Source organism: Verrucomicrobiia bacterium (genome assembly GCA_035946615.1).
In the GTDB taxonomy this organism is placed as follows: Bacteria; Verrucomicrobiota; Verrucomicrobiia; order Limisphaerales; family UBA8199; genus DASYZB01.
The window spans coordinates 1-51,698 of sequence record DASYZB010000058.1 but is presented as its reverse complement, the minus strand read 5'-3'; the positions used below and the strand labels follow the sequence as shown (position 1 = coordinate 51,698).

38 protein-coding genes and 1 pseudogene are annotated in these 51,698 nt (G+C 58.3%); 19 read left to right on the top strand and 20 right to left on the bottom strand.

Annotated features, from left to right (window positions below):
* Positions 1-120 precede the first annotated feature (120 nt).
* From VG146_09580 to VG146_09570, 3 genes are all read right to left on the bottom strand, one after another.
* Complete coding sequence (locus VG146_09580) at positions 121-1,260, bottom strand: NPCBM/NEW2 domain-containing protein (protein HEV2392599.1); 1,140 nt, start codon at positions 1,258-1,260, stop codon at positions 121-123.
* A 250-nt stretch (positions 1,261-1,510) separates the two neighbouring features.
* Positions 1,511-1,744, bottom strand: a complete 234-nt coding sequence (locus tag VG146_09575) for an FmdB family zinc ribbon protein (GenBank protein HEV2392598.1) — start codon at positions 1,742-1,744, stop codon at positions 1,511-1,513.
* Between the two features lie 114 nt (positions 1,745-1,858).
* Entirely contained in the window at positions 1,859-2,488 is a 630-nt protein-coding gene (locus VG146_09570; protein ID HEV2392597.1) for a phosphoribosylanthranilate isomerase, read from the bottom strand.
* Positions 2,489-2,574: 86 nt separating this feature from the next.
* On the opposite strand from VG146_09570, the gene VG146_09565 reads away from it, so the two are divergent.
* From VG146_09565 to VG146_09555, 3 genes are all read left to right on the top strand, one after another.
* On the top strand, positions 2,575-3,597 hold the full coding sequence (locus VG146_09565; GenBank protein ID HEV2392596.1) for an L-threonylcarbamoyladenylate synthase: 1,023 nt from the start codon (positions 2,575-2,577) through the stop codon (positions 3,595-3,597).
* A 232-nt stretch (positions 3,598-3,829) separates the two neighbouring features.
* Positions 3,830-5,320, top strand: coding sequence for a TolC family protein (locus VG146_09560; protein ID HEV2392595.1), 1,491 nt, complete (start codon positions 3,830-3,832; stop codon positions 5,318-5,320).
* A 3-nt stretch (positions 5,321-5,323) separates the two neighbouring features.
* Positions 5,324-7,987 (top strand): glycosyltransferase, encoded by a 2,664-nt coding sequence (locus VG146_09555; protein HEV2392594.1) that lies wholly within the window; start codon positions 5,324-5,326, stop codon positions 7,985-7,987.
* On the opposite strand, the gene VG146_09550 is transcribed toward VG146_09555, so the two are convergent.
* Positions 7,976-8,899: a ThuA domain-containing protein gene (locus tag VG146_09550; GenBank protein ID HEV2392593.1), complete on the bottom strand. Its 924-nt coding sequence runs from the start codon at positions 8,897-8,899 to the stop codon at positions 7,976-7,978. The two genes, VG146_09555 and VG146_09550, sit on opposite strands and share 12 nt — an antisense overlap.
* Before the next feature lie 50 nt (positions 8,900-8,949).
* Positions 8,950-9,699, bottom strand: coding sequence for a zinc ribbon domain-containing protein (locus VG146_09545; GenBank protein HEV2392592.1), 750 nt, complete (start codon positions 9,697-9,699; stop codon positions 8,950-8,952).
* A 121-nt stretch (positions 9,700-9,820) separates the two neighbouring features.
* Here VG146_09545 and VG146_09540 point away from each other — a divergent pair, with 121 nt between their 5' ends.
* Together VG146_09540 and VG146_09535 are read left to right on the top strand one after the other, a co-directional pair.
* Positions 9,821-10,189 carry a response regulator gene (locus VG146_09540; protein HEV2392591.1) on the top strand — a complete coding sequence of 123 codons (369 nt, stop codon included), beginning with the start codon at positions 9,821-9,823 and terminating at the stop codon, positions 10,187-10,189.
* 28 nt (positions 10,190-10,217) lie between these two features.
* Positions 10,218-10,940, top strand: coding sequence for a PEP-CTERM sorting domain-containing protein (locus VG146_09535; protein ID HEV2392590.1), 723 nt, complete (start codon positions 10,218-10,220; stop codon positions 10,938-10,940).
* A gap of 61 nt (positions 10,941-11,001) precedes the next feature.
* On the opposite strand, the gene VG146_09530 is transcribed toward VG146_09535, so the two are convergent.
* The 7 genes and pseudogenes from VG146_09530 to VG146_09500 form a co-directional block, all read right to left on the bottom strand.
* A complete protein-coding gene (locus VG146_09530) occupies positions 11,002-13,680 on the bottom strand; it encodes a tetratricopeptide repeat protein (GenBank protein HEV2392589.1) in 2,679 nt (892 codons plus the stop codon).
* Between the two features lie 59 nt (positions 13,681-13,739).
* Positions 13,740-13,991: pseudogene (locus VG146_09525) on the bottom strand (DUF933 domain-containing protein).
* Between the two features lie 528 nt (positions 13,992-14,519).
* On the bottom strand, positions 14,520-17,570 hold the full coding sequence (gene uvrA, locus VG146_09520; GenBank protein HEV2392588.1) for an excinuclease ABC subunit UvrA: 3,051 nt from the start codon (positions 17,568-17,570) through the stop codon (positions 14,520-14,522).
* A gap of 433 nt (positions 17,571-18,003) precedes the next feature.
* Entirely contained in the window at positions 18,004-19,833 is a 1,830-nt protein-coding gene (locus VG146_09515) for a M56 family metallopeptidase (protein ID HEV2392587.1), read from the bottom strand.
* On the bottom strand, positions 19,833-20,237 hold the full coding sequence (locus tag VG146_09510) for a BlaI/MecI/CopY family transcriptional regulator (protein ID HEV2392586.1): 405 nt from the start codon (positions 20,235-20,237) through the stop codon (positions 19,833-19,835). The genes VG146_09515 and VG146_09510 overlap by 1 nt, the downstream gene beginning before the upstream one ends.
* A gap of 263 nt (positions 20,238-20,500) precedes the next feature.
* Positions 20,501-21,202, bottom strand: coding sequence for a response regulator transcription factor (locus tag VG146_09505; GenBank protein ID HEV2392585.1), 702 nt, complete (start codon positions 21,200-21,202; stop codon positions 20,501-20,503).
* A gap of 6 nt (positions 21,203-21,208) precedes the next feature.
* The gene (locus VG146_09500; GenBank protein HEV2392584.1) at positions 21,209-23,866 is read right to left on the bottom strand and encodes a GAF domain-containing protein; all 2,658 of its coding nucleotides are present in this window, start codon (positions 23,864-23,866) and stop codon (positions 21,209-21,211) included.
* Between the two features lie 376 nt (positions 23,867-24,242).
* Between VG146_09500 and VG146_09495 the strand changes: the two genes are divergently transcribed.
* The 6 genes from VG146_09495 to VG146_09470 all read left to right on the top strand — a co-directional run bounded on the left by VG146_09495 (position 24,243) and on the right by VG146_09470 (position 33,753).
* Positions 24,243-27,038 carry a glycoside hydrolase family 2 TIM barrel-domain containing protein gene (locus tag VG146_09495; GenBank protein ID HEV2392583.1) on the top strand — a complete coding sequence of 932 codons (2,796 nt, stop codon included), beginning with the start codon at positions 24,243-24,245 and terminating at the stop codon, positions 27,036-27,038.
* On the top strand, positions 27,035-28,267 hold the full coding sequence (locus VG146_09490) for a uroporphyrinogen decarboxylase family protein (GenBank protein HEV2392582.1): 1,233 nt from the start codon (positions 27,035-27,037) through the stop codon (positions 28,265-28,267). The genes VG146_09495 and VG146_09490 overlap by 4 nt, the downstream gene beginning before the upstream one ends.
* A 27-nt stretch (positions 28,268-28,294) precedes the next feature.
* The gene (locus tag VG146_09485) at positions 28,295-29,560 is read left to right on the top strand and encodes an L-rhamnose isomerase (protein HEV2392581.1); all 1,266 of its coding nucleotides are present in this window, start codon (positions 28,295-28,297) and stop codon (positions 29,558-29,560) included.
* Between the two features lie 121 nt (positions 29,561-29,681).
* On the top strand, positions 29,682-31,160 hold the full coding sequence (locus VG146_09480; GenBank protein HEV2392580.1) for a rhamnulokinase family protein: 1,479 nt from the start codon (positions 29,682-29,684) through the stop codon (positions 31,158-31,160).
* Positions 31,161-31,504: 344 nt separating this feature from the next.
* Positions 31,505-33,013 carry a histidine kinase dimerization/phospho-acceptor domain-containing protein gene (locus VG146_09475; GenBank protein HEV2392579.1) on the top strand — a complete coding sequence of 503 codons (1,509 nt, stop codon included), beginning with the start codon at positions 31,505-31,507 and terminating at the stop codon, positions 33,011-33,013.
* Complete coding sequence (locus VG146_09470; protein ID HEV2392578.1) at positions 32,995-33,753, top strand: ATP-binding protein; 759 nt, start codon at positions 32,995-32,997, stop codon at positions 33,751-33,753. Before VG146_09475 ends, VG146_09470 begins: the two co-directional genes overlap by 19 nt.
* 13 nt (positions 33,754-33,766) lie before the next feature.
* Here the strand turns inward: VG146_09470 and VG146_09465 are convergent, their stop codons facing one another.
* The 5 genes from VG146_09465 to VG146_09445 all read right to left on the bottom strand — a co-directional run bounded on the left by VG146_09465 (position 33,767) and on the right by VG146_09445 (position 39,783).
* Positions 33,767-35,536 (bottom strand): hypothetical protein, encoded by a 1,770-nt coding sequence (locus VG146_09465; GenBank protein HEV2392577.1) that lies wholly within the window; start codon positions 35,534-35,536, stop codon positions 33,767-33,769.
* 18 nt (positions 35,537-35,554) lie between these two features.
* Positions 35,555-36,163: a prepilin-type N-terminal cleavage/methylation domain-containing protein gene (locus VG146_09460; GenBank protein HEV2392576.1), complete on the bottom strand. Its 609-nt coding sequence runs from the start codon at positions 36,161-36,163 to the stop codon at positions 35,555-35,557.
* A complete protein-coding gene (locus tag VG146_09455) occupies positions 36,160-36,564 on the bottom strand; it encodes a hypothetical protein (protein HEV2392575.1) in 405 nt (134 codons plus the stop codon). Before VG146_09455 ends, VG146_09460 begins: the two co-directional genes overlap by 4 nt.
* 312 nt (positions 36,565-36,876) lie before the next feature.
* Complete coding sequence (locus VG146_09450) at positions 36,877-37,800, bottom strand: serine O-acetyltransferase (protein HEV2392574.1); 924 nt, start codon at positions 37,798-37,800, stop codon at positions 36,877-36,879.
* 321 nt (positions 37,801-38,121) lie between these two features.
* Positions 38,122-39,783 (bottom strand): glycosyl hydrolase family 28 protein, encoded by a 1,662-nt coding sequence (locus VG146_09445; protein ID HEV2392573.1) that lies wholly within the window; start codon positions 39,781-39,783, stop codon positions 38,122-38,124.
* A gap of 130 nt (positions 39,784-39,913) precedes the next feature.
* Between VG146_09445 and VG146_09440 the strand changes: the two genes are divergently transcribed.
* Entirely contained in the window at positions 39,914-40,732 is an 819-nt protein-coding gene (locus tag VG146_09440; protein HEV2392572.1) for an NIPSNAP family protein, read from the top strand.
* Between the two features lie 255 nt (positions 40,733-40,987).
* Here VG146_09440 and VG146_09435 read toward each other — a convergent pair whose 3' ends face one another.
* Positions 40,988-42,070, bottom strand: a complete 1,083-nt coding sequence (locus tag VG146_09435) for a PfkB family carbohydrate kinase (GenBank protein ID HEV2392571.1) — start codon at positions 42,068-42,070, stop codon at positions 40,988-40,990.
* Positions 42,071-42,136: 66 nt separating this feature from the next.
* The gene (gene trpS / locus VG146_09430; GenBank protein ID HEV2392570.1) at positions 42,137-43,102 is read right to left on the bottom strand and encodes a tryptophan--tRNA ligase; all 966 of its coding nucleotides are present in this window, start codon (positions 43,100-43,102) and stop codon (positions 42,137-42,139) included.
* A gap of 279 nt (positions 43,103-43,381) precedes the next feature.
* On the opposite strand from trpS, the gene coxB reads away from it, so the two are divergent.
* The 7 genes from coxB to VG146_09395 all read left to right on the top strand — a co-directional run bounded on the left by coxB (position 43,382) and on the right by VG146_09395 (position 50,892).
* On the top strand, positions 43,382-44,317 hold the full coding sequence (coxB, locus tag VG146_09425) for a cytochrome c oxidase subunit II (GenBank protein HEV2392569.1): 936 nt from the start codon (positions 43,382-43,384) through the stop codon (positions 44,315-44,317).
* Positions 44,314-46,554, top strand: a complete 2,241-nt coding sequence (gene ctaD, locus VG146_09420; GenBank protein HEV2392568.1) for a cytochrome c oxidase subunit I — start codon at positions 44,314-44,316, stop codon at positions 46,552-46,554. The genes coxB and ctaD overlap by 4 nt, the downstream gene beginning before the upstream one ends.
* Positions 46,551-47,414, top strand: a complete 864-nt coding sequence (locus VG146_09415; GenBank protein ID HEV2392567.1) for a cytochrome c oxidase assembly protein — start codon at positions 46,551-46,553, stop codon at positions 47,412-47,414. Before ctaD ends, VG146_09415 begins: the two co-directional genes overlap by 4 nt.
* A 19-nt stretch (positions 47,415-47,433) precedes the next feature.
* On the top strand, positions 47,434-47,670 hold the full coding sequence (locus tag VG146_09410) for a hypothetical protein (GenBank protein HEV2392566.1): 237 nt from the start codon (positions 47,434-47,436) through the stop codon (positions 47,668-47,670).
* Positions 47,651-48,178: a ubiquinol-cytochrome c reductase iron-sulfur subunit gene (locus VG146_09405; GenBank protein HEV2392565.1), complete on the top strand. Its 528-nt coding sequence runs from the start codon at positions 47,651-47,653 to the stop codon at positions 48,176-48,178. The genes VG146_09410 and VG146_09405 overlap by 20 nt, the downstream gene beginning before the upstream one ends.
* Before the next feature lie 7 nt (positions 48,179-48,185).
* Positions 48,186-49,613: a cytochrome b N-terminal domain-containing protein gene (locus tag VG146_09400; protein ID HEV2392564.1), complete on the top strand. Its 1,428-nt coding sequence runs from the start codon at positions 48,186-48,188 to the stop codon at positions 49,611-49,613.
* A gap of 94 nt (positions 49,614-49,707) precedes the next feature.
* A complete protein-coding gene (locus tag VG146_09395; GenBank protein HEV2392563.1) occupies positions 49,708-50,892 on the top strand; it encodes a serpin family protein in 1,185 nt (394 codons plus the stop codon).
* A 119-nt stretch (positions 50,893-51,011) separates the two neighbouring features.
* On the opposite strand, the gene VG146_09390 is transcribed toward VG146_09395, so the two are convergent.
* Positions 51,012-51,527, bottom strand: coding sequence for an inorganic diphosphatase (locus VG146_09390; GenBank protein ID HEV2392562.1), 516 nt, complete (start codon positions 51,525-51,527; stop codon positions 51,012-51,014).
* Positions 51,528-51,698 lie beyond the last annotated feature (171 nt).

Below are 51,698 nucleotides of genomic sequence, written 5' to 3'. Positions count from 1 at the left end.
CGAAGGTATTTTAAAGTCACCCAGAGGACCGCTCCTGTGAGTTGGAAAGCTCTTGAAAGCAGCAAAACCGCGCAACACTGCGGAAAACTAAGGTCTGAACCTCCAATAACCTCCCATAAATTAGCGCCAAAATGTCAGCTCGTGTTTATAGCTGCCTTCATGGCCGGCGCATGTCTTTGGTCCTGGGGATGAATAAAGCCCCATCTTCAAACCCTTGCTGTGGACGTAATCGGTTAGGGCCTTCATATCGGGGAATTTCTTGTTGGACATCACGTTGCCGCCGGCGTCGCGTCCCGCTTCCCAGCAATCATCGATATTGATGAAAGTCCAGCCGTGATTGATCAAACCGCTGCTGACCATCGCGTCGGCCGCCGCCCGCACTTTGTCTTCGCTCACATCGCATCCGAAACAGTTCCAACTATTCCATCCCAGCGGCGGGGTCAGGGCGATCGTGTCGCCGCAAACGATTTTCAGCGGGCGAGCGGCTGTCCCGAGCGCATTGGCGGCCTTGAGATTAACGGTGTAAATGCCCTTTTCTTTCAGTCCACCCGTGATTCGACCGGTTTGCGGGTCAAGTTCGAGCCCTGATGGGAGGTTTTCGGCGCTGAAGGTCATGGGCCTCTGGCCAGTAGCCGCTATCGTAAACAGAAACGGCGCTCCGGGACGCACCCCGAACACCCGGGCGCCATTGATGCGGGGGTTGGGGCCGGATTTGGGCGTCAAAACCACCGCTGGTTGGCGCGCCGGGGCAACGGCTTGAGGTTTGCCCGAGGCCATGACGATGCTGGCGTCAGCCCAATCCGCGTGGTCGTAATTAATGTCTGCTCCGCCATCCACAAAGAGCACCAGCGTTTTCATCCCGCGCAGAGGCACCGAAACTTTTTTGGCACGATCTCCGCCATGCAATTCGCCGCTTTGCCAGAGCAGCTTCCTGTCTCCAATCACTTTGAACGTCACGCTGCCTTTCTCACCCACTTCATCGTCCACACCTACAACGGCCATGAAAGTTTCGGCAGTCCCGCCCAGGGCGATACGAAAGGTGCTGTTGGCGTGCGTGCCCACGCCGTGGTCGTAGCGCTTGCCATCCAGAAAGAGGGGATGGCCATCGACGGATTTGTTTGCGCGCGGTTCACCCCAGCCTTGCTCGATGTACTGCAGGTCCAGGGTTTCCAAGCCGAATGTTTGCGCCCGGACCGGCAGCGCCAGCCCGGTGAAAAGAGCCGTCAGTGCAAGGATTCTCTTCGCCTTCATCGCCTTCATTGTATTCCTTTTCTTGCTCGATACCCCGGCATACTGGGAGGACCGTGGGATGGACTACACACAGAGGGACCCCTCTCCCCTCCCGAAGGGGAGAGGGAGAAGCATCGGGGGATTAAGGATGTAGTTCATGTTAGGGACTACTCAATAACGACCCGCACACTCCATCGGAGTGGTCGAATCGGATGGGGAATATTCAGCACACGCTCGTTCGATACCGTTGACGACCATGGGGCCGGGACGAAGGAGGGCATCAGTGGTTATGCCGTCCTCCGCTGCAATGGCAACCGCACGAGCCGGGGCTGGCGGCGTTGCATGCAGATGCTTCGCCAGGGTTGGCTGCGGCCGCAGAAGCAAATACTGAAAGCTTCTTCGAGAGCTTGGTCGAGCCGCAATGAGGACACTGTGCGCCCTTCCATTTGCTGGACCGCACCAGGAGTTCGCTGTCCCGTTTGCACTTGTCGCAATGAAATTCGTAAATCGGCATGAGTCGCAAGGTAGCGAGCGGGGCAAAAAGCTCAAGCGCGAAGACTGGCCCCCTTTGGTTCACCGGGAAGTTGCTGATCAGAGACTCCTTACGTCGTCTCCTACAAGTCGTCTCCTACAAACTTTTGGCGGCCACTCTGGCGGCTTGGATGAACGCTCTGACTTTGGCCGCGTCTTTTCTTCCGGGCTCCCTTTCAACTCCGGTTGATACATCCACTCCGTAAGGCCGCATGCGACGCACGGCTTCGGCAACGTTTTCAGGAGTCAACCCGCCGGCCAGAAAGATTGGCTTGCCCCATCGCATTGCCGGCAGGGCCAGCTCCCAATTAAAGGTTGCCCCTGTGCCGCCCGGTTTGCCGGCAACACAAGTGTCCAGGAGCCAGGCCTCAGTCGGATAGCTGCGGAGCGGTTCCAGCGACGAGGCGTCCCGTATGCGGAATGCCTTCATGCTCATCAATCCGAACTGATTGCAGTAATCGGGCGGCTCATCGCCATGGAACTGCAACAGGCTCAGCCCGCATACATTAACGGCCCGGAACACCTGCTCGACAGGGGCATCGACGAAAACTCCCACCTTCATAATGAAAGGGGGCAATTGGCGGATGATCGCGGAGGCGGCTTCAAGCGAGACACGACGCGGGCTCGATTCACAAAAGACAAAGCCCAGCGCATCAGCTCCCGCCTCCGCTGCCGCTAAACCATCCTCGACATTAGTGATGCCGCATATTTTGACTTTAACTTCCATTCGCTCTCTCAGCATCCCATTCACAGGCCGGAACCACAAATCTTTTGAGTATCCTTCGGGACAGTTCACGGGCAAATTCCCGCTCCATGCGAAAAGGGCAGCGCTACGCCAGCACAATGATGCGTACCGATGCGCCCGAGTTGTTTCGGGCGGCACTCAAGCGGGCGGCGCAGTTGCTGCAGGCGGGTGAGGTGGTCGCGGTGCCGACCGAGACGGTCTATGGACTGGCGGCCAACGCGCTCGATGCCCAGGCGGTTTCACGGATTTTTAATGTAAAGAACCGTCCCGCGCACAACCCTTTAATTGTCCACGTCGCCAGTCTTTCAATGGCCAAGAGCTGTGTCGCGCAGTGGCCGCCCCTCGCTGCAAAATTGGCCCGCGCCTTTTGGCCCGGGCCTCTGACCCTGGTGCTGCCACGGGCCAGGAGCATTCCAGACGAGGTCACGGCCGGCGGGCCCACCGTTGGGATTCGCTGGCCGCGCCACTCTTTTATCCAGGCCCTTATCCGATACTGCGGTTTCCCATTGGCAGCGCCCAGCGCAAACCCTTCCAATCAGATTTCCCCGACGCGGGCGGAGCATGTGCTCAGAGCGCTGGGTGGAAAGGTTCCGCTGATTGTAGATGGCGGACCGGCTCAAGTGGGCATTGAATCGACGGTGCTGGACATCACCGCCTCTCCGCCTCGCCTGTTGCGTCCCGGGATTATCCATGAAGAAGCCCTGCTGGCGGTCACAGGCCGGCTCGCGCGAGGCCCCAGCCGGGCCGCTCTTACGCGCAGCCCCGGCCTGCTTCGCAAGCACTATGCGCCCCGCGCCCGACTGGTCATTTGGCGGTGGCAGGATGAAGGGGAATTGCGAACTCGAAGCATTGAGTCCGGCATCAGGCCGCATAAAATCCATGTCCTCGCCCATACGCGCATCCCTTCAGGAAAGGACTTCGCGCGTCTTTCCGTCATGCCTCGCGATGTTCAGGCCTTTGCGCGGGCGCTCTACTCCGAATTACACCGGTGCGACGACGCCGGGGCGGAGTTGATTATTGTCGAGGCCTTGCCGTATAAAAGTGAATGGCAGGCGATTGCGGATCGTCTGAAAAGGGCGGCGGCCCCTTGACTATTTATTTGGCCGCGGTTCGACGTGGCAGTGTGAAACAATTGGACTCGTTGCAGTGTCTGGATCGGTGAGCGGCTGGCCGTTCGCTCGCTTTTATTCGGTGCGGCACTGTGGGCGACTGCGCTCGTCTAAGCCCAATGGACGGGCTGGCAGGTTGCGTTTCGGCTTGTCGCGCCGTGGGCAATAAGGTTTGTTTGACGAAATGGATTGAATTCTTCAATCTTTGCACAAAATGAGACTGCTTAGAATCTGGTTGGCTTTGGCTCTGTTCGGCACTCTGGCGCCTGCGCAGACGAACGCTCCAATTGAAACCCGGCGCTTATCGTTGCAAGATTGCATCGAGCTGGCGTTGAAACACAACCTCGACCTGCAGATCGACCGCTACAATCCACAAATCGCCCTGTTCACTTTGAACCAGGCCTACGGCGGTTTTGACCCGACTCTCTCGATATCGGGCCAGCACGATCACAGCGAAAGCGGACGCCAACTGCTGGCCGGCGGCTTTATCATCCCTTCGGCCTCAAGCGATGATAACCGGTTCAGTTCGGGCCTCACCGGCGCCTCCCCCATTGGCACGACATACAGCTTTACGGGCAGCGCCATTGACACCTACGGCGCCAGCGGCGGCTCCGACTTCCGCAACAGCGTGGGGTCCGCCTCCTTCAGCCTCACCCAACCTTTACTGAAGAATTTTTGGATTGACAGCAACCGACTGACGATTCGTGTGGCCAAGAACCGCCTGAAGTACTCCGAGCTATTACTCAAGTTGCAGATCATGCAAACGGTGACGGCGCTCGAGCAGGGCTATTACGACCTCATCTATTCCCGCCAAAACGTGGTGGTGCAGCAGAAAGCGGTTGAATTGGCCGAGCGCCTGGTGCAGGAGAACAGGAAACGACTCGAGGTCGGCGCGCTGGCTCCGCTGGATTTGCAATCCGCCGAGGCCCAGGCTGCCTCGAGCCGGGCTGCGGTTATTGCCGCACAAATCCAGGCCGACACCCAGGCGCGCGTGCTGAAACAGCTCATCACCGACCAGTACCGCGAGTGGGCTTATATTGCCCTGGAGCCCTCCGGTACGCTCACTGCCCCGCCGCCGGTGGTGAATTTGCAAGACAGTTGGAACAAAGGGCTGAGCGAGCGGCCAGACCTGCTGCAGGCCCGCCTCGATGTCGAGCGCCAGGGTATCCAACTCAAATACGACCGCAACCAGCTTTACCCCGAGCTCGATGCCTTCGGCACCTACGGTTACAATGGTACCGGCCCACAGTTCAGCGACGCCTTTTACGATATGCAGTTGTTCGATCGGCGCTTTTACACTTACGGTGGCAGGATCAGTGTGCCACTGACCAACATCCGGGCCCGCAATGCTTACCGTTCGGACAAGGCCAACCTGCAACAGCTTGTCCTAACGCTCAAAAAACAGGAACAAGCTATCATGATCCAGATTGATAACGACGTGGGAACCATCCGCGCCAATTTTGACCAGGTCCAGGCTACGCGCACGGCCCGCGAGTACGAGGAAGCAGCCCTGGATGCTGAGCAGAAAAAACTCCAGAGTGGCAAGAGCACCACTTATACCGTGCTCCAGGTCCAGCGCGACCTCACGTCGGCGCGCGGCAGCGAAATCCAAGCCCTGGATACCTATAATAAGAGCCTCTCGCAGCTCAGCATAGATGAAGGCTCGACACTCGACCGGCTTGGCATCGATCTGGAAGTAAAATAATCCATGGCGCTTGCCTCCCCCCTTCGATCGCGCGTGAGCGTGGCAGGCAAGTTCTTCCGGTTGGACGACCAGAAGTTCTACGTCAAAGGGTTGACCTATGGACCCTTCCAGCCCGACCCAACCGGCCAACTGTTCGCCTCACCGGAGCAAACCGCAAAGGATTTCGAGCGCATCCGGCTCATGGGCGCCAATGTGGTGCGCCTTTATCAGCCTCCACCCCGCTGGCTCCTCGATCTGGCCATCGAGCACAAACTGAAGCTGTTCGTCGATATCCCCTGGAATTCCCACTTGTGCTTTCTGGATTCAGCCAGCCAGCGCGAGGCCGCCTGCCATGCCATTCGCCGCGCCGTCTTCGCCTGCGCGCGGCACCCGGCCATCTTCGCATACAGCGTCGCCAACGAGCTTTCGCCCGATATCCTGCGCTGGAGCGGCGCCAGAGCCGTGGCCGATTTCATCGACAGTCTCATCCAGGAAGGACGCCGGGTCGATCCCGATGCCCTGTTTACCTTCGCTAATTTCCCGCCTACCGAGTTCCTGCGGCCCCAAGGCCCCGACTTCCTCTGTTTCAATCTCTACCTCCATCAGCGACCCGCCTTCAGCGGCTATCTGGCGCGGCTGCAAATGCTTGCCGAATCCAAGCCGCTGCTGCTAGGAGAACTTGGGGTGGACTCCCTGCGCGAAGGCGAGCCGCGCAAAGCCGAGATGCTCTCGTGGCAAATCGAAGGAACCTTTCGCGCCGGGCTCGCGGGGGCTGTCGTTTTCAGTTACACCGATGATTGGTGGCGCGAGGGCGAGCACGTCGAAGGCTGGCAGATGGGGCTGACAACGCCGCAACGCGAGCCCAAGGAATCTGCCCGGAGGGTCGAGCGCGCCTTTGGGGCCGCTCCTTATTTCCCCCTGCCCCGCTATCCCAAGGTCTCGGTAATCGTGGCCAGTTACAATGCCGAGCGCACTCTGCAAACGTGCCTCGAATCCCTTGAACGTCTCAATTATCCTGATTATGAGGTCATTCTTGTCGATGACGGCTCGCGCGATACTACCCGGCAGATTGCCTTCCTCCATCCGGCCGTCCGCTATATTGAGCACGAGAAGAATCTTGGGCTGTCGGTGGCGCGCAATTCGGGCCTGGGGATTGCCACCGGGGAAATCGTCGCATTCACCGACGCCGATTGCCGTGCGGATGAGGACTGGCTCTACTACCTGGTTGGTGGATTACTTGACGGCGGTTTTGAAGGCATCGGCGGACCTAACCTGATGCCGCCGGAAGACTCATCGCTGGCCGCTGCGGTCCTGGTCTCTCCAGGAGGCCCGGCTCACGTCATGCTGACGGACCGCCAGGCCGAGCACATCCCGGGCTGCAATATGGCCTTCTTTAAAGACGCCATTGATGAGGTGGGCGGCTTCGACCCCATTTTTCACCAGGCAGGCGACGACGTGGACCTGTGCTGGCGCCTGCAGCAAGCTGGTTTTAAGCTCGGGTTCAGTTCCGGCGCGTTTGTCTGGCATTACCGCCGCTCGACGTTGCGGGAATACCTGAAGCAACAGCACGGCTATGGGGAGGCAGAAGCGCTCCTGGTCCGCAAGCATCCCGGGTACTTCAATTGGTTTGGCGGCAGCCTGTGGCGTGGCCGGATTTACGCCACCTCAAACTCCGGCCTGCTCCTGCGCGCGCCGATGGTTTACCGCGGCCTGTTCGGAAGCGCTGGATTCCAATCCCTTTACGCCTCTCAACCGGCGCTCAGCCTGATGCTGTGCACCACGCTGGAGTATTACCTGCTGGTGGTTGTGCCGCTGTGGATTCTATCGGCCGTTCTTCATCATCTGCTCCCGCTAGCCATCACCGCGTTGCTCCTGCCGCTGGGTGTCTGCGCGGCGGCGGGGGCCCAGGCCTCGCTGCCCAAGGCAAAAAAACGGCCTTGGTCGCGGCCCCTGGTGGCGCTGCTGTTTTTCCTCCAGCCCATCGCGCGCGGCTGGGCTCGGTATCAGGGCCAGTTGCTGGTGCGGCCCGCTCCCCTGGCAGCCCGCCAGACCCTCGATTCGATTGCGTTACGCGACAGCCATCAGCCACTGAACGAAACGGATTACTGGAGCCCCGCGCCGGTCCATCGGCTTGCATTCATCGCTGAGGTCCTTGGGCGCCTCGAACAGCAAGGTTGGCCGCATAAAGCCGACATCGGCTGGTGTGATTACGATGTCGAGATTTATGGCGGGCGTTGGACCAGCCTCCAGCTCGTCACCGTTGTCGAAGACCACTCACGCGATTACCATCTGCTGCGCTGCCGGCTCCGAGGCCGCTGGTCGCTCCCCGCCCGTGCCGCCTTTGCCCTTCTGGCCGGCGTCGAGTTGCTCGCGCTCGGATTTTTCGGTCGGGGCCTGACTTGGCTGTGGCTCATCCTCCTGGCCCTTCCCCTGCTGGCATGGTTGTTCAGGCGCCAGCAGCGCAGCCTTCAAAGCCTCCTGATTGTGTTTCTGGACGAGTTGGCAAAGCAATGGAAGCTGGCTAAGCCCGCGCCCCCCGCATCCCCTCCGCGCCCCGAGACTATCCCAGCCGGTCCTTCCCCTTTTGCGCCCGAAACCAGGCAGCGCGATAGTGGTGGGTTCCCTGCTCCGCAAGAAAAGCCCCCATCGCCTGCACAAGAAGACACCCGAAATGGTTCAGGCGGGTGACGGATTCTGCGACGCCCCAGGCGCGGCCTTGCGGATATTGGGCCGAATACGCGCGGACTCATTGCCCGTAGCCCACTGAATACCGCCCAGGAGAAGCTTTTTGAAGACGGGGTTGGTCCAGACGTCTTCACGATGCCCCATGCTGGTGTAGAAGACGCGCCCGCGCCCGTGATGGCGCGCCCAGGTCTCCGGATAAGGCGGCCGTTGGTACATCGCCCCTTTCATCCCGTGGGTATCCTGGACCAGGATGACATGAAGGTCAGGCGCGAAATTCTTCAGTGAGTACCACTCCTCGAGCGGGCCGAAGTCCTCCGAAAAACCCTCCATGCCGGGGAAATGCATGTCGATAGGAATGATCCGTGACTTTTGCTGAGCGCCATGGATGATGAACTCCCCCCCCAGCATGGCGATATACGGGTCCATCTGGCCGGGCAAGTCGTCCTTATAGCGGGTGTCGGCGTGCTCATAGTTCGGACTATGGAAGGTGTCGGAAGCGCAGTGGGAGCCGATAAAACCTTTGCCATTGTGAATAGCATCCAGAAAGGCTTGCTTGCCTTCGGGGCTCATCGGCGGGTTCTTATCATTGCCATCCTTGGTCAAATCTCCGGTGGTGACAAAGAAATAGGCGTCGAATTGCTCCAAGTACTGCGGATTGAACAAACTGCCGTCCTTGGAGAATGTGAATTCAACGTTTTGCTCCGGCCCCCATTCCTGCAGCAATTTTTCCGCGAAGCTCAACTCGCCACCGTGCCGGTGAATGACGCTGTGTTCGAACCCGGAGGATTTGGAGAAGAAGAGGACCTTTCGTTTCTTGGGGCTGGCTGCCGCATTGAGCGCAGAGGGGAAGAGACTAAAGGAAGCCGCTGCCAAGCTGGCGCGGACGAGCATTTCACGTCGATTGAATTGTTTCATACGCCAACAATGGGCCGCTGGCTTTCGGAGATCAAGCGCCAATCTGTGCTCTACCTGAAGATGGACCGGAGCAGGTCCGCCACGGCAGAAATGCCCAGGCGCATGTCGTCGCACCTCGTGGCGCCGAACAAGCCGCGGGGATTCGAAGGGTCCATGGCACCGTCCCAGGCCCCGGCAGCCCGGGTGGCGCTTAGCTCGCGCTTGCGCTGCTCCAAATCCTCGATCTCGCGCTGGCGCGAAGCTTCGAGCCCGCCGCCACGAATGAATTCCACAATGCGCCGCAACTCATCTTTATCGAACCACGTGCCGTGGGCTTTGCATACCTCCACCACCACATTGGAGTAATGCGCGAAGTTGATCCGGTTCATCAATTGGTGGCAAACTGGGCATGGGAGGTACCGCACGGCCTGGTCCATAGCAATGGACTGGATGGGCTGAACCGAGCCGGGCATGCCGAGCACGGCCGCCTGCTGCTCGCGATCGGCGCAGATTTGGTCTAATGAGGCCGCATCGACCCAGAACCCTTCGCATTTCTCGCATTCGAGCAGCTTGGCTCGGCCAACCGTCACCGCTTTCAACTCGAGCCGGCAACGCGGGCAACGCTCGGAGACCGCTGCCTCCCCCTCCGTCCGGTCCACCCGCGCCCCGCAATGGGAGCAGAATTTTGCCCCTTGAAAGATCATGGCAAAACAGGAGGGGCAGGCGACAGTAGCCAGGCGCGCCCCGCAGTGTTCGCAATGGGTTGCATCGCTTGAGGCTGGCGCACCGCACATTGGGCAATTCAGCGTTTCAGCAGGCATAGCGAATTTAGAGCAAATTGCGCTCCAAGGCACAGCCTCGACCATTGGGGCTCCGAGATAAAGCCAATTCTCAATTCTGAGTTGGTTCCGGACTTGCTCTTTATGAATTTTTTACAGTGCTATGCAGCCAGGTCCAATTTTAGGGAAGCGCATCCTCCTTGCGGACGACCAACCGGGGGTACGCGAGGCCGTGAGGATGCTCTTGTGCGTCGATGAGCACCTGGTTACCGAGGCGAGAGACGGGAAGGAAGCGTTGGACTTGTTTTCGCCGGGGCGCTTTGATCTGGTGATTACCGATTACTCGATGCCCCGGATGGCCGGCAATGAGCTGGCCACAAGGATCAAGGCGATAGCGCCCGAGCAGCCCATCATCATGATCACGGCCTTTTCCGAAGAACTCAACGGTTTTGGCAATCCGGTGGATGCGATTCTCAACAAACCGTTCTCATTCTCGGACCTGCGCGAAGCAATAGCAGAGTTGGTGCGGTAACCCCAGAGAGAATACGGGGGAACCTTTGATGAGTTGGCGCATCATAGGAACGATGCCCAATTACTACTACATTCACTGCCTGAAAAGGAAAGGACACCACATGATGACCATGCTGCCACTCAACTTTGCGCGTGTTTGCTGCTGGAAAGCTTCCATAACAACCGCCCTGAAAAGGAGACGGACCCTGCCGATTTATCTCCTGTTGCTGGCGGCCAGCAGCGCCGCCCTCCATGCCCAGGGCTTTTTTGCCAATGCTCAGTTGAGCAGCCAGTCCGCTGGGGGCGGCTTGTTTGATTACACCCTCTCCCTGGATAACGCTGCGAACTCTCCCAATCAAATCGAGACGTTTTGGTATGCGTGGGTTCCCGGCCAGAATTATCTGCCCACCAGCCCCGCAAGCGTACAGCCACCGACCGGGTGGACAGATAATATCATTCACATCGGGGCTGGCGACGGCTACAGCATTCGGTTTACCACATCCACGACGCCGGTAACTCCAGGTTCTTCGCTCGATTTTAAGTTCACCAGCACGGACACACCAGCAGCGTTGGCGGGAGACTCGCCTTATTATCCCACCACACCTGTCGGCACTTCCTTTCTCTACAGCGGGGCGCCGTTTAGCGGCGTGAGCCAGCAGTTCCTCGTGCAGCCGGTGCCGGAACCTGGCTCCGCGAGCTTGCTCCTGGGAGGGGGCCTCATCGCGGTGGCCTTCACTCGAAAAAACCTTCTGTGTCTGGAAAGGGCCAGTTGAAACGGCCCGCCTCGGGCGCTGTCCGGCGCGCGCCACGCCGGACAGCGCAGCCGAAAGGGCGTCAGTCTTTGCGGGTGGCCTCAGTTTCCTGGGCTTGAAGGGCGTTGATCTTATCCTCGAACCTTGGATCGCGCAGGTCCTGGTAAATGCGCCGGGCTGCGCCCGGGTGTTTCATTTCGGCTTGAAGCCGGGCAGCCTCAATCCCGGCCTTGCGCTTCCAATAAGGGTCCGCCTTCTCACCGTCCCGAAGAATTTTGCCGTCATACACGTCGAGGTAAGAATTGCTGGCGAGCAGCAACAGTTGGCCGCGTTCCGGGCCGGATTTTTGCTCGGCCAATTTTTCCAGGATGACCCCCTGGCCGACCTTGGCCATGCTGCGGGCGGCGGGCGCGGCTAAGGGTGAATCCAGCACCATTTGGAAGGCATTGGAAGCAGCCCCATAATCCTGCGAGGTAAGAAAACAGTTGGCCTTCTCGCCCCAGGCCAGGACAGCCAGTTGGTTGCTGGGGCACAAATAGAATATCTGGTTAAAGGCGCTGATGGCGTCCTGGGCATCAGCGAGGCGGTTGGTTGAATCCTGGGCGAGCAAGGTATCACCCAGGGCGAAAAAGGCCTGAGCCCGCAGCATGTTAAAAGTTTCTGGCGGCACGCCGGCAGGGCAGTTGGTGTTGAGGGCCAGGGTGGTGAAATAATCGCGCGCATCTTTCCAGCCCTGCCGTCCGAAGGCCGAGCGCCCCGCCATCATTTGGGCCTGGTAGCTCAGTTCGGATGGAGGCCAGTTGGTGTTCTGATAACAGAGCTGATAATTTTTCTCCGCCTCCCAAAAGTTTCCGGCGCTGTAATAGTAATCGGCTACCCACCATTGGGCCATCGGCGCCAGTTCATTGGTGGGGTAGTCGGCCACAAAAGCGGTGAATGCGCGCAAGGCATTGGTTTCACGGCCCGCTTCGAAATCTGCCCGGGCGCGGAAGTACTCGGCGCGTGGTCGCGCGGGATTGTTAGTAAACTGGGCCAGCCACTGATCGTACTGGGGAATGGCATTAGTCCACTGGTTTTGCAGTTCGTACGTGCGGGCGATGGCCAATTGGAGTTCGGGCAGCAACGGGTCGGCGGGATAGCCCTGTGCAAAATCAAGGAATAGCCGCCGCGCCCCGGCCGGATTTTGCGGTCCAATGGCCTGGCCGGTCAGCAGCACGGCGCGGTCGGAATAAAAGCCATCGGGAAATGAATGCAAAAGATGCGCCAGAGCGTTGGTGGCGGCAGGCAGATTGCCAGAGGCTAAACCGGCGCGAATGATCTGGTAAAAGGCTGGCTCCAGGAGGTTGGTTCGAGCTTGTGGCAGCACGGCGAACTTGTCGATGACGGCCTGGTAATTAGAAATAGCCGCAGGGAAGTTGGTTTGGAGGTACTCGACATCAGCCAGTTTGAAATAAGCGATGGCCTGATCGAGCCCCACCGGCAGGCGTTCAACGGCAAGCCGGAAAGCGGCCTGGCTTGCGGGCAAGTTGGTGCTGCGCAGAAAGCACCAGCCCAGATCGAGCTCTACCTTGCCGAACCGGGAGCTTTTGGGAAAATTCGTGGTAAACCGCTCGAAGGCGGAGATAGCTTCCTGGAGGTAATTTGTCGCGATGAGCGCATTGGTTGCGGCGCCGGTCAGCCCGTTGGCAAGCTGTCCGGCTTCATATTGGCGCAAGCGCAACTCGCCCAGGGTGAGGAGCGCCAAGTCCGCAGAATCCGGGAGCGGCGCGCGGGCGAGGAACTTTTCCAAGGTTTGGGCTGCTTCGGCAATTTTTACCGCGAACACTTTTGGGCTTTCGTTTGTTTGAGCCAGGGAGAGTTGGGTGATTTTGAGCAAAGCCTGGCGCTGGCGTCCGGCTGGCACACCTTCGCCAAGATTTCGTTGGTACGCCGCGATGGCCTCCTGGGTTCGGCCAAGTTGTTCGAGGATGTCTGCTTGAAAGGCAGCCGTTTCGGCCTCCAAATAGCTCTTTTTCGAGGCCGCAGCCAGTGCCGGGAGATTTGTGCTTTGTTGGAATGCTTCCTCCAGCCGGCCTCGAGCCAGGGAAACGCGGCAGAAGAGCTGTTGTCGTTGCCAGGCGAGTTCCGGGTCTAGAGCAGCGGCGCCAATGGCTTTGAGAGCGCTCTGTGCGGCGTCGATATTGCCCTCAGCTATCTGGGCTTCGCCCAGCAGGAGGAAGCCGCGCGAGACCAGCTCCGATGCGAGATTAGTGCGGGCAGCCGTTTGAAATACCCCGTTGGTCTGCTCAAGCAACTGCGCCACGCGCCCCCAATCTGACCGCAGCGCGTAAGAGTTGGCCTGGCGCAGCGCGGCCTCAAGCCGGCGAGGGGAAGCGGGGAACACATGAACCAGCCGGGCAAACAGGTCTGCAGCGGCTTTAAAATCCCTTTTTTCAAAGGCGGCCTGTCCTTGCCAGAACAGATATTCGTCACCCAGATTGCCTGCGAAATCCTGGTAGGCTGAGAGCAACTGCATCGCGCCGTCATAGTTGGTGCGCTGGAAGCGCGCCTCGGCCTGGAACAGAACCGCCTCGGGCAGGCGGCTGGAGTTGGTAAAGGTTTGGCGAAAAGCGCCGAACTCGCTCTCCGCCCGGTCCCAAATGCCATTGGAGAAATCCTTGGACGCTGAGTCGAAGGCGCGATTTTCGCCTGCGCTGGCCGCCCGGACTTGCGGCCCGGCGGCCAGCAGCGCAAACAGAACGAGGCTCCATCGGCTCAGCATGGCCACACGTCCAGTTTAACTCGAACCGGCCACGGGCGGAAAGGGTGAAATGAGGCCGCTTATTTGGAAAACCGAAAATTGACCACGTCGTAATCCTGCATTTTGTACTGTTTAGTTTCGAGCCGTTGCTTTCCGGCGCGTTTGGCCTGAGTTTCGCCGCCAGCCTGAATGAAATCGGCGAAGCTGATGATCTCGGCGCGGATAAAACCCTTCTGTAGGTCCGTGTGAATCGTGCCTGCAGCTTCCCACGCCGAGACGCCATCGCGGATTGGCCACGCCCGGTTTTCTTTCCCGCCCACAGTCAGAAAGCTGATGTAGCCCGCTTCCTGAAATACCCGCAGGAGCAGGGTATCAGGGTTCTGCAGCTCGGCGGCATCGGCAACCGTGATGGGCTTATTGGTGAAAAAATTGTGCGCCGCGACGGCCTGAAGGTCAGCGGGACTCAAATTCGAGTTAAAGAGAAACCTCTCATTTTCGAGCAGCCCTTTGATTTTTTCGAGAGCCAGCCGCTCATCGGCTTGCGGGTCGCGGCCCAGGCGGGTCTCGACGAATTCCAGGTCCTTGAGAATAAGATCGGCCTGGTTGTCCTTTGGAGCCAGAATGGCATCGGCGTCGAGCAACTGTTCCTCGCCAATCACATCCACCTGCGCGTAGGCCTTCTTATCGGCCTCGACCAGTTCATGGGCTTGGTCCAGGCGCGGGTCTTTTAAATTGTGTTTGCCGAGCTTGAGTTCGGCGAGGCCAAAGAGGGCTATTTTCATAAAGCAACCATGGGCGGAATCCTCCGCGGGGACAGATTAGGGAAATGGCGAAGGCTGGGAAACAGGTTTTTGGGGCTTTCAACTAACATCGGCGAGGGAGGCGGCAAGATACTGGCCGGTATAGCTGGCCTGGGACTGGGCGACTGTCTCCGGCGTGCCCTGGGCGACAATGTGGCCCCCCGCCTCGCCTCCTTCCGGCCCGAGATCGATGATCCAATCGGCGGTCTTGATGACATCAAGATTGTGCTCGATGATCAGCAGGGTGTTGCCTGAGGCGCGCAGCTTAAAGAGCACTTCGAGCAATTTGGCCACATCATGAAAGTGCAATCCCGTGGTCGGCTCATCCAGAATATAAAGGGTACGTCCGGTAGCTTTGCGACTGAGTTCGGCAGCGAGTTTGACGCGCTGGGCCTCGCCGCCGCTGAGGGTCGTGCCGGACTGTCCCAGGCCAATGTAGCCGAGGCCGACCTCAGCCAGGGTGAGCAGCGGCTCATCAATTTGGGGCACGGCGCGGAAAAAGGTAACCGCCTCATCGACTGTCATATCGAGGACATCGGCGATGTTTTTGCCTTTGTAGGTTATCTCGAGGGTCTCCCGGTTGTAACGCCGGCCATTGCAGGCCTCGCACATGACATAGACCGGAGGCAGAAAATGCATTTCGATCTTTATCAACCCATCCCCCTGGCACTTTTCGCAGCGCCCACCTTTGACGTTGAAACTGAAACGGCCAGATTCGTAGCCCCGAATGCGGGCGGCAGGGAGGCGGGCGAATAGATCGCGGATATGATTGAACATGCCGGTATAAGTGGCGGGATTGCTGCGGGGCGTGCGGCCAATCGGGGTCTGGTCGATGACAATGACCTTGTCGAGCTGCTCAAAACCCTTGAGGGCACGGTGGGCCCCGGGCCGTTCTTTCGACCCGAAGAACTTGCGGAACAAGGCGCGCCGCAGGATATCATCGACGAGCGTGCTTTTGCCCGAACCGCTCACGCCAGTAACGCACGTCAATGTGCCCAGGGGTATTCTGACATGCAGGTTCTTCAGATTATTCTCCCGGGCGCCGAGCACTTCGAGCCAGCCGCGGGCTGGAGAAGGTTTTACCCTCTGCCGCGGAATGGGAATTGACAATTCGCCCCTAAGGTACTTGGCAGTGAGGGAGTGCGGGTTGGACAACACTTCCGGCAAGGAGCCGGCGGCCACCAGTTCACCGCCACGCACTCCGGCGCCCGGGCCGAGATCGAGAATGTAATCGGCGTGTCGAATCGTATCGGCGTCGTGCTCGACAACCAGGACTGAATTGCCCAAGTCTCGCAGGCCCAAAAGGGCGCGCAACAGTCGATCATTATCGCGTTGGTGCAGGCCGATGCTGGGTTCGTCAAGAATGTATAACACACCAACCAGGCCGGCGCCAATCTGGGTGGCGAGCCGGATGCGTTGCGCCTCGCCGCCACTCAAGGTGCCGCTCTCCCGGTCGAGGGTCAGATAACCCAAACCGACATTCTTCAGGAATCCGAACCGAGTCCGTATTTCTTTGATCAGCTCGCGGGCGATTTTCTCCTGGAATTCTGTCAGCCTGAGTTGGGCAAAGAACTCATCGGCCTTTTCAATCGAGAGAGCGCATAGGTCCATAATGGACAGGCCGGGAATCGGCGCAGGGAAAGAGCCCTTAGCGCCATAGCCCTCTTTAGGTTTGGCCTCGGGAGTTTCCGTGCCGGGGTCTGTGCCAGAAGAGCCGGCTCTGTCAGCCAGCTTGAACTTCGCCTTGTCCTCTGCAGTTCCGAGGGTGACGGCCAGTATTTCCGGCTTGAGTCTCTGTCCATTGCAAGCGTCGCAAAATCGCGGGCTCATGAACCCTTTAAGCCGGTTCCTGGTGAATTCGCTTTCGCTTTCGTGGTAAAGTCGTTCGAGATTCGGGATGACGCCCTCAAATGAACGGGCTATCTTGCTCACCTTGCCCGCCCGCCAAAAGGAGAACTCAATTTCAGTTTGGCCTGAGCCATGCAGGAGAATCCGTTTGAAATCGTCCGAAAGGTTTTTGTAAGGCGTTTCCATGCTCTGGTGGAAATGACCGGCGACACTGCGGAGCATTGCCTTGTAATAGACCACCATGCGTTTGCCACCGCGGCGCCAGGGCAAAACGGCGCCCTGTTCGAGTGACTTTTCGGGATCGGGCGCGATGAGTTCCTCGTCAAAGACCATTTTTTGGCCCAGGCCATGGCAGACCGGGCAGGCGCCAACCGGGGCGTTAAAAGAGAAGTGCTTTGGGGTGAGCACCTCATAAGTTTTGCCAGTTGCCAGGCTCAGATTACGATTGGAGTGCAGAGTTTCGATCCAGGCCGGCGGCGGTTGGGGCGCAGGGCCCTGGGGTCTGGGGTCGCTGCCTGAGCTGCGATCCCCATCGGGCAACTGGTGCAGGGTCAGCAACGTGCCCTGGCCCCAGCGCAGGGCCGTCTCGACCGAATCGCTCAAGCGAATGCGGACCTTCTCATCAATAACCAACCGGTCCACCACCGCCTCGATGGTGTGCTTGCTCTTGGCCTCGAGCTTGACCCGGGTTCCGTTTCCCAGATCGAACAACTCGCCGTCGATTCGCGCGCGCACAAAACCCTCGCGCGATAAACGCTCCACCACATCCCGGAACTCGCCCTTTTGCTCGCGCACCACCGGGGCGAGGAGCATCACCCGCGTTCTTTGGGGCAATGCGAGGATTTTATCGACAATGTCGCTGGTGGTCTGGCGAACGATGGCTGCTCCGGAGTCCGGGCAATAGGGCTGGCCGATATGAGCGTAGAGCAAGCGCAGATAATCGTAAATCTCGGTAGTCGTGGCGATAATCGAGCGCGGGCTATAACCGGCGCTGCGCTGCTCGATGGCGATGGCCGGCGAAAGCCCCTCGATAAAATCGACGTCGGGCTTCTGCATCTGGTCCAGGAACTGCCGCGCGTAAGCCGAGAGCGACTCGACGTACTTGCGCTGGCCCTCGGCATAAATGGTGTCAAAAGCCAGCGAGGATTTGCCCGACCCGCTCAACCCGGTGACCACCACCAGCTTATCACGGGGGATATTCAGCGTGAGGTCTTTGAGATTATGCTCACGCGCCCCGCCGATCCTGATAAATTCTTTGCTCACAAACCCGAATTTCTTCTACAAACCAATCGGGAAGTGTAGCGGAAAGGTTCACAATCCGCAAACCAGAATGCGCGGGAAGCGCGGGAAAGGGACTGGATGACAGAACTCTGGTGAGAGCCCGGCCAGGTTGTTCGCGCGGGCTACCTCGAATCTCTCCAGGTGCGACGGCGCGACGAGTCGGAGGGGGAGAAGGAGGAGCGGTTATCACCGTTTCTTTACCGATTTGACCGGTTCTCTCCAGTCATCGCTGGGTCTCGCCAAAGAAGTCCTTGTCAGGCATTTGGGAAATTCTTTGCGATTCTTATTGACGCCACGGTTGCATCCATATTTACGGCGCGTCGTGGAGGAGCGGCCAGCACGAGATCGCAAAAATTCATTGATTTCCGAGCAGGGCCATCAGTGGAGAACCGCGGGCAGGCTGCCTGGGCACGGCTTACTTCGCACGGTTCCAGGTTTGAGTCCAGGGATTGCCGACGCCAACGATCTTCAAAGTGTCCCCGTCAACGCTGACGTCGAACTTGGAAGAATGGCCGATCAGATTCATTGAGCTTGGGTTGGCGTATTCGACGCTCTGCACATACCGATTTCCCTTTAAAGTGCAGGTGCCACCATGATGAAAGACCACGATGCCGTTCTTGGAGTCTGCAGTGGTATCGCACCAACTGGAATCGGTAATGAATTTGAAAGCGTTCGGCTCGTTACCAAGCGTCCATGCGCCGATCATACCCTTGCCAAGGGGTGATGCCGAAACCGAGCTGGATTTGCTGCCGACCCGTTTCCAGACCTCACGCCAGGGATTGCCAATGCCAATGTCGGTCAGCGTGTCCCCTTCAATTTGGATTTGAAAATGATTGGTCCGCCCGATCCGGTCCATGGTGGTCGGGTTGGCGTAGTGGAGGGTTTCGACGTATTCATTCCCATTGAACCAATAGGAGCCGCCGTGGTGAAAGATGACCACGTGATTGTCCGGGTCGGCTTGCGTGATGCACCAATGCGAGCCGGTAAAGAACTTGTAGCGCCCACCGGCACGTGGCGCTTTGCCGATCTTGCCCGGTTCGCCAACCAGGACCCAGGTGCCCATCAAGTCCCGCGCCAGTTGCGGTGTTTGTCCGGGGAGGCCGGCGTTCGCATCCGGCGAAGGACCGGCGTTTGGGGATTCGGTTCCTTGCGCAGATTCGACCTTTTGGACGCTCTGAGCGCGCGTAAAGGTGGCGCCAACCAGCGCCGCCACCGCCAGGGCCGCCACTAGGTTCGCCCTGAAACCGCCAACTCCACGATGCTTGATCATAAACAACCTCCGTCTAATTTCTTGTTTGCTGCCAACCACCGGAATCGCTCCGGAAAAAACCGAGGTTTGGAATTCGCCAACCAGTTTGAGCAGCAGATGTCCGTAATGAGACCGTTCCGCCGCCAATAGCCGGTTCATGACCATACGGTCACAGACCAATTCGCCATCGGCGCGAAGCCGATGACTGGCCAGCCAAATAAACGGATTAAACCAGTGCAGGAATTGGAGGCCAATCAACACCACATTCAGCCCGAGGTCGTGGCGGCGGACGTGGGCCATTTCGTGCAGAAAAACCATCTGGAGTTCCTGGTCGCTCAGTTGAGTCGCGGCACTTCGCGGCAGAAGCAGCCAGATTTGTCTCAAACCGAAAACCGCCGGGCTGTTCAGACCATGCACGCTGACCAGGGTGACGGGACGCCTCACGCCCATGGTGCGACGGGCGCTGTCCAGGAGTTGGAGCACATTGGGGTCGGTCATCGGTGGCGAGCGAGCGATCAGGCGATTCCAGCGCACGTAGCGCCAACACGCGAATGCCACCAGAAACAGACATCCGCCTGCCCAAACCAGGCTTATCGCTTCGCGCGTCGAAAGCGTAGATACTGGGGCCACGGCGCCATAACCGGAATCGCGGGGCGCGGACTGCGTTGGTTGCCGGGTCGCGACAGGAAGCGAAGGGCCAAACATCCGAACCGGGCGAACATACTCGTCCCTTGGGACCGGCGCGACAACGGACCATGCCTGATGCTTTGGCAAGGGCCACACAAGGTTTTCCAAACTCATGCGGCTGGAAGGCACTACCGGGAGCATCAATCGCAGGCAAATGATGGCGCTTAATGCATAGCGCGAATACGGCGTTAACCATCGGCCCAGCAGCTTTTGGATCGCGAAAACTAGCACTGACAGAATCGACACGATTAAGGAGGTCCTCCAAACCCATTCGAATGCATCGGTGCTCAGAGCCAAGAGCGCGTTCATCAGCTCTTCTCCTCCAGGATTTTTTTTAGCTCTTCAATCTCCTTCCGTGTGAGCTTTTTGCGCTCCAGGAAGCAAGCCAGAAACGGAGCGATTTCACCGTCAAATACTCTCGCCAGGAACGAGCGGCTGGCTGAGAGACGGCATTCCTGCTCACTGGCCAGGGCCGTGAAAACATACTCGCGTCCTGTTCTTTCGTTGGCCACCGCGCCTTTCTGCACCAGCCTCGCCAGAAACGTGTGGATAGTTTTGGGTTTCCAATCCACCTCGCCTTCGAGTTTCTCGACCACTTGCTTGGCGGTGGCGGTGCGGAGCGACCAGAGTGCTTTCATGATCGTCCATTCGGCCTCGGAAATACGTTGCGAAACGGCCGTGGCACCGGACCTGGGTTTAGATTCAAAGCTCATGGCTTTCCTACATTCGTAAGACGACTTTATCTTACAGTTGAAGGACGGCAAGCGAAAAATGGGTCTTTAGCAAAATTTGAAGGCAAGGGCTGAGCAAGGTCTGTTCAAGACCGACCGGCGCGGTTTGGGGGCGAGAGGGGGTCAGAACAACTTATGCAGCTGTCACACCTCTACCCCAGCCGCCCAAAATGCGCGAAGAACATTCTGAATCTCGGACTTGCCGATGCGGAGGTTTTCGAACCCATCACTCCACCACTCCACAATTAGAGCTGGACCAGGCCGCGGCGGCTGGCGGTCGTAATGGCTTCCGTGCGGCTGAGCACGTTCAGCTTGCTGAAGATGCTGCGAAGGTGAGACTTCACCGTTGTTTCGGTTATAAAGAGATGGCTGCCGATTTCCTTGTTGCTTTTGCCGTCCGCCAGCAGATTCAGCACGTCCAGCTCGCGTCCAGTCAGAGGTTCGCTGCTCATGCTCTCGGCGAGCTTGGCGGCAAGCGCTGTAGGAATACAGGTTTGGCCGGAGTTCACCTTCCGGATGCAATCCAGCAACTCCTCACGCCGGGCGTCCTTGAGCAGGTAGCCTTTGGCGCCTGCCTTAATCGCGCGGGCAATCTCGTTATCGGAATCAAAGGTCGTCAGGACGACTACCCGCGCCCAGGCTTGCTGGCGGCGAATCTGGTCGATCGCCGCGACTCCGTCGAGGATCGGCATCCGAAGGTCGAGGAGAGTTACATCGGGGCGATGCTTGCGCCATAGGTCAACCGCTTCCCGGCCATTGGAGGCTTCGGCTACGACTTCCATGTCTGTTTGCCGGCCAATGATTGCAGCCAGGCCTTCGAGCACAGTGACATGGTCGTCTGCGATGAGCACTCGAACCCGATCCGCGCGCCCGGCGACCTGAGCGGTTCGGGCGGGCACTGCGGGCGCAACCCTTTCACTATTTCGCTCTTTCAGTTCTGAAATCATGACCACCTAAGCTTTCTCGGCGTAAGGCAAGACTATCGAAATTGTCGTGCCTTCGTTCTGCCGACTTTGAATTGTCAATTGCCCGCGCATCCCTTCCACTCGTTCTCTGATTCCTACCAGGCCAAATCCGTCGTGTTTGCGGGCTGGGTCAAACCCGCGGCCATTATCGCGCAACACGAGATGAACATGGTCCTGCATGAACGATAGTCGCGCTTGAAAATCACTGGCCGATGCGTGCCGTAACGAGTTTGTCAGAACCTCCTGCCCGATACGCAGTAGGTTTTCACCCCATAGCGCGGGAAGGGTCTTCGGTATGCCTTCCAGTGCCAGCTCTGCGCGCAATTCAGTTCCGATCGTCATCTTCTTGAGCAAGTCCTCGAGTGCGCCGCACAAGTCCTTCTCCTCCAAGGCTTGGGGACGAAGTGCTTGTACTGAGCGGCGCGCTTCTCGCAAGCTCCCACGGGCCAGGTCGCCGGCGCGAGCGATGTGTTCATTCGCCTCTTTCATCAACCCGTCCGAATGGGCGTCTGCAGCGGCTTCCAACTGCACAATCACGCCGGTAAAACCCTGCGCGAGGGTATCGTGGATGTCCCTGGCCATTCGATTGCGTTCGGCAACCACCGCTGCCTCGCGACTCTGGCGGGAGAGACGCATGAGTTGAATCGCCAGCATCGCCTGGTGGCCCAAGGCCTGGGCTAATTGGATTTCCTCGGCCCGGAATTCTCGTGTGTGCCTAAACCGGATGCCGATGAGCCCCTCGACCTGACCAGCAACCAACATCGGCACCACCAGTATGGTAATAACTCCCATCGCCAACAAATGGTCTCTCCAGGGAAAGGACGGGCCCTCCCGGATGTCCTCCATAACTTTGGGAGCCCCGGTCCGAAAGACCTCTGGCCATGCCCAGACCTCCTCGATTTTGAGAGCTGGAGTAATCTTTGCCAGCGCGGCGTCGGAAGCCGTGAATAATTTCCCATTTTCAAACGCAAATTCAAAATGCATGAGGCCGGTGTTCTGGTCCCGCAACCAGACACCGGTGCTATGCGCATCTGATTGATCAATGATCGTGCGCAGCACGTGCTCGACCAGCCGGTCCGGGGCCGATTCCATCGCAATAGCATCCAAAGCGCGACTCAACGCCTCCGCCTGACCGCGGGCCAATTGCGCCGAGGCCAGCACGGCTTCGCCAGCTCGCTCGCGTTCGATAGCAACGGCCGCAAGATGCGTCATCTGCTCGATAATATTTCGCTCTTCCGCAGTGGGATTGCCTGGCTCGCGCGAGTAAAGCGCGAAGGTCCCTATCACCTGGCGGGCGGTCGAAAAAATGGGACTGGACCAGCATGCTCGAAGCCCGTGCGGTAAAGCCAAACCTCGGTAATCTTCCCAGAGTGGGTCCGTCGAGATGTCCGAAACAATCACTGGTTCCCGGCGGTAAACTGCAGTTCCACAAGAACCGAACCGCGGACCAATGAGGGCTCCGTCAATCGCATCGGTGTAAGTTTTTGGGAGGCTCGGCGATGCGCCGTGGCGAAGGCTCTTTCCATCGCGACCGACCAGGAGAATCGAAAGCAGCACATCCCCTGATAATTCCTCGCCATACCGGCACAAAGCATCCAGCATCGGAGGAAGAGGGCCGCCTCTGGCGATCATCTCCAGGAGCCGTTTCTCGCCCGCGGCCTGGGCCTCCGCGCGCTTGCGCTCCGTCACATCCATCACCGCTCCTATGAATTCAGTATCGTCTGCGCAATTTTTGATCGCGTGGGCAATCACGTGCAGATGCTTGATGAGGCCATTCGGCATCACGATGCGGTGTTCAAAATCAAGATTGGCCGCCTCGCCCGACGCCACGGTGATCATCTGTTGAACCAGCGCAACATCCTCGGGATGCACCCGCTGCAGCACGAGTTCCACGGAGGGCCGAAGTGCTTTGTCGTAACCAAGAATATGGAACGTTTCATCGGACCAGATCAGCTCCCCGGTCGAAACGTTCCAACCGAGGCTGCCCGTATGGCTTAGCTTTTGTGCTTCGGCCAGATACGCTTCGCTTCGTCGAAGCGCTTCCTCACCCCTGGTGCGCTCAATGGCTATTGTGGCAAGATGCGTGAATTGCCTGATGAGACTCTGGTGCTTTGGCGCCGGGCCGCCGGGCTGCCGGGACAAGATCGCGAGAGTCCCCACCACCTTCCCCTGAGAAGACAGTATGGGCGTGGACCAGCATGCGCGCACTCCATGGGACACCATGATCTCGCGGCACCGTGCCCAAACAGGGTGCGTCTGGATATCGGAAGCAACCACTTGCTCCTTGCGGAAAGCAGCCGTGCCGCATGGACCCCAGCAAGAGGCGATTTCGCGGTCCTTGAAGGCCTCGCTCCAGCTCTTGGCGAAACCGGGCGCCGCGCCGACATACATTCGCTCGCCCTTCGCATCGAGCAACCCAATGGAACAGAAGGAGCCCTGACAGATATCCTCGATCACTCGGCATAGCGCCTCTAAAATCAAGGTCAAAGGCTGGCCACCGGCGATCATTTCAAGTAGGCGCTTTTCTCCGGCCAGCGCCGCTTCCGCCCAGCGGCGGTCTTGCAATAAATCCCCGCAATCGGCTGCAGGTCTCGGCGAATCAAGAACCCGTGTGCCGCGCTCGCCCTCCTTCAAACTGGCAATCATGACAAGTAAAAACGCGCCTCAGTTTAGAATAGGTCTGCAATACGGCTTAGAATAACATAGGTTTGGGCCAGCGTGAACATGCTTAATCTGCCAAACGGGAGTTTATCACTAATACATTTGACATTGCCTCTCGTCTGACGGGCTGCTGGCTCAAGAACCGTTCCCGCACAAGCTTGGATTCAGATACCTACCAATACGATCCGGCTGGACAAGTGGCAGTCAGGGTTAAGGTTGTTTAGAATTTTACCGTCTTATCGAAATACAAAGTTAGATAACCGCAGACCGTTTCCTTGGCGGAATGGCTCCCCCTTGGCGTGGGGGGAGCGGTCGCAATCATTGCTTTCCACCAGCACTTTAGTTACAAGACTCCCAGCTTATGAAGATGCCACTGCTCCGGATCGGCTTCTGTGTTGTCGTTCTCCATTGCCTGGCGGGCGCCGCCTCCGAGCAGCCCATACCGTTGCCCGAACATCCTCGGCCAGATTTCCAGCGCGCAGCGTGGCTGAATCTAAACGGGCCCTGGCAATTCCGGTTCGACGCAGACAATGCGGGGCTGGGAGAGAAATGGTTCGAGCACAACGCCGATTTCCCTGATTCCATCATGGTGCCCTTTCCCTGGGGTTCCCCGCTGTCCAAAATCGAGGATAAGGCCACCATCGCCTGGTATGCGCGGCAGATTGAGATGCCCCAGGCCTGGCAAGGCCAGCGGGTCTTTCTGGTGATTGGGGCCTGCGATTGGGAAACGCAGGGGTGGCTGGACGGTCAACCCCTCGGCACGCATCGCGGCGGTTACATCCCCTTCGAATTCGAGCTGACCCCTTTGCTAAAGCCCGGCGCCAAACACGCCCTTGTCCTGCGCGTCGATGACAGCCCGCGGCCTTTCAAACTGGAAGGCAAACAGGGTTATGGCAATGCGCGCGGTATCTGGCAGACCGTTTATCTGGAGGCCAGGCCCCAGTGGTTTGTCCAGACGGCGCACTTCACCCCCGACATCGATGCGGGCAAAGTCCAGATTGCCGTTCAGTTGAGCGCGCCGGCGCCGGCAGGAACCGAACTCGACTTGCACTTCAAATCCGGGGAGACGCCTGATTTTAAACAGCCCATTGCCCCCGGCGCCACCGAGGTCCGGTTTGAGGTGCCCATTCCACACCCGCACCTCTGGTCGCTCGAGGACCCCTTTCTTTATGAGACCGAAATTACTTTGAGCGCCGGCGCCAGCGAGGACCGTGTCTCAACCTACTTCGGCATGCGGAAGATCAGCGTCGTGAACCTTCCTGGGTCCGGCTTTCCTTACATCGCCCTGAACAACAAACCGCTTTATCTCCAAATGACGCTGGACCAGTCCTACAACCCCGAGGGCTTTTACACCTTTCCCAGCGACGCCTTCATGCGGGACGAAATCCTCCGCTCGCGGCGGCTTGGGCTTAATGCCAACCGCCTGCACGTGAAGATTGATGTGCCGCGCAAATTGTATTGGGCGGACCGCCTCGGGCTCTTGCTCATGGCCGATGTCCCGAACAGTTGGGGCGAGCCCGACTCCGATATGCGCGGGGAGATCGAGCAGACGCTACGCGGGATGATCCGCCGCGATTTTAATCATCCGGCCATCTTTGCATGGGTCCCGTTCAACGAAACCTGGGGCCTGTTCAGCGGGAAAGGCAAGGAGCGCCAATACCGGCCTGAAACCCAGGATTGGGTCGCTTCAATCTATCGTCTGGGCAAACAGCTCGACCCCAGCCGCCTGGTCGAGGACAACTCGGCTTGCAACGCCGACCACGTCGAGACGGACATCAATTCGTGGCACTCGTATCTCCCGGGCTATGCCTGGCGCGAGCACCTGGACCAAATCGCCCAAGAGGCCTTTCCGGGCTCGAAATGGAATTTTATCGGTGGCCGAACTGAAGCCAGCCAGCCGCTGCTCAACAGCGAGTGCGGCAATGTTTGGGGATACGAGGGCAGCACGGGCGATTGCGACTGGAGCTGGGATTACCACATCATGATGAACGAATTCCGGCGCCATCCTAAAATCTGCGGCTGGCTCTACACCGAACATCACGACGTTATTAACGAGTGGAACGGCTATTACCGCTACGATCGCAGCCAAAAGGTCACCGGCCTCGAAGAGCTTGTCCCCGGCATGAGCCTGCGGGATTTGCATGACCCATTCTACATATCCACCGGCAGCGACCTCTGCCGCGACGTCAAACCGGGTGAGCAAATCAGCGTGCCATTGTGGGCATCCTTTATGACCGATCACGCCCCCGGCGCTCGCCTGCGCCTGCGCGCCACTCTCAGCGGCTGGGATACGCTGGGCCGGTGGCGCTGGTATTCCCAAGCGGAACGCAATGTCGAATTCGAGCCCTGGCTCTCCCATGCGCTCGAGCCGCTCAGCATCACCATGCCCAACCAACCTGCCCTCGCTCTCTTGAGCCTCTCGTTGGAAGATGAGGTCGGCACCGTCCTGCAGCGCAATTTTACAACCTTCCTCGTCGCCGACGGAGCGGCCTCCCGGGATGAGGAGCTTGATTTCAACGGCGCGCGCGCCCGGGTCGTGCGCTTCGCTCCCAACACCTTTACATCTTCCGATTGGTCAGAGAAGCAGTGGAACGTCATGGACGGCCTGAAGGTCAATGGCGCCGGGGCCGGTTTTTTTGAATATCACATCCCCTGGCCTAACGGGCTCGACCCGGCCAGCGTTGCGGGCGGTTCATTGATTTTTGAGGCCTCCGCCAAACAGCTTTTCGGCAAAGACCAGCAAGGCGCCAAAAGGCAGGAAGGGGATTTCATGCGCGGCCAGGGCACTCATGACCCGAGCCTCAATCCCAATTCCTATCCGATGAGCGACACCAAGCGGTTCCCCAGCGCGGTGCGGGTCCGGGTCGCCGGCCAAAGCTGCGGCCAATTCGAGCTGCCAAATGACCCGGCCGATCATCGAGGAGTGCTCTCCTGGCACGCGCAGAAACACGACCGCAAACTACGCGAAGCCGGCTCGTATGGTTACCTCATCAGAGCGACGGTTCCTCCGGAGGCCCTTCGGGCGGCTGCCGCCGCAAAGGAGCTGGTCGTCAGGTTCGAGGTGGACTCAGCCCTGCCTGGCGGGCTGGCATTATACGGGGAACGCTTTGGCCGCTACCCGGTCGATCCAACACTGGTTTTCCTTCTGCGGCAATGACATCGCGCGAACGCATTCTAGCGGCTCTGGCCCATCGCGAGCCGGACCGCATTCCCATAGACCTTTCGGGCCACCGCTCATCCGGTATCGCGGCGATGGCTTATGCGCGCTTGCGCGAGTTCCTCGATTTGCCCAAGCGGCCTATCCGCGTCTATGACCCGGTGCAGCAGCTTGCGATTGTCGATGAGGATGTGCTCGAGCGTTTCCAGGTCGATACCATAGAACTTGGGCGCGGATTCGCCCTCGAAGATAAATACTGGGTCGAGTGGGTTCTGCCAGACGGCAGGCCTTGTCTGATGCCGGCCTGGGCGCGGCCCGAGCGCGAGAACGGCGGCTGGGTCGTGCGCTCGCAACCGGCGCAGAGGATTATCGCCCGTATGCCGCCAGGAGTGTGGTACTTCGAGCAGGCCCATTTCCCTTTTCTCGAGCGCGAGGACCCGGGCAAGGTCGAGCCCAACCTCGCCGAATGTATGTGGTCGGCCATGGCCTCGCCTCCGGGGCCAATTGCCTCTGGACCCGATGCCGAAAGAATTCTCGCCGAGGGCGCGCGCCGTCTGCGGCAACAGACCGACCGCGCTATCATTGGTTTGTTCGGCGGAAACCTGCTCGAGCTGGGGCAATGGTTCTATCGCAATGACAATTTCCTGATGCTCTTGGCCGCTGAACCCGCCAAGGCCCATCGGTTTCTTGATGAACTCATGCAGATTCATCTGCGCAATCTGGAAACCTTTTTGCGCGCGGTCGCGGACCAGATCGACATCATTATGTTCGGCGATGATCTGGGCATGCAATCCGGTCCTCAGGTCTCGCCGGCGATGTACCGGGAGTTTTTCAAACCGCGCGAACAGGAGATGTGGCAGCTCGTCAGAAAACGCGCCCCTCACCTCAAAATCCAGCTCCATTGCTGTGGAGGGGTTCGCGAATTGCTGCCCGACCTCATCGAGGCCGGGTTGGACGCCATCAATCCGGTCCAAATCACTTGCCGCGGCATGGGAGTCGCCGGGCTAAAGCACGACTTCGGCGCACAACTGACCTTTTGGGGCGGTGGCTGCGACACGCGGGATGTTCTGATTAAAGGAACCCCGGCCCAGGTCCGCGAACATGTGTTGCAGCAATTGGACATTTGGCGGCCCGGCGGCGGCTATGTCTTTCAGCAAGTGCACAATATCCTTGCTGATGTGCCGCCTGCCAATGTTGCAGCGATGTACGAAGCGGCCATGAGCGCCTGATGGAATGGTTTCCCGCTCCAATCGACCATGAACACCAAATCCATTCAAAAGATTTATCAACTCGCAAGCGAACGCTACGCCGCAGTTGGCGTTGATACCGGAAAGGCACTCGAGGCCCTCGCACGGATTCCTATTTCCATCCATTGCTGGCAAGGCGATGATGTCGGCGGCTTCGAACGAACCGCGCAGGGACCTGGCGGCGGTCTGGCGGTCACAGGGAATTATCCCGGCAAAGCGCGCACGCCGCAGGAGCTTCGCGCCGATTTTGAAAAGGCCCTCTCGATGATTCCTGGCCGGCGCCGGTTTAACCTCCATGCCTCATACGCCGAGACCAATGGCAAGCGAATGGACCGGGATGCCCTCACCGTGGCTCAGTTCAAGGATTGGATAGCCTGGGCCAAATCGATTCAAATCGGGTTGGACTTTAACCAAACCTATTTCGCCCACCCCAAAGTGGCCGGGGGACTCACCCTCACCAGTCCGGACGCATCCATCCGGCAATTCTGGATCGAGCACGGCATCCGCTGCCGCGAAATCGGAGCCGAAATTGGCAAGGCCCTCGGCACAGCCTGCCTGACGAATCTTTGGATACCCGACGGCATGAAGGATACACCGGCGGACCGCCGGGGGCCACGCGAGCGGTTGGTCGAATCCCTTGATGCAGTTTTCCGGAAGCGAATCGATAAGAAATACAACGTCGATTCGGTCGAGCCCAAGCTCTTTGGCATCGGAGCCGAGAGCTACACGCCTGGTTCTCATGAGTTCTATCTCGGCTATGCCGTGAGCCGCAAGACCCTGCTCACTCTGGATGCAGGCCATTACCATCCAACCGAAGGCATTGCCGATAAGATTTCTGCCGTGCTCTGCTATTTGCCAGAGATCGCCCTGCACGTCAGCCGCGGGGTGCGCTGGGACAGCGATCACGTCGTGACGCTGACCGATGAACTCCAAGCTATCGCCCAAGAGGTTGTCTGGGGTGGCTATCTGGACCGGGTGCGCATAGGGCTGGATTACTTCGACGCAAGCATCAACCGGGTAGCCGCCTGGGTGATTGGCGCGCGCAACATGGCCAAAGCGCTCCTTCTGGCGCTCCTGGCCCCCAGCCAACAACTCAAAGGCCTCGAAGCCCAACCAGATTTCACCGCCCGGTTGGCATTGATGGAGGAGGCCAAATCCCTGCCCTTCGGTCCTGTCTGGGATTTTTACTGCGAGAAACATGGCAAGCCGGTGGGCGAGTCCTGGCTGGCTGAGGTGAAAGCTTACGAACGCGAGGTGTTGGCAAAACGAGGTTGAGCCAAGTATTAAAGAGGAGGCTGCAACATGCGCTACAAACGTAAGCTGCCGATGATTCTCCCACTCCCGTTCCGAAGGGGAGAGGGGTCCCTCTGTGCGCCGCTGTCCTCCTGGTAAGACCATGGCCCCCCGCGTTCATCTTGCCATTGACCTGGGCGCCGAAAGCGGGCGCATCATGGCCGGTCTTTGGAATGGCAAAATCATCCAATTGGAAGAAATCCACCGGTTCCCCAACGGCCCTGTTCTATTGGCCGGTTCATTGCGCTGGGACGCTCTCCGCCTCTGGGCCGAGATTCAAAATGGCCTTTCCCTGGCCGCCGCAAAGTATGGCAAATCGATTGTCTCGGTGGGCGCAGATACCTGGGGTGTCGATTTTGTGCTGCTCAGCCGTCACGAGGAGATGCTGGGCCAGCCTTATCATTATCGCGACTCGCGCACCGATGGGATGATGGCCAAGGCCTTCAGGAAAGCGCCGCGCCAGGAAATCTTCGCACAAACCGGCCTTCAGTTCATGCAACTCAACACCCTGTTTCAGTTGCTGGCCCTCAAACGGCACGCCCCGGAACTGTTGGAGCGCGCCGCGTGCCTGCTCTTCATGCCCGATTTCATTCATTGGGCCCTGTGCGGCTCGCGCGTGTCTGAATTCACCATCGCCTCGACTTCGCAATGCCTGAACCCGCTAACCCGCACTTGGGCCGGCCCGCTCTTAAAGAAATTCGGATTACCCCTCCGCATCTTTCCAAAAATTGTTGCGCCAGGAACCAGCCTGGGGCCCCTGCGGCGCGGCCTTGCCGCAACGCTCGGTGTGCAGGGAATCAAAGTCGTCGCCCCGCCCTCTCATGACACCGCCTCGGCTGTTGCGGGTGTTCCGACCGCTCATACTGGCCAGGCCAATTGGGCCTACATCAGTTCAGGGACCTGGTCGCTCATGGGCGTCGAGGTGCGCCAGGCCTCGCTCTCACAACGCACTCAGGAATTGAATCTGACCAACGAAGGCGGGGTCGAGGGCACCTATCGGCTGCTTAAAAACATCATGGGCTTGTGGCTGGTTCAGCAATGCAAGCGCGCCTTCGAGTGCCGGGGTCAGCACTATTCCTACGCTCAACTCGCTCGGATGGCGGCAAAGGCGCCACCCTTACGCTCCCTGGTGAATCCCGATGACCCGGGGTTCCTGAATCCGCCGGACATGCCCAAGGCCATCCAGGCATTTTGCCATAAGACAGGCCAGCCGCTTCCGCGCACCGAAGCCGAGTTGGTCCGGTGCGCCTACGAAAGTTTGGCGCTGAAATACCGCCAGGTGCTGGGTTGGCTCGAAGAACTCACTGGCAATCGCATCGAGGTCATCCACGTTGTCGGCGGCGGTTCCCAAAGCAAGATGCTCAACCAATTTACCGCCGATGCCTGCCGCCGCCCCGTTGTGTGCGGCCCCGTCGAGGCCACCGCCCTGGGCAATCTCCTGGTCCAGGTGCGGGCTAGCGGCGAGTTGTCCGCCCTGGCCGAACAGCGGGAGGTGGCGCGCCGCTCGAGCCATGTGACCGCTTATGAGCCGTTGGATGCGCAACGATGGGACGCCGCAGCCGCACGGTTTAACGAATTGTAGGCATCTCTTCTATTCAAACCCCTATTCTGAAATCATTTTGGCATCGAGCGCTACCGATCGGGGGGGCAACAGCGCCAAGTTAAGTCCAGAAAGCGTTTATTTCGGATGCGAGTGGCACGTCTAAATTCGGGACACCCCGGAAGAAATGATCTTGAGAAGGGTCGGTTTCCACGGTGTAGCGCGCACCCCCGGAAAATAGGACCTGGGCACACCGATTGCTGCCGTTTGGGTCATGGGTACGCCACAACAAAAATGAGAATCTCCGGGGGCAAGCCGTGTAAGGCCAAGGGGCATTCCCAGGCGGACTGGCATAAATCGAGCGCATGGGGCGAAGCCGATCCATTGTGAAAGCAAGTTTCAGCACGAAGGTGATGGCGCCACTGGTTTCGATCATGGTGCTGCAACTAATCCTTACTGTTTGGTTGGTGAATCGCCGCATCACACGACAGTTCCAAACCCAAGCCGCGCGCAGTTTGGAAACCGCCGACTCGGTATTCCGCAACTCGGAGAATCTGCACACGAAAAACCTCTTGCTGCGCTTTCGCAATCTCTCAAACGAGCCGCGCTACAAAGCAGCCTTTCAAGGCAGGCATATGCAGACCGTGCGGGATGCAATCAAGGACTTGCCGGCCGATCAAGGAGTGGATGTGGCCTTGTTCACTTCCAGCAAGGGGGACATCCAAGCCAGCGCCCAGCGCGACCCGCGCCTGTCTCTGGGAGAGTTCGAAACGAGCAGCGCGGCTGCTATGAAGCAGGCTCTGGCCGGCGAACCAAGAGCCGACACCATCCGGGTTGGCGCCCGATTATTCGATGTGGTTTCAATCCCGGTCTTTGGCGGCAGCGGATTTCCGATTTTCGGGAGCAGCAGCACGGTTCCGGTTGGCGTGCTGGTAGTGGGCTCTGAGATCGGCGACAGCGTGGCGCGAGAGCTCAGCGCACTCACTCACAGCCAAATCGTCCTGCTGGCCAATGGCCATGTTGTCGCCTCAACCATTCCGGGTTCAAATTTCCGTGAACAGTTGGCCCGGCTGTTCACCCAACGCGCCGAAGAGGCCCGCTCCAGCGGGCCGGGGCAGGTGCTCCTGGGCGACGAGCATTATTTTTGCGCAGCGGGCAAATTCGTGTCTCTAAACGGGGACGGCGGCCTTGGCTATCTGCTTCTGTCGTCTTACGAACAACCGCTGCGGGCCTTTGAAGGCATGCAACAAACGGTCCTGCTGGTTGGAGTATTGGGGATTCTGTTAGGCGCCGCGATTGTGGGCTTGCTGGTGCGCAAAGCCACAAAGCCTCTGCGCCAATTGCAACTGAGCGCCGAATCCGTCGGGCGCGGCGATTTTTCCCGTCATGTCGAAGTGACCTCGAATGATGAATGCGGCAAACTCGCGCTTGTTTTCAATCAGATGACGGAGAATCTGAAGCGGGCGCGGCAGGAGCTGGAGTGCAGCGTCTCGACTCTCAAGACAACCCAGGCGCAGTTGATCCGGAGCGAAAAGCTCTCGGGCATCGGTGAATTTGTTGCCGGCGTGGCGCACGAATTAAATAATCCCCTGACGGCCGTAATGGGGTTCTCTGAATTCCTTGTCGAAGCTCCCACGCACCCGCAACAAAGGCGTTACCTCGAACTCATTTACAAGAGTGCCCAGCGATGCCAGAGAATTGTCCAAAGCCTGCTCATCTTCGCGCGCTGCCATCCGCCGGAGCGGAAACTTTCAAATGTGAACGCCCTCATTGGGGATGCCGTCGAGTTCATGCAATACCAACTGCGCACGAGCAATATCGAGATCGTCACGGAGCTGGATCAGAATTACCCAATTCGATGCTGGATGGGCATCAAATGCAGCAAGTATTCCTGAACATCATCAACAACGCCCGCCAGGCCATTGAAGCCAAAGGCAAGAAAGGCCGTGTGATCATCAGGACCGAGAATATCGGACAAGGAATCCGCATTGTCTTCCAGGACGATGGACCGGGCATTCCGCAGGAATATCTGTGCAAGCTATTCGACCCATTTTTCAGGACCAAAGAAATTGGAGAAGGAACCGGCCTGGGCTTGAGTTTGTGTTACGGGGTGGTGACCGAGCACGGTGGGACGATTCAGGCGCGCAGCAAGACCGGGCAAGGCGCAGAGTTTGTTATCGATATCCCTATCATGGCCGCAATCGCGGACAAAGGGCAGGCGCCTCTTCCGCCGGCCAATCCGGTTTCAAACTTCAAAAAGGGCCTGGGGAAGAAGGTGCTCGTGATTGACGATGAGGAGCCGATTCTGGAGATGGTTCGCAGCGAGCTCACTCAACACGGTTATCAGGTCGATGTGGCGCAGGACGGAGAGGCTGCTCTGCGCCGGTTGAATGAGACCAACTACGATTTGGCCCTATGCGACTGGAAAATGCCGGGGCTCAACGGCGCGGATGTCTATGAACGGCTGAGGATTTCCAATCCGCTATTGTCTGAGCGGGTGGTTTTCATCACTGGTGACATCATCAACGGTAGAGTCGAAAAATTCTTAAAAGACCGAAGAAAGGCTTGTTTGCCAAAGCCATTTTCTCTTGCTGATTTCCGGGCTGCGATTGAGCAGGCGCTCAGCGCACCCTGAACAGGCTCTTCGCTTAGCGGGCTGCGACTACGCTCCATTGACCCCGGATGAGTTGGCGGACCATCGGGGTGGCAGGAGGGAGCTTTCTGTAATCCAAAAAATTCACGTCAAAGGCCCATTTCCGCGTTGGGGCGTTGTAGTAATTGGCCGAGCCGGTGCCGGGGTCATTCCACCAATTGGTTGCATATTGGCTGGGAAACATGACGACCATTGAGCCATTGTAAGTGAACGTCTTGCCGCTGCTGCCCCAGTCCTCGAGAAAACGAGGAAAATTCTCAACGCCGCCGCTATAATGGCCGACCTTGCCGACGGTGGCGGTTTGAACGATACCCGCCATAAAGGCGGCATTCACCGTGGTGTCCGTAGCAGGCCGTTGTGTAACAGATTTAGTGTTGTTGATATAGTCCTGCCAGGATTGGGAAAGAACGGTGATGGAATCGCCAACGAGCGAAGCCGGCAATGTGTTGGAGGTGTTGGTGTAGCCGGGGGTGGTCACAGGCGCATTAAAACTGCCCTTCACATAGAGCGGCAAGGCGGTGGCGACCGTCAAGCCACCCGGGGGCAATTGCTGGCCATTGGAAACGCGGACCACTGTCAGGTTTCCGGACTTAACGCGTTCGTCATTCACATAGACTGAGTTGATGGGATGGCCCAAGGTTGCCAGGACGCGATTGTTTAAGGAGGACCCGCCGGAGGCGGCGGTATTGGTCATCCATTTGTTCATGAAACCCACGTTCAGGTCGGTCAGCATCGTGTTCTTTTGTTCCCGCGCGTCATAGAAACTGTCATTTGTCGTCACGAACGAATAAGAGGCGTTTGTCCCCACGCCAACGTCGGGAGTAACATCCTTAAAACCGTCCCATTGACCTGTTTGGACGATGGCGTTGGTTGGGGTGACTGTGACAACCAGGTCGGCATTGTTATAGTAGCGCTGCTTGCCCTCGGGCGAGTTGGGGTCTTCATTGAAAGGGGGGACCTCGACAATGCTTCTAACGGCAGCGGGGCTGTTGTTTGTGCCGACCGGCAGGGTCAGGGAGCTGGCATGGGGCGTCGGCTGGTTGGTCATATCGTAAGTGGGCATCTTGCCACTGGGAGCGGTCGGGTCCCCCGGCGCGCGGCTGCCATTGTGAATGTCCCCCACCGCTGTGACGGTGTCGGCGTATTCCAAAGTCGCGCCAGGGCAGGTATAAATATCGGCGTTGCTGTGGACCTTTCCGGTGATTTTCATCGCGGGTCCCGGATTGATCTCGAGAGTCATGCCATAAAAGATGGCGAACTGGAAAACCGGGATGGATGCCAATTGCAGTTCCTGGTCCACGGCCGCCGCCATGTCATAAGGGCCCACGGGCCTGGCGTTGGCGCGGACCGAGCAGTTGTAAGCGAGTCCATATAATCCCGCAAACTGACCGCTTAAACTGGTCATCACATTGGTGCTGCTGCCGGTAACAAAGGTCCGATTCACCCCGCCGGCGCCATCGCTAAATTGGTAGGCCGCAGCCCAATCGTTCGTCGGCACCAGATTCTGATAAGCGATGAGATTGGCCGGATCGTAGCTTTGGTTGACGAAATCGCGGTCCAGGTAGCTCAACACCAACTCGGTGGCCCCTTCGGCGGCGGCTACGGCGCTATTATAGGTGTTATGGCGGTCGTTAAGGACGGAACTGCTTTCGGTCCAGCGAGCGGCGCTGGCGAATAGGCCAATACTGATGCCACCGATGACCATGACAGTAGCCAGGGCGTAGGCCTCCTGCCGGCGCTTCTTTTTGAAAAATTGTGTGTCCATAGATATTCGATGGGTTAATTATTGGATGGCTCTGCGTGTGATGCGGGTTTGCAAATGGTAGTAATCGTAATAAGGCCGCGCGTTGGCGTTCCCGGCCAGGAATTCCCACTGATAGAACTCAAGGCTCATTCGGATGACGCGGTTATTCTGGTTGTTCGTCAGAGTATTTCCGGCGTAGTCTTCGGCGTAAAAAACGATGGGATTGGTTATGCACAAGGAGACGACCTCGATGGGGTTTGTCCCGTCGATACGTTTCAAATCATTGTAAGCGGGGTCGCGGTAGTAACAGATGGGTGAGTTGGTATTTGAGGACGGGACAATCTGCACCGCGTTGCCCTCGCGCAGGCCATTGCCGGTAATGCTGACAAACCCGTTGCTGGTTGCATTGCCGACATAGACCGCCTTTGCCGAGCGAATCTCATCCCGCACTTGGTTTAAAGCGGCGCGCGCCTGCTGGCTGGCGTTTAATTTGGTTGCCGTAATGTTGAACATTTTCAGGCCCAAAACATGGGAATAGACCAGGCCGATAATCACCATCGAAAAAATGGCCGTGGCCACCATGATCTCAGCCAGCGTAAAAGCAGCCCGGCCCTGTGCCGTCTGCGAAAATTGGCAAGTGGGTTTCATTGGTCGGGAGCGCGCAGTGTAACCACCGTATTGGTAAAGGGGCCGCGATTGCGGGGGCCGCGATTGGCAAGCATCCAGACACAGTCGGCGCGCAGTTGCCGCAACGGAGGGTTGAGGGAGACGGCAGAAATGCTGACGTAATTGGTCGCGTAGGTGATGTTGCCGCCCGAGACGGGGACATCCAGCGTGGAAACCTGGGTGTAGTTGGTGACGCCCAATTGGTCCACCATCGGCCAGGCCTGGGGGTCCCATTGGGCCGAGCGCGCCTGCTCAACGGCTTGCATAGCCACCGAGTGGGCGGCCAGGGAATAAGTGCTCCATTCCGCATGGTCGGCTGTGGCCACATAACCGTACAGAACTCCGGCGAAAATCAGACCCGCTACCGCAAGGGAAACCGCCACCTCCGTCAGCGTGAACGCCGTATTTTGTTGCTTTTTAGATGGCCAAGATCGGCTGCGTGTTCTCATACAACGAACCGCGCGTGCCTTGCTTTTAAGCAGTCGCAATGCCAGAGAGCCTCATGTCTGAGAATCCCTCGGTTTCCCGATAGTTGGCTTTCTCAGTTCTGTCTGTGTATGAGGCAAACAGCCGCGAATCAAAGACATCAATGTCCAACACTGGGGCAAAAGGACCGATTGCTGATTTGCGCCTTTTCAACTGTGAGAACCTGGCCGGCGAATTGGAGGAGTATCGGCGAGTTCCCGAGGCCTTGGCTACACCACAAAATCAGCGGGTTGGGCGCGGCGATCCTTTTTGCTGAGGACCTTGACGTTGGCCTCTTCCTGGACCACCAGAGAATGCGGCGGCACGCTCGAGGTCAGAAAGACGTTTGCGCCAATCGTGCTGCCTTCGCCGACGATGGTGTCGCCGCCCATAATAGTAGCGCCCGCATAGATTGTGACACGGTCTTCGATTGTGGGATGGCGCTTCAACCCGCGCAACTGCTGGCCGGCGGAGAGTGATTTGGCCACCAACCCGACGCCTTGGTACATTTTGACGTGGTTGCCGATCTGGGTGGTCTCGCCCACAACCGTTCCGGTGCAGTGATCGACGAAGAAATGGGTGCCGATTTCTGCGCCCGGATGCAGGTCCATGCCCGTCCGGGCATGGGCCCACTCGGTCATAATGCGCGGGATGAGAGCGATTTTATTGCGATATAGTTCGTGAGCGAGGCGCTGGACAGCGATGGCCTCGATGAATGGATAAGCGACAATGACCTCTTCCTTGCTCAGGGCGGCCGGGTCGCCGTTGTAAGCGGCCTCGGTGTCCGTCTGGAGCAAGTCGCGGATGCGGGGCAGGCTTTCAAGGAACTGCACGGTGCAATTGCGCGCCACGGCGCGGAAGTCCTTTCGCGCCCCTGCGAACTCCGGGGGCGGATTGTATTCGAGGCTCTTGGCGACCTCGGTTTCGAGGTTATTAAGCACTGCTCCCAAGAGCGCCGAGGTCTCGGCCTTGAGCTCCGAGGAATGGAACAGCTTGCCAAAAAAACCTGGAAAAAGCAGGCGAAGCAAATCCATCGTGATGACAGCTATCGCGCGTTTGGAGGGAAGGTTCTTGCCGTCCAAATGGTTGATGCCGCCGACGCGCTGGTAGGAGTCGGTCAAGCGGTCGGTTAATTTGTCCAGAGCCGATTGCACGGGGCCAAGTATCGTTGAATTAAGGGCTGATAGCAAGCTGAGGGGAGGCACCCTATGGATACCGCTTCGCGCGGACCAGAAGGCGCGCCAGCGTCTTGGACTTCGGTAGTCCTCTACCGCTTTTGGATGTCCTTCTATTCTCATTCTGCGCGCCACATTCAATGCCACTGGACGTGGAGTGGGAAACTCAAACACCTGGGACGGCCCAAAAGCGCCAGAGGACTGGCGCAGTCCACGACGCTTCGCGCGGATTAAAGCCCTTCGGTTGGCTCAACGCAGCAGCGCCTTGGACATCCAGAACGCTTCGCGTGGACCAATGATTCATGCCGCATCGTTTGTCCTGATCGCATCTTTAGGCGCTTCGGGCCCCAAGCGCACTGGTTCTTTGGCGCTAATATTGTTGCCCATCAGAACAATTTGCTCCGTTTGGCCGCCCCGTACTTCGAGAAAGGCTTGGGTCTTTCCCAACGTCGAGCAACCGTGAATAAAGGCGCGCCTCGTTTGAACCAGCCTGAGAGCGGGCTGTGTGCCTTGAATGGCCGGGCTCCGGAACCCGGCCACTTCGATGTCCCTTACATCCTCGCAGCATAGCGCCGGGCGGGCTTCCTGCGGACCGCACGCAAACTCAAGCTGCCTGAGACGCAAGCCGTTAACATGCCTGCTATACAGGCCATAGGCCGGCAGCCTGCCGAACATGCGCGCCTCTGGATAGGAAGACGCGACCTCGGGAATCGGGCGCTCCGTCCACTCGGCTTTGCCGTTCTCTTCACTGTCAATCCGGATATTGGACAATGTCACGTCCTCCACATCAAACCCAGGCAGACCCGTGACCGAACTGGTGAGGATCGCCCCTGAGGCGTGGACGTTCTGGATCATGACACCGCGCAGCGTTCCGGGTGCGCCGTCGGGGCGCGGATGCCGGTTGCCGCGCCGGATGAAAATGGGCGTCCGTGCGCGCTGCATGCGGATGTTGGAGATGACCACGCCCTCAAGCCGGCCACCGTCCACCATTTCCAGGGCGATGCCCGAAATCACGCGCGCCCTCGCATCCACATCGTCATTATAAATCACCGAATTGCTAAACGTGACGTTCTCAAAGGCGCCAAAGGTGGCTGTGCCGAATTTCAATCCATTGCAGCAGCAGGTCAGCACGCAATTGGTAATCGTGATGTTTTTCGACACGCCCGGCTCCCCGCCGTAAGGGCTCTCGCTCTTGAGACAAATGGCGTCGTCGCCCGTATCGATCAAACAATCCGAGATAAAGACGTTTCGGCTGCAAGTCAGGTCCAGCCCGTCTGTATTGGGGCCAATCACGGGGTTTTTGATAGTAATCCCGCGGATCAGCACGTGCTCGCATTGAACGGGCCGCAACGTCCAGCCGGGGGCATTTTCTATGCGGATGTCTTCAACGCGCAGGTGCTTGCAGTTGTAGAATTCCAGCAAAGGCGAGGGGCGGTCCAGGGGCTTCCAATCGTAAGTGGCCACATCGCGCCAGCTTTCCTGCGGTGGCGGCACAACACGTCCGCTGGGCACCCAATAGGCCGGACCTTGCCCGTCAATCCGGCCCGGTCCCGCAAGCCCCACATTTTCCGCATCGCGCGCAAAGATGAGATGCTTTTGATTGGCATCCCCTTTGAGGCTCGGGCCTGACTTGGGGGAATAATCGGAAAGCTGTTTGCTGCCGAGCAAGGTCGCTCCCGCTTCGAGGTACAGGGTGACGTTGCTCTGGAGCACCACTGTTCCGGATAGGTAGATGCCGGGGGAAACGTACACCACTCCGCCCCCGGCTGCGGCGCAGGCCGCAACGGCCCGGTTCAGCGCGGTGGTATCCAGCGCCTTCCCGTCGCCAACAGCCCCGTACTGTTTCACATCAAAGATTCGCGCGCCACCCATCTCATTTTCTTTTGCGCATAGCGGCAAAGTCCAGAGCGGACCTCCCGCGGCAAGAATAGCAGTCACGCCGAGCAGTTCTCTGCGGTTCATAACGCTTTCATGAGGCCAACCCAGGCACAAGTCAATCCAACTTAACCATTTTGTTTTTTGACGGTTTAAGGTATTTGTGACTCCTGAACCGGGCGGAAGGGTTCCGTCCCAAACACAAACGACCACAAAAATGAAACGACGCCATTTCTTGAAAACCTCACTCGCAGTCTCGACGCTCGCCGGGTTGGGCGCCGCCGGCCTGAGCGCCTCGGCCGCAGGCAAAAAGAAGGAGTATTACGAACTGCGCGCATATCACCTGAAATCCGGCGCCAGCCATGACCTCTTGGATGGCTACCTGCAAAACCTGGTGATTCCCACGTTGAACAAAGCCGGGAGCAAGCCCATCGGTGTTTTCACCCAACAGGAACGCAACGGCAATCCGGCCAACACCGAGGCGCGCGACCCGGATACGGTTTTCGTGCTTATCCCCTACCCCTCGCTTGAAGCTTTTGCCAAGGCAACCCGCGCGCTGAGTGAGCAGATTCAGGCCCAGGAGGCCAGTTCTCAGTATCTGGGAGCGCCGAAGGACAATCCCTCCTTCGACCGCATCGATAGCTGGCTGCTCCTGGCATTTGCCGGCCAGCCGAGAATTGAATTGTCCCCCTACGCGCGCGAGAAAAAGCCGCGCATGTTCGAAATCCGCACCTACGAAAGCCATAGCGAAATCAAGTCGCTCAAAAAGGTCGAGATGTTCAACGCGGGCGAAATTGAGACGATGCACGAGGTTGGCCTGGGCCCGATCTTTTACGGCCAGGCGCTCATTGGCCGGGACCTGCCACACTTGACCTACATGCTCTCTGCGGCAGACCAGGCCGCGCACAGCAAGCATTGGGAAGCGTTTGGCAAACACCCCGTGTGGAACAAGCTCAAGAACGATCCGAAATACGCCGACACGGTCTCGAAGATTATCAATCGTTTTGTAGTCCCCACGTCCTATTCTCAGATTTAGATTTGGATAAAAGGTCTTTGGGCGAGCGTGAGAGCTTTTAAAAAAAGAGCGACTTCCCTCCCGAAGTCGCTCTCGTCTCGATTGCCCTTCAACCCATGATGAATTGAACGAAGGCGCCAATCAAGGCTGCCTTGTCCGTACGCCCGGAAGAGCCTTTTCTCAACTAGGGTTTTGACCCCAGGCACTTGTTCGTCCCTCGTGCTCCAGGGGACCAACGTTGCTGCGACCGACGACGTAGCGCACCTCACCCGCTCGCTACCGCTGGATTCTTGCCGAGCCTCCCTTGGCCAGTGCGCGCACCTGCTCGACGGTGGCCATGGTGGTATCGCCAGGAAACGTGGTCAGCAGAGCGCCATGCGCCCAGCCCAGCTTCACAGCCTCCTCTTCCGGTTCACCCGCAAGCAAACCATAGAAAAAACCGGCGGCAAAACCGTCGCCTCCGCCGACCCGGTCATACACGTCCAGTTGGCAAGTGGGGGCCAAAAAGGTTTGGCCATTAATCCAGGCCACGGCACTCCAACTGTGGCGGTTAGTCGAATGCACCTCGCGCAGGGTCGTTGCAAGCACTTTGATTTGGGGATGCTTTTGACGGACCTTATCAATCATTCCAATAAATGCGCTGGGGTCCAATTTCGATTTGGCGGCGACTTCAGGGCCGGTGATGCCCAAACCCATCTGCAGGTCCTCTTCATTGCCGACCAATACGTCCACATTCCTCACGATGCGTTCGAGCACCGACACGGCCCGCTGGTGGCCACCGGAGATGTTCCACAGCTTGGCGCGGTAATTGAGATCGAACGAGATTATAGCGCCCGCGCTTTTGGCGGCTTGCATCCCCTCGATGATGAGTTCGGCGGTGGTGGACGAAAGGGCGGCAAAGATACCGCCACTGTGAAACCACCGCAGCCCGCCATCAAACAGGGCTTTCCAATCGAAATCGCCGGGCTTCAACAGTGCCCCGGCTTCGTTGCAGCGGTTGTAGAACACCACCGGGGCACGCACCCCTTGCCCGCGGTCGCTATAGACCGTTGCCATGTTCGGACCGTTCACACCGTCATGCTTGAAATGTTTGTAGAACGGCCTCACTCCCATAGCCCGCACCCGCTCAGCTATCAGATCGCCAATGGGGTAATCAACCATTGCGGTTGCAATGCCAGTTCGCAACTCGAAACAATCCGCCAGGTTCGCGGCCACATTGAATTCACCGCCACTGACATGGATTTTGCATTCGGCGGCCTTGCGGAATGGGATGATGCCGGGGTCAAGCCGATGCACCAGCGCGCCTAGAGAAACAAAGTCCAGGCCGCCGGGCGAACGGATATTCAAACCGTATTTCATTTGCTTGCGATTCGACACCAATCCGACAGGAAACTCTAGCAGAAAGAGGAGGGCCTCACCGGTGCTCTACTCCAAGCCGCTGGCTTTTTTGGCGCGGTTGAGGACCTGGCGCGCCACCGCGCGCGCTTTGGCGGCGCCCTGTGCCAAAACCTGCTCGACGCACCCCGGGTTCGACGCCAATTCCGCTCGCTTCGCTCGCGCAGCGGAAAAATAATCCCAATACTGCTCGAACAATGCTTTCTTCAACTCGCCATAACCCAAGCCGCCCGCGCGCAATCGGTTTTCGTAATCAGCCGCCACAGCAGACGGAGCGACTAACCTCATCAATTGAATCGCCAGGTTCTGGCCGGCATCGGGCTTGGGCTCCTGCGGACTGCGACTGTCCATTTTGATGCCCATCACCTTCTTGCGCAGGACCTTTTCTTCGCCAAAAATCTCTATGGCGTTATCGTAGCTTTTGCTCATCTTCTCACCGTCGAGCCCCGGGACCTTTGCCACCTCGGAGCGGATGCGTGGTTCGGGAATGACGAAAGTTTGTCCGTATAATTCGTTGAATTTCACCGCGATATCGCGCGTCACCTCCACGTGCTGCTTCTGGTCCTGACCCACAGGAACGACATTGGAATCGTAGAGCAGGATATCAGCCGCCATGAGCACCGGGTAAGCGAACAGGCCGTGATTGGGCGAGATGCCCTTGGCAATTTTGTCCTTATAACTCGTGCAGCGTTCAAGCAGGCCCATCGGGGTAACCGTCGTTAGAATCCAAGTCAGTTCGGTGACTTCCGGCACGTCCGATTGGCGGAAAAAGACCGTTTTCTTCGGGTCCAAGCCGCAGGCCAGAAAATCCAACGCGCAATCCAGGGTGTTGCGACGCCTTTCCTCCGGGTCGAACAGCGAGGTCATGGAATGGTAATTGGCGATGAAATAGAAGGCCTCACCTTGCTCCTGCAATTCGATGGCGGGCTTCATCATGCCAAAATAGTTACCCAGGTGAAGTGACCCGGAGGGCTGAATGCCGGACAAAATTCGCATAAGTCAGGTTATCAGCCCGCTATTGGCGCAGCAAAGAAGGAAGTGGACGGAAAACGCTCATCTCGGGGCCTGTTTTGGAAATGGAATTGCCGTGATTCATCTTCGCGCTCGTCATCGTTCTCGAAAGCCCTGAAAAATCGAGGACGAAGGAGAACGAGGAAAGAGTCGCCATTTTCAAAGCACGGCCTCAGGTGGATACCCCATTTCCGGACAGCGGGGAGAGCTTAGGCTGAAAGCTATTGCCCCGCGTTACTCGCGTGCGAGGAGTCCCAAAGGGTTATGAGCATCGTTCCGGTATTTAGTCCCGCTTCGCCTCAGGCGAAAGTCATTGTGGACCTTTTTTACATTGTCCTGGGGGTCTGCGCCGTCATTCTGACGATTGTTACGGGCCTGATTACCTGGTCATTACTGCGCTTTCGCGGCAGGGCTGACAGCCCCGAACCACGCCAGACCTTCGGCAGCGTTCCCGTCGAAGTGGCTTGGACGCTTATCCCGCTGCTGGTGGTGATTTGCCTGTTTGTGCTGACGGCGCGCGCGATGAATCAATCCGATCCGCTCCCGGCGCAATTGCGTGCGGATTTGGTCATCACGGGCCACCAGTGGTGGTGGGAAGCGCGCTATCCCAACAGCGGTGTCGTGGCCGCCAATGAAATTCATATTCCCGCCGGGGCGCGGTGGCTGGTGCGGTTGGAGGCCGCCGACGTCATCCACGATTTTTGGGCGCCGCGCCTGGGCCGAAAGATGGACATGATTCCGGGCCATCCGAATTACATCTGGCTGGAGGCACAGCGACCGGGCACTTACAGCGGCGCGTGCGCCGAATATTGCGGCGCGCAACACTCCTGGATGCGATTCAGCGTCATCGCGCAGCCTCCGGGCGCTTTTGAACAATGGCAGCAGGAACAACTCCGCCCGCTGCCGACGCCGGCGTCAGGGCCGGGGGCGCAAGGGGAGAAACTGTTTTCCACGCTCACGTGCGCTAATTGCCACAGCGTGGGCCAGGCCGCTGCACGGCCCTCGATAGCGCCTGATTTGACGCATCTGGCCGGGCGCCAAACTCTCGCCGGCGGCGTATTGGAAAACACACCGGCAAACCTGGTCCGCTGGCTGAGGAGCCCTCAGGCAATTAAGCCAGGGTCGCTGATGCCCAACTTGCAATTGACCCAGCAGCAGGCAGCGGAACTGGCAGCGTATCTCGAGCCTCAAAAGCAATGAACTCGAACGCCTCCAGCGCCGGCGCATTGTCTTTCCCAGCCCACTCCACTGCTCGCGAACGAGGTTCATTGTTCAGTTGGGTCGCGACCGTTGATCACAAGCGCATTGGGGTCCTTTACCTTTCGACCGCGGCGATTTTTATGCTCGTTGGAGGGATTGAAGCGCTATTGGTGCGGCTCCAATTAGCTGTGCCGCGCAACACGCTGCTCTCGCCTGAGGCGTTCAACCAGCTCTTCACCATGCACGGCACCACCATGATCTTCCTGGTGGTGATGCCAACGTTCGTGGGCTTCGCCAACTATTTAGTGCCGCTGATGATTGGCGCGCGCGACATGGCCTTTCCGCGCCTCAACGCGATGAGTTATTGGCTCTTCCTGTGCGGTGGCCTGCTGCTTTACTTCAGTTTTCTCGCGGGAGGAGCCCCGGCGGCCGGCTGGTTTAGTTACGCGCCCCTGAGCGAAACACCCTTTGCCTCAACTAAGGGGGTGGATTACTGGATTCTCTCGCTGCTGGTCCTTGGCACCGGCTCGATTGTGGCCTCGATCAATTTGATCGCAACTATCCTGACGCTGCGCGCTCCTGGCCTGATCTTGCGCAAACTGCCGCTGTTCGTCTGGATGAATTTAGTCAATTCCTTTCTGATTATCCTGGCGCTGCCGGCGCTGAACGCTTCCATTATCATGCTGCTAATGGATCGCAGCCTCGGGGCGTATTTTTTTCTGCCGTCGCACGGCGGGTCCGCCATTTTGTGGCAGCACTTTTTCTGGGCCTTTGGGCATCCGGAGGTCTATATCATGGCCCTGCCGGCGTTTGGGATGATTTCGGAGGTGCTCCCGGTCTTTGCGCGCAAGCCGATCTTCGGTTACGCGTTTGTGGCGGCCTCGACCGTCGCCATCGCACTGTTGAGTTTTGGGGTGTGGGCGCACCACATGTTCGCCGTCGGCATTGGCCGGCCTCTCGACCTCTTTTTCTCGATTGCCAGCTTGTTAATCGCCATCCCTACGGGCGTTAAGATTTTCAACTGGTCAGCCACTCTTTATGGCGGCTCATTGCGCCTTCGAACTCCAATGCTGTTCGCCCTGGCATTCCTGGTTCAATTCACGATTGGCGGCCTGACGGGTGTGATGTTTGCCTGCGTGCCCTTGGATTGGCAAACCACCGATACGTACTTTGTTGTCGCCCATTTCCATTACGTCCTCTTCGGCGGCTCATTCTTCGCCATTCTCGCCGCAACCTACTACTGGTTTCCGAAAATGACGGGCCGCATGCTCTCGGAGCGGCTCGGCAAGTACGTCTTCTGGCTGGCCGTGCTGGGTTTCAACGGGACCTTTTTCGTCCAACATTTTCTCGGCCTCATGGGCATGCCGCGCCGGGTCTATACGTATCCTGACCTGCCCTACTGGGGCAGTTTGAACCTGATTTCGACCGTCGGCGCTTTTATTTTGGGTTTTTCGGTGCTGCTGCTGTTGTGGGACGTCGGGCGCAGCCTGCGCGCCGGAACACCGGCAGGCGACAATCCCTGGCAGGCCTGGACCCTTGAATGGGCAACTTCCTCGCCGCCTCCGGAACATAATTTTGAACGCGTGCCCCCGGTGCGCAGCCGCCGACCGCTCTGGGACCTGGCGCATCCGGAAACGCCAGACCCGGTCATTTCCGGTGAAACATCCCAAAACCATCCTTTGCTCGAAAAAAACTTTGTCGGGATAAACGCCTTCATCCTGTCGGAAGGTTTTTTCTTTGTAATGCTGATCGCGGCGTTTGTTTACTATAACATCCAGCAGCATGGGGGGCCGTTGGCCGCAACGCTGCTGGACCGCAGCAGGACCGCGTTGTTCTCGGCGTTCCTGTTCAGCAGCAGCTTCACGCTATGGCGGGCAGAGGCTGCTTTGCGCCAGAAGCGCTTTGCAGGGTTTAATGGGTGGTGGATTGCCACCATCATGTTGGGGCTGGTGTTTATCGCAGGACAAGGCAGCGAATACCTGGCGCTGTTTCAAAAAGGAGTGGTCATCAACTCGAATCTGTTCGCCACCACCTTCTTCGCTTTAACAGGTTTTCACGGCCTGCACGTTTGTATCGGACTATTGGCCCTGGTCATTGTGTTGGGTCTGTCATGGACGGGAGACTTCAAAACCGGGCGCACCGAGGCGGTGCGGACGGTAGGGTTATATTGGCATTTCGTGGATATGGTCTGGGTGTTTGTTTTCACAACGGTCTATTTATTGGGACCTTCTTTATGACAACAAAGCAATTTTTGATTTCGGCCTGGCCAGTGCATCCGGCTGCACTGGCCGCAGCGGCAGCATTGGCAGCAGGATATATTGTCCATTGGCGCGCTTCGGGCCGGAGTGTAAAAGGCCGCGCGGGCTTTCTGGTGATAGCAACCGCCTTATTCCTGTTGGTGCTCGATTCCCCCTTGGACGCGCTGGCCGACGGTTATTTATTCAGCGCGCATATGCTCCAACATCTGCTGTTGCAGTTGGTGGTGCCAGCATTCCTGCTGTGGGCACTGCTCCCTTCGCCGTCATTTTCCTCCTCATATTCGTCCTCGAAAAAAGGCGAAGGCCTCCGGCCCGCTTTGCAACGACTTGGCAAGTTCCTAACCAAATCCGCTGTGACCTGGCTGGCCGGAGTAGGGGGGATGTGGGTTTGGCACGTGCCAGCTTTGTGCGACGCGGCCACATCGTACCCTGTAATGCGGGGCATCCAGGTGCTTTCGCTGCTGGCCCTCGGCGCCCTCTTTTGGCTGCCTGTCATTGGTCCACGCCCTCAACAGCACCTGCCTCCTTTGGCAGGAGTGCTCTATTTGTTTACCGCATGCGTCGGTTGCACGCTCCTGGGTATAATCATTACCTTTGTTCCAGTGAGCGTCTGCCCGGTTTACCTCCACCCGTCCGGTAGCGCGCAAATGCTCGCTCTGATTCGGAATGGGTGGGGGCTGACCCCTGCAGTGGACCAACAGATCGGCGGTCTGCTGATGTGGGTGCCGGCCTGTGTTATCTACCTGTGCGGCATTATGGGCTTGCTCGCTCGTTGGTATGCGGGCGCAACAGAGGCGACGGGCCCCATTCAGCCGAAAGGAGAACCAACAACCGTTTGAGCCGGCTTGCTTTGCTCCTATGAGCGACCTTCACTTAAAACCATCTCAAAAACCCGAACACCAGGACTGGAATCCGGCCCGCCCCGATATCATCCCGGAACCCACTCCTTGGCCCGCGAGCCTGGCGCTGGCGGTGACCCTCAGCCTCTGGGGGCTGGCGACTTCATTTTTGATTACCGGCATTGGGGTAGGCCTGTTTGCAATCTCAATCGTCGGCTGGATCGGAGAAATCCGTCGTGAACGCAGAACTAAGTAATACTGTGCCGCCCGGACCGGCTAAAGCCGAGGAGCGGTCACGACGGGAATTTCTCGAATTGTTGACCCTGGGGCTGGGCGCCGGCGCCACTGCCGTTTTGGTTGTGCCGGCGGTTGGGTTTATTCTGGCGCCCCTGCTGACCCGCAATCCGCAAGTCTGGCGGTCAGTCGGCAGCATAGAAGATTTCAAAATCGATGAAACAGTGGCCGTGCGGTTCGAGGACGCATCAGCGTTGCAGTGGGCCGGAGTGACGGCGCGAACGGCGGCCTGGCTGCGGCGCGAGGGGCCAGAGAAGTTTGTGGCGTTTTCAATCAACTGCACCCACCTGGGATGCCCCGTTCGCTGGTTGCCACAGGCCGATTTGTTCATGTGCCCTTGCCATGGCGGGGTGTACTACAAGGACGGCTCGGTCGCCGCGGGGCCGCCGCCTAAACCCCTGGTCCGCCTGCCTGTCCGCCTCTTGAACGGGCACGTAGAAATTCTCACCGCTCCAATACCTATCACCTGATCAGAGCATGTTACGCGGAAGCCTTAGACGCGGCTACACGTGGCTCGAGGACCGCCTCGGGATTGTGGCCCTGTTCCGCCCGATGTTGGAACATCTGGTGCCGCCGGATGCGCGTTGGTGGTATGTGTTTGGCAGCGCCACCATGGCGGCGTTCATGATCCAGGTGTTTTCAGGAGTCGCATTGGCCTTCTCTTATGTTCCCTCCGCAGCCCATGCTTACAACGCCCTACAGTTCATCTCCCAACAGGCCACCTTTGGCCGGTTCATGCGCGGTCTGCATTATTATGGAGCATCGGCAATGGTCTTGATGATGGGCATCCACATGGCGCAGGTCTTCTTGTTTGGGTCGTATAAATACCCGCGCGAAATGAACTGGGTAACCGGTTCTTTGCTGCTCGGCTTCACGCTGATCATGGGATTCACCGGACAACTCCTGCGCTGGGATCAGACCGGGGTTTGGTCGGTCGTAGTGGCTGCTGAGCAGGTGGGCCGCACGCCTCTAATCGGCCACTGGCTGGCGCGATTCACTTTGGGAGGCGATACGGTTGGTGGGGCCACACTCAGCCGGTTCTTTGCCATTCATGTTTTCGTCATGCCGGCCCTGATTTTTGCGTTCGTCGGCCTGCACCTGCTCCTGGTGTTGCGCCACGGCATCTCTGAGCCGCCCACTCCCGGACGGCCTGTGGACCCCAAAACCTACCGCGAAGAATATCATGCCTTGCTCAAAAAAAGCGGCAAACCTTTCTGGCCGGACGCCGCCTGGCGCGACATGGTTTTTGCCGTCGCGATGACGGTTGCCATCGTTATCCTGGCCTTGGTATTTGGCCCTCCAGAATTAGGCAAACCGCCTGACCCAAGCATCATCGCGGCCGACCCGCGGCCAGATTGGTATTTGCTGTGGTATTTCGCCGTGCTCGCCCTGCTGCCGCATGGAACGGAACAGTATTTTATGGTTTTTGGTCCGCTGATTGCTGGATTTCTCCTCATCATGCTTCCGTTCGTCTTCCCCAAAGGGGAGCGCAGCGCGCGGCGCCGCCCGTGGGCATTGGCATTTGTGCTGATGGTTTGCTTGGGTATCGGCGCGCTCTGGATAGCCGGTGCGCGGGCCAACTGGTCGCCCGACTTCAAGGCCAAGCCGTTGCCAGCCGAGGTGGTGGGCGCTGCCACAGGCCCGGTGGCGGAGGGGGCGCTTCTCTTTTATCAAAAAGGCTGCCTGAACTGTCACGACATCGCAGGCCATGGCGGACACCGGGGGCCCAACCTCACGTTCATCGGCAGGAAGCTGAGTCGCGAACAGATGATCCTGCGCATTGCCAATGGCGGGCTCAATATGCCCGCCTACGCCGGCAATCTCACCGCGCAGCAAATGGACCTGCTGGTTGCATTTCTACAATCGCGAAAGAGCAGCCTGAAGACGGGCCAACCGACTCCTTGATGCAATCAGGAGCGCGCTTCAAAGAATGAATAAAAGGAGTTAGATTGAACCTATGAGATATTCTGGGGTAGTTTTAGGCTTAGTCATGATCTGTATGTGTATGCCCGCCCATTGCTCTGCAGACCCAACTCAAACGAGCCAGGTCCACAAAGTCGTCAGGGGCGATAACGGCTTTGCCCTCGACCTCTATTCGCAGCTCAAAAACGGCAGCGGCAACCTTTTCCTTTCGCCCTACAGCATTTCGACCTGCCTGGCGATGACCTACACCGGTGCTCGTGGAGACACCGCCAAACAAATGGCTCAGGCACTCCACTTCAGCGCGGACCAGCAGCAGCTTGCATCCAGCTTTGGCGCGCTCCAGCGACAATTGAACGCTATCGAGCAGAAAAGCGGGATTCAATTGGCTGTGGCTAACGGGCTGTGGGCACAGCAAGGCCATCCATTTATCCCGGCGTTTTTAGACACAGCAAAAAATACCTATCAGGCACGAATCGAGCAGGTGGATTTTCGGACACAAGCCGAACCGGTCCGCGAGCAGGTCAACGATTGGGTGAGCCAAAAAACCAAAGGCAAGATTACCAACTTGCTGCAGCCCGGGACGGTGCAAGCCAGCACCCGGCTCATCCTGGCAAATGCCATCTACTTCAAAGGCAAATGGACACGCCTGTTCAACAAAACAAATACGATGCCGGTTCCGTTCTCGGTCAGGTCCAGTCAGAAAGTGCAGGCGCCGTTCATGCACCAGACCGCCGATTTCAAGTATGCTGCCCTTCTCGATGCCCAATTGCTCGAGTTGCCCTATGCCGGAGGCGATCTTTCCATGGTCGTGTTGCTTCCTAAGGAGGACGATGGGCTGCAATCTTTGGAAGGATCGCTCAACGAACAAAACCTCGAGACCTGGCTCGGCCAGGGCAGGTCTCAAAAAGTGGATGTATTTCTCCCGAAATTCAAACTGACTGCCCAGTTCCTTCTCGCTGGAACCCTCAAAACGATGGGAATGAAAGATGCCTTTTCGCGCGCGGCGGACTTTTCGGGAATGGATGGCGCCCGGGATTTATTCATCTCGGCGGTGGTTCACAAGGCATTTGTGGATGTGAACGAAGAGGGCACGGAAGCGGCTGCGGCCACCGCTACCGTGATGCGGACAATGGCCATCATGCGCCAACCCACGCCGGTCTTCCGCGCGGACCATCCCTTTATTTTCCTGATTCGCGACACGCACTCGGGCAGCATCCTGTTCCTGGGGCGGGTTGTGGATCCCACCGAGGGGCCTGGGTGAGGAAAAAAGGGGAAAGAGAGTAAGAGTATGAGTAAGAACAGGGGCAACCGGTAGGCTTCTTCTTACTTCTACTCTTGCTCCTCCTCCTCTCTCTCGGTTTCCGGGCGAGCGCCCACCCCTCACGTGCTGAACCGTTGCTGGCTTTTCTGAATGACTTGCATGGCATGGGCTGAGCCGTGCCAGCCACGGACTTCGGTCTTTTTGCCTTCAAGTTCTTTGTAAATCGAGAAGAAATGTTCGATCTCGCGCAGCACGTGCGGGTAGAGGTCGGTATGCTCGCGAATTTGCTTATGGGTTGGGCTGCTCACCGCAACTGCAAGGATTTTCTCGTCAAGAACCTTTTGGTCCAGCATTTCCAGCACGCCCACCGGCCTGGCCTCCACCAGGCAACCGGGAAATGTCGGCTGCACCAGCAAGACCAGGATATCCAAAGCGTCACCGTCTTGCGCCAGCGTGCTGGGAATGAACCCATAATCCCCAGGGTAATGCACCGAAGCATACAGAGGCCGATCCAGGTGAAATACACGCAGCGTCTTGTCGTACTCGTATTTATTGGATTGGCCGCCGGGGACTTCTATGACGGCATTGACAATCTGCGGGGCCTGGCGTCCGCTGGGCAGGGTTAAGTAGTTCATTGTTTGCAATAGCTCATTCTCCCGACCCCTTAGTTAGAGCCTGTCCCAAAAGGGGGAAGTGTCGGTGCCTGCGTTGCGCCAGTGCTGCGCGGAGGGCATTAAATCGGCTAGATTGGGGACTTGCGCCCAAAATCGTCGATTATAGATGTTTTTTGGCCGCCCGACGGCGGG

Coding starts and splice junctions, on each gene's coding strand:
- VG146_09515 (HEV2392587.1), bottom strand. CDS start 19,833: ATGAACGCGCTCTTGGCTCTGAGCACCGATGCATTCGAATGGGTTTGG.
- VG146_09465 (HEV2392577.1), bottom strand. CDS start 35,536: ATGGACACACAATTTTTCAAAAAGAAGCGCCGGCAGGAGGCCTACGCC.
- VG146_09445 (HEV2392573.1), bottom strand. CDS start 39,783: ATGAACCGCAGAGAACTGCTCGGCGTGACTGCTATTCTTGCCGCGGGA.
- VG146_09545 (HEV2392592.1), bottom strand. CDS start 9,699: ATGCCTGCTGAAACGCTGAATTGCCCAATGTGCGGTGCGCCAGCCTCA.
- trpS (HEV2392570.1), bottom strand. CDS start 43,102: ATGCGAATTTTGTCCGGCATTCAGCCCTCCGGGTCACTTCACCTGGGT.
- VG146_09410 (HEV2392566.1), top strand. CDS start 47,434: ATGAGCGACCTTCACTTAAAACCATCTCAAAAACCCGAACACCAGGAC.
- VG146_09470 (HEV2392578.1), top strand. CDS start 32,995: ATGCAGCAAGTATTCCTGAACATCATCAACAACGCCCGCCAGGCCATT.
- VG146_09485 (HEV2392581.1), top strand. CDS start 28,295: ATGAACACCAAATCCATTCAAAAGATTTATCAACTCGCAAGCGAACGC.
- VG146_09440 (HEV2392572.1), top strand. CDS start 39,914: ATGAAACGACGCCATTTCTTGAAAACCTCACTCGCAGTCTCGACGCTC.
- VG146_09580 (HEV2392599.1), bottom strand. CDS start 1,260: ATGAAGGCGATGAAGGCGAAGAGAATCCTTGCACTGACGGCTCTTTTC.
- VG146_09575 (HEV2392598.1), bottom strand. CDS start 1,744: ATGCCGATTTACGAATTTCATTGCGACAAGTGCAAACGGGACAGCGAA.
- VG146_09460 (HEV2392576.1), bottom strand. CDS start 36,163: ATGAAACCCACTTGCCAATTTTCGCAGACGGCACAGGGCCGGGCTGCT.
- VG146_09535 (HEV2392590.1), top strand. CDS start 10,218: ATGAGTTGGCGCATCATAGGAACGATGCCCAATTACTACTACATTCAC.
- VG146_09490 (HEV2392582.1), top strand. CDS start 27,035: ATGACATCGCGCGAACGCATTCTAGCGGCTCTGGCCCATCGCGAGCCG.
- ctaD (HEV2392568.1), top strand. CDS start 44,314: ATGAACTCGAACGCCTCCAGCGCCGGCGCATTGTCTTTCCCAGCCCAC.
- VG146_09495 (HEV2392583.1), top strand. CDS start 24,243: ATGAAGATGCCACTGCTCCGGATCGGCTTCTGTGTTGTCGTTCTCCAT.
- VG146_09560 (HEV2392595.1), top strand. CDS start 3,830: ATGAGACTGCTTAGAATCTGGTTGGCTTTGGCTCTGTTCGGCACTCTG.
- VG146_09390 (HEV2392562.1), bottom strand. CDS start 51,527: ATGAACTACTTAACCCTGCCCAGCGGACGCCAGGCCCCGCAGATTGTC.
- VG146_09540 (HEV2392591.1), top strand. CDS start 9,821: ATGCAGCCAGGTCCAATTTTAGGGAAGCGCATCCTCCTTGCGGACGAC.
- VG146_09480 (HEV2392580.1), top strand. CDS start 29,682: ATGGCCCCCCGCGTTCATCTTGCCATTGACCTGGGCGCCGAAAGCGGG.
- VG146_09555 (HEV2392594.1), top strand. CDS start 5,324: ATGGCGCTTGCCTCCCCCCTTCGATCGCGCGTGAGCGTGGCAGGCAAG.
- VG146_09500 (HEV2392584.1), bottom strand. CDS start 23,866: ATGATTGCCAGTTTGAAGGAGGGCGAGCGCGGCACACGGGTTCTTGAT.
- VG146_09570 (HEV2392597.1), bottom strand. CDS start 2,488: ATGGAAGTTAAAGTCAAAATATGCGGCATCACTAATGTCGAGGATGGT.
- VG146_09435 (HEV2392571.1), bottom strand. CDS start 42,070: ATGAAATACGGTTTGAATATCCGTTCGCCCGGCGGCCTGGACTTTGTT.
- VG146_09415 (HEV2392567.1), top strand. CDS start 46,551: ATGACAACAAAGCAATTTTTGATTTCGGCCTGGCCAGTGCATCCGGCT.
- coxB (HEV2392569.1), top strand. CDS start 43,382: ATGAGCATCGTTCCGGTATTTAGTCCCGCTTCGCCTCAGGCGAAAGTC.
- VG146_09510 (HEV2392586.1), bottom strand. CDS start 20,237: ATGAGCTTTGAATCTAAACCCAGGTCCGGTGCCACGGCCGTTTCGCAA.
- VG146_09400 (HEV2392564.1), top strand. CDS start 48,186: ATGTTACGCGGAAGCCTTAGACGCGGCTACACGTGGCTCGAGGACCGC.
- VG146_09505 (HEV2392585.1), bottom strand. CDS start 21,202: ATGATTTCAGAACTGAAAGAGCGAAATAGTGAAAGGGTTGCGCCCGCA.
- VG146_09530 (HEV2392589.1), bottom strand. CDS start 13,680: ATGCTGAGCCGATGGAGCCTCGTTCTGTTTGCGCTGCTGGCCGCCGGG.
- VG146_09565 (HEV2392596.1), top strand. CDS start 2,575: ATGCGAAAAGGGCAGCGCTACGCCAGCACAATGATGCGTACCGATGCG.
- VG146_09395 (HEV2392563.1), top strand. CDS start 49,708: ATGTGTATGCCCGCCCATTGCTCTGCAGACCCAACTCAAACGAGCCAG.
- VG146_09550 (HEV2392593.1), bottom strand. CDS start 8,899: ATGAAACAATTCAATCGACGTGAAATGCTCGTCCGCGCCAGCTTGGCA.